Genomic DNA, 54993 nt, shown 5'->3' on the forward strand with positions numbered 1-54993 from the left:
CGAATCCTTCCGGGCGCACCAGTGTATACCCCTGTAAATGCAAGGGTTCTTTTTCTACACCCATGCTAATTTGCCTCTCAATCCCACTCGAAGCCACGCACTTAGTCAGCAAAGTGTAAATTTATAGACACAACGTTCATTATGTAGGAGGGTGCGCACATGCCAAATAAGGAACAACTTGACCCGCGTGTGGTCCGCACACAGCACGATGTTCCAGCTGTGGCACTTCGTCTGCTCATTGATGAGGGCTGGGAGTCAGTCACGCCTGCGCGTGTGGCAGAAGAAGCAGGCTACTCTCGAGCGACTGTTTACGCCCACTGGCCAGATCGCACCGACTTGGTCCGAGATGCCTTTGCCCAGTACCAAGAGATGCCACACTTTGAGTCCAGTGGAAATCCGGCAATAGATTTGCGAGGTGAGCTCGAAAGTTTTTGTCGTGCGATGGTTGAAAGTCGGCTTGATCGAGCGCTTGCAACCCTCGCAGAGCGCGCACAGACAAACCCCGAGATCGTTCCTGTTCGAGATCGCTTCGTTGCAGCGGGGGAGAAACCAATGCGGCAGACTCTTGCCACCTTCACAGAACCCGTTGAGTTCGAAGCTGCGGTACAAATGCTTTGTGGAATGGTTACCCATTCGGCGCTCATGCACGGTTCTCCTCCAAGCAACGAGGTCATCGACGCCGCTGTTGGCATAGTTTTGCGAGGTCTCACGCAACGTGCTTGATTCTCAGCGTTTCGAACATGTTGAAGTTGCATCTGCAGACGAACTACACAAGTGGCTTGATAAGCACCACACCCAAACTGAAGCTGTATGGTTAGTGACTTTCAAAAAGGTTGTTCAAGATAAATACCTATCCACTTCTCAAGTGCTTGACGAGCTAGTCTCATTCGGTTGGATTGACGGAATTCGACGGGCTTTAGACTCCGAACGCACAATGCAACTGATCAGCCCTCGGCGGACTCAGCCATGGGCAAAAACCTACAAAGACCGTGCAGAAAAACTTATTTCAGAAGGGCGAATGCAAGCACCAGGGATAGCTTCTGTAGAGCTCGCGAAGAACACAGGCGCATGGGAAGCTATGGCCGACGTTGACGCTCTTGTGGTTCCGGAAGATTTTCAAAGAGCCCTTGAAGCAGTCCCCAACGCGTGGGAAGAATATCAAGCATTCCCTCCGTCGGTCCGCAGAAACATTTTGCGCTGGATAGCCTCTGCAAAGACCGAGCAAACACGTAGCAAACGAATTGGTCTCACCGTTAGCGAAGCGCGTTTGGGGCGAAGAGTAAAGAGCAACGGCTAGTTTGCTTACGAACTAGTGGCTACGTTGAATTGTCGATGGACCAACATATGTTTCGACCCACTCGATGAGGGGAACCAATGCCTTCCAGGTCTCAAGAATTCTTTCGGGCTTAGCTTCTAAAGGTAGCTGGCGTAATGCTGCGTAGTGCTGCAAACGAAGAAGCTCAATCGCAGGATGAATTGGATCCATCCCACGCGGTGCGGTCTTGAGAGAAGGACCAGCAACAGTAAACCCCTTGGCTATGAGTTCATCGAAAATTGCCTTGAGGTCATCGGCGACTTTTGGGTTTTCCGCAATAGCTGTTCGCGCCCGATCAAGTTGGTCTCTAGCTGGTTCATAGAGTCCACCTCCAGCTTCGAGGCGCTCGGGGTTGAGGTTGAGGTAGACGCCACCAACATTGCCTGCCCACATGCTTGCATCAGTTCGATAAGGGTCTTTATTTGCACTAAATCGCACATCTCGATTGGGGCGCATGATTTTTCCAGGCCCGTACATCGACTCAGCAACGCAGAGTAGATCTTCAAGTGGTTGGCGCACAGCACGTGAATAGAGTTCACGATTTGCCTCGAAGTAGGCCTTGCTATTATCCGCAGCGATACCCAGCAGGTAGCTGGCGGCCTCAGAAGTAAAGCCCTGAAGGTCTTCGGATGATGACATTTTTACTCCGTTCAAGTTTGCAATCTGCGAACCACTCAATACCAAACTATTTTACATAATGTCAATTAGTTAACAAAACGACTAACTTACTCGCAGAGGGTGTACACCCACCTTCAAACTTTCACTGCAACCCGCCCTATTTTCCTTGGGCTCATAACCATGTAAATGTGCGATGGGTTAGTTCTGCTCAAGAAGTCAGCCACAAAGTCAGCCACAAGCTCAGCCAATTTGGCATATTTTTAGCCCAAAACCGCCCAACTATGGCGTAAAATCAGGGAATAAAACTACAGCTAGGCCTTCGGAATAGAACTACGGATCAGAAGGTTGGGGGTTCGAATCCCTCCGGGCGCACAGGTAACGGAACGTTTCTACTCGGAAATGTTCCGTTTTTGTTTTCTGTATGGCTGCAGACTCAGGGCTAGGCCACAATGGGGAGATGGCCCAAAGCTCGCACTCCACCTCATCTTTTGTCGGACATATTCCACAAGGTTTCGTCGCTTCAGGTTTTGAACGCGTTGCTGAAGTTTTTGCTTCCACACTCCAAGACCAAAACAGCGGTGCAGCATTAGCGATTCGTGTAGACGGCCACATTGTGGTTGATCTCTGGGGAGGTATCGCCGACGAACGAGATGGACGTGTCTGGGAAGCCTCGACACCCAGCACAATTTTCTCATGTACCAAGGGCCTCGTTTCTATCCTTGCTGCACATCTTGTGAGCGAGGGCCTTCTTGACTATGACGCACAGGTCAAAACCTATTGGCCAGAGTTTGGTGTGGCAGGAAAAGAGAACACACTCATCAGGCACCTTCTTTCCCATCGAGCCGGTCTATCTGCGCCTAGGAGAGACCTCACTTTTGAAGATGTCATCAATTGGGAAACCATGGTTCAAGTTCTCCAAGAACAGGAACCTATATGGACACCCGGGGCTGGCTGGGGATATCACGCGTTGACTCATGGTTGGCTCAACGGAGAGGTCATCCGCCAAATTACTGGTGTCACCGTTGGGGATTATTTTCAAGAAGTACTAGCGAAGCCGCTTGGTGTCGAGGCCTGGATAGGTTTACCAGCTAACCGTATTGGTACCCCTGCTCATTTACAGGTGGTGAACCCTGAAAGTGAGCCCACTTTTATACCAAGCCGAACAGTTGGCGGACCTGTGTCTGATCAGTTCACTGATCAGGAGTGGATGGAACGCGCGATGACTCTGGGCGGCGCATTAGCTGGCTTGGTTTCATCAGATAAACCTGACTTTAATGATTCTCGAATTCAGATGGCGCAAATTCCTGGCGGAGGAGGAATCGCCACCGCACGAGCATTAGCGAGCATGTGGTCCTCAACAGTTGTGAAGACGGACGGGCTTCGGTTGCTCAATGATGACGTCATATCTTTGGCAACCGAGGTTCAGTCTGAAGGCCCTGCGGTGTTCTCGAGTGAAATTCCTCCGCATCCCCGCTGGGGTGTGGGCTTTATGTTGAATTCCCACAGGCGATCGTTTTTGACGCCCAGTAGCTTTGGGCATGACGGTGCTGGTGGTCAGGTTGGTTTTGCAGATCCCGTCAACCGCGTCGGTTTCGGATACATCACTAACCGAATGGAGCTCACTGATGACCACCGCGCTCCCAAACTGATTGACGCTCTCAAGAAAGTAATTGGATAGGGATTCACTCCACTCATTTTCAGAGTTCTTTCACCCTCAGCCTTTAGTCTGATTTCTATGGCTCCCACCATTGCACTGGCAACAAAGCACGGGAAACTCGCGCAGATTGCCCCTGCTTTTGAACGCATCCCTGAATGGGAGCTCACCTTGGCAGAGATTGACACCGATGAATTTGGAACATTCAGTGGTGAAATTCCTCGCACGCTGAGCCCTCGTGATGCCGCTATTGCCAAAGCACGCGTCGGGGCAGAATTGTTGGGCACTGACTACGGGCTTGCCAGTGAAGGAAGTATCGGCGCTCACCCGCACATGCCCTGGGTCACCTCTGACCATGAACTTCTGGCTTTGGTGTGTGTGAGTAAAGACTTTGTCATCGTGGAAAGCCATCTCTCTGCAGATATTCGGGCACACAAAGAAACTGTGGATGAACACACCGACCTCGAGCTTCTTGTTTCGCGACTTGATCTGCCCACACACGGAGCAAACATTCTTTATCATCAGGACAATGAATTAGTCGTTCTCAAAGGTATTCAGGACCCAGAGATGTTCATTGTTGAGCTGAACACGCTGCTGGGGAGTTCGGTTGAAAACCTGCGCGTGGAGAGTGATTTCCGGGCGATGAGCTCGCCATCACGCCAGGAGAACATCAGGGCGTGTGCGGAGAGACTTGTCACTCGTATCTCCTCCAACTGCGCTAGCTGTGGTGAGATCGGCTGGGGCAAAGTCGGTTATGAATTCGGGCTCCCCTGTAGCGGTTGCGGGCAGATGGTTACCTCGGTGCCGCATTCAGAGACGTTTGGTTGTGTCGCGTGTGACTATTCTGAAGTTGTCTCACTTGGACAACACAGCATTGACCCTGCCCGCTGTGACTTCTGTAATCCCTAGAGCTACACCCAGGATTGAATGTGACTTCTGTTGATATCGCTCGAGCTGCTCATGCTTTGAAGCAGGGCTGGCTCGTAGCGTTCCCCACCGAGACCGTCTACGGTCTCGGTGCTGACGCAGAAAATCCTGAAGCGGTTGCCAGAATTTACCGCGCCAAGGGGCGCCCAGCAGACCACCCATTGATCGTGCACATCAGCACAGCAGAGTTGGTTGACCAGTGGGCTAGTGAAGTTCCTGACTATGCCCGCACCCTCGCGCGCGATTTCTGGCCTGGCCCCATGACGCTCATCCTCTCCCGGTCAACCCGAGCCGGCGACTTTGTCACTGGCGGTCAAGACACCGTAGGACTCAGAATTCCCAATAATGAGATTGCTCGTGAGCTTTTGGCAGAGTTTGTGCGACTTGGTGGTTTCGGTGTTGCCGCACCGAGCGCAAACAGGTTTGGAAAAGTCTCTCCCACGACCGCTGCTGCGGTGAGAGAAGAGTTGAATGACTATCTCGACTCTTCAGACATTGTTTTAGAGGGTGAGCAGTCTGAGGTGGGAATTGAATCCACCATTATTGACTGCACCGCAGAAGCTCCACGCATTCTTCGCCCGGGGGCCATCACTCAAGAGATGATTGAGCGCTCAACCGGATTGCGAGTCAAGGACGCTGACACAACCATTCGGGTCAGCGGGTCATTGGATTCTCACTATGCCCCTCGGGCCAAGGTGGTCTTGAATGAACAACCTCAACCTGGAGACGGGTTCATTGCTTTGAGCTCAGTGGCAATCCCAGAGGGAGTCGTGCGCCTTGCAGAACCTCGGACCAACATTGAATATGCCACGCAGCTTTACTCGGCATTGAGAAAGGCAGATGAATTGGGCCTTTCACGAGTGGTCGCCATCACGCCAGAAGGTGACGATATCGCTTTAGCTATTGTTGATCGCTTACAGCGGGCCAGCTTCTAAAGACCAGACCACAGATTGCTGATGTCGATCTGCTCCCCTAGAACATTCTGTGCTGCACGGTGTCCGGACATCAGTGCTGCGGTGACCGTTGCTGGGTCTTCTCGCCAGGTGGCCTCGCCAGCTATGTGCAGAACTCCTCCTACTGGTGTTGCAAGGATGTCGTGTTCGGAAGTGTCAGCACCCACGGTCAAATAGGAATAGGCCCCTCGAGCAAACGGATCATCCTTCCACGCCGTGCGGTGAATCGTGTGAGGAAGAGGCACGTCATCGCCGTAGATTTCTCGCAGCGACTTCGTAATCAGCCCAGCTACCTCGGTATCTGAGAGGTGTCGAGTTTCAATGGCGCACGGTCCGGCTGCGAAAGTCAATAGTGCTGGAGTGCCATGAAGGCTGCTGAGGTCATACCAGGAGTGCCACCAGTCACCGGCAGCTCCTTGCCGGCGGAAGGCATAAATGTCCTCGTCCCAGAACCGGGTGTCATAGCGAAGGATGACCTTTTCAAAATCATTCATACGGAAACTGTTCACTGCATGGTGAACCTCTGCAGGTAGCGGTGGTTCAATACGGAAGTCATCGGAGTTTAAAACTCCGATGGGAACTGTGATGATGACCTGATCGGCGCTGAAGTCACCCTGATTGCTGTGAACGGTAACTCCCTCACCGCTCCATGTCACGCGAGTGACTGTGTGGTTCAGGCGCACATCGATATCAGCTGCCAAGCCATGAGCGAGGACGTCATACCCTTTGGGGAAAACGACTTCGTCGCCGTCAACTTCCTCGTTATCAAGACCATGCGCATCGATAAGAGTGAAGTGGGCGCCGTCTTGTTCCTCAGTTCTATGCTGCATGTATTCGCGCACACGTTGTGAGCGCTCCTTATTCCACCCGATTGTCTCGAGAGCACGATCGACTGCCTGGGCATAAGAACTACCCGAGGGGATGGTCTCGATGACTTCTGCGAGTACCGTGTCGAAATAGTGAATGTCTTCGGTGAAAGCACGTGCTTGTTCCACACTGAGGCGCTTTCCTTCAGGATCGAAGTACACAATAGGCCTTCCATCGGGCTGGAAGCTACCTACCGTGAATTCGATCATGGGCATCCCCAGCGCAGCACACATCCGCTCAACAGGACTGTCGTCGATGCCATGAATCCAAGACGCCCCTAAGTCGGTGACGTAGCCATCGCGATGTTCGGAGTGAAGCCGGCCACCGAGACGATCTCGTGCTTCAAGAACCATCACCGAGTTGCCGTGCTGTTGCAGCAGGCGGGCTGCCGTGAGGCCTGATACCCCGGCGCCAATAACGAGAGTGTTGACGTGAGCAGTCATGTCAGTTCTCACACATCAGGAACAAGCACAGGGGTTTCCCTGTTGAGGCTTTCGCGGCGGAAGAAGGGCTTTGATCCAGGACGAAGCCCCCATAGTCCCATCAATACAAAGCCAAGCAGAATGGCACCAACACCAATGACGAAGGAGCCACCAACACCCAATAGAACGGTGTAGCCATAGTCGACATTGATCATGTCAAACGCTGACTGAATGAATGCGTAAGTCAACAGCAGTCCACCCAGCAGCGGGAAGATCCCACGCATCCAGAGGTTGCGTGCACTCTCGCGCAGTGTCTTCCGGAAATACCAGAACGCAGAGAAGCTCGTAATGGCGTAGTAGAAGGCAATAGCAAGACCCATAGAAGACAGCGAGTCAGCGAGCATATCGGTGGAGAGGAATGACATCACAACGTAGTAAGCGATTGCTGCCACACCCATGACCACCGTAGAAAACCATGGAGTCTTGAAGCGGGGGTGAATCTGAGCAAACTTTGCAGGCAGAGCTTTATAGACAGCCATCGAAAGTGTTCCACGAGCGGTAGGCAAGATAGTGGTTTGCGTCGAGGAGGCGGCAGAGATCATGACCGCCAGAATGAGCAACCAACCCCACTGACCAAAGAAGGTGTCTCGAAGGACAGTAAAGACATCATCGAGATTGTCGGGGTTTGCTAAACCAAAGCCTGTTTCTCCAAAACCAGAAAACATCATGACGGCAACAGTGACACCGACATACACAACGATGAGGATGACAATCGTCATCAAAGCAGCACGACCAGGAGTCTTCTTGGGATTACGTGTCTCTTCGTTGAGAGCAAGACAGGTATCCCAACCCCAATAGATAAAGAGTGCTAGAAGTACGGCCTGCATAAACCCAGACCATGAACCAAGTTCTGCAGGGTTAAACCACGACCAGGAAAAGTTCACAGAGTCAGCATTAGCGCCGGAGGTGGCATTGATAAATGCCAGAACTCCAAAGGCAACTAAGAGCCCCATCTGGAAAACCATGAGAACGGTTTGCATGCGCTCGCCGACTTGGAGCCCAAGAACACTGATCGCAGTCATCAGCGCAATGAATGCCACAGCAGTCCAGACAACAATGACGGGATCTTCTGCGAATCCAGGGTTACCCACGAGGTACCAGAAGTAAATCGCGGTGACCTCACTCACATTCGCCAACACCATCACGCTGGCAACAGCTAAAGCCCAGCCGCCAACCCATCCGGTAACCGGACCGAAAGCTTTGGCTCCCCAAACAAATGTTGTGCCACAGTCAGGCATTTCTCGGTTGAGTTCTTGGTACGCAAAGGCTGCAAAAATCATGGGGATGGCAGCAATGATGAACACCAAAGGTGCTTGTGCGCCGACGGCAAGAACCACGTAACCCAGTGTTGCCGCCAACGAATACAGCGGAGCAGTGGAGGCAAGACCAATGACGGTAGATCCGAATACTCCGAGGGTATTCGCTTGTAGTCCCTTGCCCGACGAAGGTGCCTGAGTGGGTGCGCTCATAGGGGATCCTCTCCAACGCTGCAGATGTCTTCATGCTAACCGAATCAACTGGGCCTCTCCATCAACTTCCTCGTCGCAAGATGAATAGGCTTACTTCATGTTCACTGCCGGAGTTGACCTCGCTGCGGAGCCCAAGGGCACCGCAGCGGCTGTGATCGAATGGTCCGCCGGAACTTCTGTCATCCGCGAGTTGTATCTCGGGGCAAGCGATGACGTCATTGTTGATATCGCAGGCCGTGTGAACAAAATGGGCATTGATTGTGCACTGGGCTGGCCGAAAGAATTTATCCAATTTCTCACGGCGCAACAGTCTCTGCACGCGAAGAAAATAGATTTTGACGGTGGAATGGATTGGCGCAGACGGTTGGCATACCGGGAGACCGATCGCCACGTTCGTAGCGTTACCGGCCGGTGGCCGCTGAGTGTGGCAACCGATCGACTTGGTCTCACAGCAATGAGGTGTGCGGGTCTACTGTCCAAGGTGTCTGCATCGGGCATCGCGATTGATCGCACCGGCGCAGGGTTAGTCGCGGAGGTCTATCCCGGAGCGGCGCTGAGGTTGTGGGGTTTCGATACGACCGGCTACCGAGTATCTGAGCACAAACGCGAAGAGCTTCTGAAGCTCATCTGTGACGAGGCACCGTGGATCGATTTGGGAGACCACAGGACAATGATGGTGAAATCCTGTGACGCCTTCGATGCAGTGATTGCCGCACTCGCAACACGCGCGGTAGCCACCGGGCGCTACCTCACGCCTTCACTACAGCAGCGAGAGTTCGCGCACTCTGAAGGCTGGATTTGTCTTCCACAGGACACACTCGCCTCTGTGGTTGAGGACAACGTTTAGGGCAGCGGTCCTCGTCGAGCAATCACGTCCGCGAAGAGTGCGTGCAAAAGTGGAAGTGCTGAGGTAATCATCAAGATGGTGCCAAGAGTTTCATCTCTTTCCATCACCATCAGCCCACCAATAAAGAAGACACCAAAGAGCACGGCGGAAACGACTCTGCGCACTGCCCGGTTCAATGCAGATGTTCTCTTTTCCAGATCAGGATTTCTGAGGGTGAGCTGCCCAAGTTCTGCTCGCGTGATGAGCGAATCCATGCGCTTGGGCAATCGAGCTAGCAGGGCAAGTGAGCTCAGCCCGTCGCGCAGGAATGCCTGCACAACATTGCCTCCCTCGGCGCGGATGAGCTTGGCTGAGTAGGGCTCGATAGCGTTCCAGATGTTGAACTGTGGGTTCACTGAGCTACACACCCCAGAGGTGAGCGAGATAGCTCGGATTACAAGCAAGAAGTTCTCGGGGAATTGGAACGGTAATGCGCGCACAATGTCAGAGAACTCATTGACGAAGGCTTTGAATTCTCGGGGGTCAATAGTTTGAAGCTCGACAAAGCTCACTCCACCGAAACGATCAAAGACTTTGGTGAGCGCCCGCTCAAGTTCGACGGTGTCAGCTGTGGGCATGAGAACACCAATTTCACGCATTCCTTCCACCATGCCTGCGCCGTCGCGAGATGCAGCAGCAATCACGGTTGTTCGCAGCGCGCGACCAAGGCTGCTGGGAACTTCACCCATCATGCCAAAGTCGATAAAGGTCATTCTCCACGTCAGACCGTTTTCATCTGGCTCTGCCAGTGGCTGAATGAAGATGTTGCCAGGGTGTGGGTCGGCGTGGAAGAAGCCGTGAATGAAAACCTGGTCAAACATGACGGCGGCAAACTCGTTGGCAACAGCCTCCGGGCTAATTCCAGCCGCTATCAGTGCATCGAGGTCGGTGATTTTGATGTTGGTGACATCTTCTTGGGTGAGCACCCGACGCGTTGATCGTTCCCACACCACCAGAGGTACACGAACTCGGGGGTTGTCGGCAAAGTTTTCCGCGAAGCGCTCTGCATTGGCCGCCTCGTTGAGGTAGTCAATTTCTTCCAAGCAGGTTTGTGCAAACTCATCCATCAACGCGGGGGCGTCAGCGCGCTTGTTGACCAAACTAATTCTGCTGAGCCATCCGGCAACGCGTCGCAAGGCACTGAGGTCAACGTCAACAATTTGATCAATTCCCGGCCGCTGGATTTTTAGAATGACATTGAGTATTCCTGTGTCTTGTGCATCGAGCTCAGAAAGCGTTGCGCGGTGGACTTGCCCCAGTGATGCTGCAGCCAACGGTTCAGGGTCAACCTGACTGAAGATGCTCTCTAGGGGCATGCCAAGTTCTTTTTCTGCCAGAGCACGAATGAGGTCGAAGGGCACAGCAGGAACTTCGTCCTGCAGCCCTTCGAGCTCTTTGGTGATGACAGGGGGGAGGACATCTAGACGGGTAGACATGAATTGACCCAGCTTGATCAGCAAGCCGCTGAGGTCTAGGGCCAACTTTTGGAAGCTGCGCGCGATGTTTTTTAGTCTTTTGGTGCGGGTGCGATTGGGAACGCTGGACAGACCCATCCGGGGCAAAACGAGTTCATACCACCACAGCGAGGCAAGATGCCTGGCGGCAAAGCGAAGAATTCTGCGATAGCGCGCGCGTGCTTGACGAGCAGTCATCTGCTCGCTGGCAACGCCTGTGCTTGGGGTACCCACCCCTTAATTGTGCGTCACAATTGCGGAAAGTTTTTTCGCAGTTTCCTCGAGGAGTGCAGTTGCCTCCTCCATCTGGGCAGCATTTCCTAGCCGGGCAACATCTGCAGCAGCTTTTGCGACGCTTACACCTGAGCGAGCCAGAGCACCGCGTGGTCCAGAGGGACGATCAAATCCGGTTTCCCACGGAGCTGGTGATTCGGACTCGGCGGCGGCTACTTCTGTGCCCTCTTTGGTGAGGGAGTATGTTCGACGGCCCTTAGTTTCTTTAACCTCGAGCAGCCCTTCGTCGACGAGAAGTTGGAGGGTGGGGTAGACCGAGCCGGGGCTGGGCTTCCAGGCACCACCGCTACGAGTCTCAATCTCATTCATGATTTGGTAGCCGTGCATCGGTGATTCGTTCAACAGTCTCAGCACGGCTGAGCGGACGTCGCCACGGCGCATGCGCATGTCTACATTGCGCTTGAACTGTCCACCGAGGTCTTCGAGGGTTTGCAACGCTGAAGAAAGAGACCAGTCTGCGCCGGAATTTTTGGTCCATGTGTCTTTCACGTTGTTCTCCTTATCCACTGCTGCGAACACTTAACGATATATCGTTCACGTTGGGTGATAAAACCCGTGAATAACAATTCACAGCAATTACTCAACTACATTGGGGGAATGCCCCGCACTGCACAGACCAAGAACGGCTTCGCACCCAAAGTGTGTGAGCGCTGTGGTTTGCCTTTTGAATGGCGCAAGAAGTGGGCGCGTGAGTGGGAAAACGTGAAGTACTGCTCAGAAAAATGCCGCAGGACTAAGGGTCCACACCAAGATGGTTAAGTTTCCTTGCTTTAGTGCAAGGAAGAATCAGCATCACCACTGAGCAGTCGTGTGAAAGTGACAGACAATCCAGCTCGGCTCGGGCTAGCAAGGAACAAACCAGCACGCCACGGCTTGTTGGGATCTAACGGCACTAACCGGACCAGCTGCCATTCGTCCTCACACCTTGCCCGAATTGTTAGGGCATCACCAGTGCGGCTCAGCCGCAAGTGAACCTCTTTGCCTTGCCACTGAGGAACGGGCGCAACAGACCAGTCACTGAGCTCTGAGGTAACGACAGCCCCGAGCTGCGCAAACCCATCTGCGAACTCAACTCCTGCCTTGATCCAGTGTGTGGGATCTGAGTAGACGAACAGACCTGCCTGGTCGAACTGCTGGTCATAGTTGAGCAGCCAACTCAATTCCAGCGAGGAATCTTGGGGGAAGTCATTAAGAAGAGCATGGCCATTGTCGTGAATAAACCCGTAAGACGTGGTGCGCCAAAAGTCACTTGCAGGCCGTGCTTCAACTACGAATCCTTCAGTACTGAAGGAGGTAGAGGCGGGTTCGTTGAGCCATTGTCCTGCGCCGAGCTCCATCTGCCTCATGAGGAAACTATGCCATGATTTTCATCCAACTCCCAGCAGTTCATTGAAGCGCTCGCATAGACTGAACCCGCAGTTTAACAAGGAGCCAAGCATGAGCAATGTACTGATTAGCCAGGAAAAAATCTCCACCAGCCTTACAGGTGCTGATGCCTTCAAGGTTCGCTACCGGTCACATGATTTTCATGGCAAGCCCACTGAATCCACCGGAATTGTTATCGCTCCTGTAGGTCCCGGAGAAAACCGGAAGGTGATGAGCTGGGGGCACGGGACTACGGGAATGGGTGATGCTGCTTGTCCGTCAGTACAGCCAGACCCAGCGCGCGAACTAACTCTGTACTTTGACTCGGGTTCAGTCACACAAATTGATTACGGTGTACCTGGAGTGCAGAAATTCATCGACGAAGGCTGGGTCGTTGTTGCTACTGACTACCAAGGGCAGGGAACTGCTGGAGCTCACCAGTACACCGTCAATAGAACTAACGCGATTGATGCGATAGCTATCGTGCACGCAGCGCGTGAAATGAATGTCGGCGCTGGCACCAAGGTGGGTGTTATCGGTTGGTCTCAAGGTGGCGGAACTGCTGCTGCCGCAGCAGAACTTAATGAAGCAGACTACGGAGATCTTGAACTTGTCGGTGTTGCAGCAATGTCACCAGGTGTTCCTGCGATTGCCCTGAAACTTCCGGGTATGGCTGCCGCTCTCTCTTCTGGAGAACCTGCCACCGCCCCAGACCCTCACTTGTTTATGATGCTCGGTGCCATGACTGAAGCTTTCCCCGACACATTATCGCTGGATGATGTGTTTACGGACCTGGGTAAGAAGCTGTACCACGAGAACTGGAACAGTGCACCTGTTCATCACTTTGGTGACATTCTTGCCCGCAACTTTAACTTGCACGGGCCTGTACTTGAGATCAACAAGGCGAAAATGCCCGCATGGTTCCAAGCTTTTGAAGAAGTTTCTGCAGCACAGAAGAAGCCCGTGTGCCCTGTCCTTGTCCTGATTGATGGACAAGACCCCAACGGCCCCTGCCCGCTGCCGTGGCAGCTCGGCTACATCGATGCGATCAAGGCCTTGGGTGGAGATGTCACGTCTTCGACCTATCCTCACGACGATCACTTCTCGCTGCCTCAGGCATCGATTGACGAAGCGCGCACCTGGCTCGATTCCAAGTTTTAGCCACATTCCCCAGCCAAAACGTATACCCCCAGGGGTATCTGCTAAGATGGTCTCATGAAGAAGTTCTTTGCCCTCCTTGCTCTGATGTTTGTTGCAGTGTTTGCGCTGTCCGCATGCGCACAGGATTCTGGGCCCATCACCGTGAGCCAGGACACCATCATTGTTGATGTGCGCACTCCGGCTGAATATTCAGAAGGACACCTTGAGGGTGCGGTCAATATCGATGTTCAATCGCCGGACTTCGCCACCATTCTGAGCCAACTCCCCACCGATGGTGAGTATGTGGTTTATTGCCGTTCAGGTAAAAGATCAGCTGTGGCAACAGAGCAGATGAAAGCAGCTGGTTTCACAAACGTTATTGACGCCGGAAGCATGGAGGCCGCCTCGAAAGCTACCGGTATTGCCATAGTTCAATAGCTGGTGCTCAGAGATCCACGACAGGTGGACGAATCTGGCGAGGGATATCTCCCAAAGTCTTAAAAGCTTCAAGGGCACGATTTCGAGTTTCAAGCAGATCAATAATCGGTTCGGGGTATCCGCTGAGCATGGGGTGCTCATAGTCACCTAGGTAGCGGTGAAGATATTCACCTTTAGGGTCGAACTTCTCGGCTTGAAGTTTGGGGTTGAACACTCGGAAGTACGGTGCTGCATCAGCACCACTGCCCGCAACCCACTGCCAGGAGGCAGCGTTGCTGGCAGGGTCAGCATCAACCAGGGTGTCCCAGAACCAGGCTTCACCGATACGCCAATCAATGAGTAGGTTCTTGATTAGGAAAGAAGCGGCCACCATCCGCACACGGTTGTGCATGTAGCCGGTCTGCCACAGTTCGCGCATACCCGCATCGACGAGTGGGATTCCGGTTCTTCCTTGCTGCCAAGCATCAAGAATGTCTGGATCTGCTGGACCCCAGGGGAAGTGATCAAACCGGGCATCAAAGTTTACGGTGGCTAGCTCTGGCCAGTGATAGAGCAGGTGGTAACTGAATTCGCGCCAGCCAAGCTCGGAGAGGAATTTGGTGGCATTGGTTGTGATCTCGGGAGTATTGCCCATCTTGCGACGGAATTCATCTGTGGCATGCCAAATCTGGAACGGGCTTATTTCACCCCACCGCAGATGTGGGGAGAGCTCACTCGTGGAGTACTCCGAAGGGAAGTCACGACCCTTTGCATATCTGGTGATGCGCGAATCAAAGAAGCGCTCGAGTGCCTGATGTGCTCCGTTTTCACCGACGTTCCAGCGATGGTCAAAAGCAAGAGCCCAGTTCGGGGAAGTCGGCAGCAGATTCCAGGAATCCAATTCATCACTGGCAGGTTGGGTTGCCGGAGGAATGAGTTCGGTGGGCGCAGGGATAGGTAAGCGTGGTGGGGTAGGACGGTTGACACACGACTTCCAGAACGGAGTAAACACGGTGTACGGGGTGTCATTTCCAGTTCGGACTGTCCACGGCTCAAACAAAACATTCGCTTGGAACGAGTGGGCATCAACACCTGAAGCCTTGGCATATTCCTTGATGCTGGCATCTAAGTCACGCTCTGGTTTGCCGTAGCGACGGTTCCAGTACAACGCACTGGCATTGGTCTCACGGATGAGTCCTCGAATAATGTCTGCTGAGGCGCCTTGCTTGAGAATCAGCTCGCCCCCTAGGCGGCGCACTTTGTCCGAGAGTGCAACCAGGCTGTGGTGTAACCACCATTTGGTTGCCCCACCCAGTGGCCGAATACCGGGGCTGACCTCGTCGAGGATGTAGACCACAACCACAGGTTCACCGTGTTCGATGGCAGCAGCTAGGGCAGGGTTATCTGCAACACGGAGGTCATCTCGAAGCCAAACGATTGTGCAGGTCATAGGTACAGCCTAGGCAATGGGAAAGGGCCGATCGGAAGAGGCATCCGATCGGCCCTTGTTTTACACCAAGAGTTTTGCAATCACATTCACGAGGCCACCACAGCAAGTAAGGCTCGTACTGTCACTTTATAACGAAAAGGTAACGGTAGGGAAGAACTTTTTCTTTGTGTTACCTGTGAATGATTTAGAACAGATCAGGACTGGGGGTTCCTGCGTGCATGACCGTGACATCAGCGTGCTGGTCATAGCGGTAGCCCACACCACGAACAGTGCGGACGATGTCCTCGAAGCGGCCCAGTTTGGAGCGCAGGCGTCGCACGTGAACGTCAATGGTGCGCTCGTTAGGAATATCGAGATCATCTTCTCGCCACAAGGCTTTGATGATCTCTTCGCGGCTGATGGTCTCGCCTTTGTGAACGACAAGGAACTGCAGCAGTTCAAATTCCTTGAAAGTTAGCGGTGCTGCTTGGTAGTCGATGAGGACACGCTTGCGCGAGATGTCCACAACAACACCACCGTCACCGTCAGAAGGCTCAAAATCATCTTCGGGTTTGTATTTCGCCACCGCAGAAGGCTCCTGCAGTGCCAAACGGACCAAATCGACTTGGCGTCCCTTGGAATTCGCTGGTGCTAACGCAACAGCTGCGTAGGTCTCAGTACCGGGGACGAGTTCGTTGGTGAGCTTCTTGAGTGCTTCGACAACCTTGCCGAGATCGAGACCGCGCTCAGCGGCGCTGGCTTCATCGAGCCCAACATACAAGGCAAAGCCTTTAGGTTGGGGGCGTTCGTGGGGAGTAGACATCTGGGGAATCCTTTGTAGTGCCGTAAAACATCGAGCCAGCTAAACACGGGCGATGTGTTGGAAGTCGAGAAGTGGAGCGAGGAAGGTTAGTTGCTGCAACACATTCGACGGCAGGCACAGCTCATCGCGGGCATCATGCCGCGGTCACCACAGGTGGTGTGAGCTCCGTATGTCATAGGGATAAGTTAACCGGACGTAGCTAAACCCTGTCAAATAAGCCGATATAGGCTGAAAGCATGGCTGTCCCCACCTCCGCAGAGCGCAAAGCCCAGATGGAGCTTGCTCTCGAACAAGCACGTGCCTGTGCGCACTCTGATGACGTCCCGGTGGGAGCAGTCATCCTGGACGCCGCAGGTGAGGTGATTGCCACCGGAAGAAACACTAAAGAGCGAGACGACGACCCTCTCGGCCACGCTGAAGTGATGGCCATCAGAGCTGCTGCAGCCAGCTTAGGAAGTTGGCGATTGGATGACTGCACACTCATTGTCACCCTGGAGCCGTGTGTGATGTGTGCTGGAGCAATACTTGCTGCACGCATCCCCACCGTTGTCTACGGTGCGTGGGATGAAAAAGCAGGTGCAGCAGGATCAGTTTTTGATCTGCTTCGTGACCGCCGGCTCAACCATCAGGTTGAAGTGATTTCGGGTGTCCGCGCCGAAGAATGCGGACAGTTATTGACCGAGTTCTTCCGAGAAAAACTGGGTTAGTCAGTTCCCTTAATCACGATGGCATCCGTTGCCAGTGACTCAGTCCGGTCAACCCGTGCCACGTCAGGCTCGAGATAAATCACCCGAGCAGCAGGAACACTTTCCCGAACACGACTCTCAATGGTGTTAATTGCTTTGGCTACCTCAGAGAAGCGAAGCTCCGCCGGGAAAGCTAACTTTGCTGCGACTAAGAACTCATCGGGGCCAAGATAAAGAGTCTTCATGTGAATGATGCCGTCCGTTTCACCACCGGCAATGATTGCCTTCTCAATGGCCTGAACATCCTCGACACTTGCCCCTTCACCAATGAGCAAACTCTTTGTTTCAATGCCCAGGATGATCGCCACCACAATCAGCAAAATTCCAATACCAATCGTGCCCAAAGCGTCAAAGAGGCTATCGCCGGTGATTACCGTAAGACTCACACCGAAGAACGCCAGGACAAGACCAAGCAAAGCAGCAGTGTCTTCCAGCAGAACTACCGGAAGCTCAGGTGCTTTGGCGTGACGAACAAATTGAATCCAGGACGCATCACCACGGTGAGGGTTTGATTCCCGAATAGCTGTGCGCAAAGAAAGGCTTTCTAAGACAATCGCGATGGAGAGAACTAGCAGAGGAAGCCACCACATCTCGAGCGGCTCAGGATGCTGGAGTTTGTGAAAACCTTCATAGAGGGAGAAGACACCACCGACGCTGAACAAAATGATGGAGACAACGAAGGCATAGACGTAGCGTTCGCGGCCGTAACCAAAAGGGTGCTTGCCATCAGCACGTTGCTTGGCTTTGCGGCCACCAATCAGGAGCAACACCTGGTTACCTGAGTCGGCGAGAGAGTGCACTGCTTCCGCAAGAAGAGAGGTAGCGCCGGAGAGAGCCCAGGCGATGAACTTTGTGGCAGCAATACCTAGGTTTGCGAGCAGTGCAGCAATGATTGCCTTGGTGCCACCGGTTGCACTCATGGACGTATCTCCCTCAATCGTCTTGAGTCAATCCTAGAATGAGCGGGTGAGTGAAAATACACAGGTAACCCTGCCCACCATCGCAATGCTTGGCGCCGGATCCATGGCCAGAGCAATTCTTGCCGGCCTCCTTGCTCCACACGTGAGTGTGGAGGGAGCTGTTCGCGTAACAAACAGAAGTGCCGATAACGCAGCGTCATTCGACAACGAACCACGGGTGCAAGCGTGGGCAACCGCCACTAACCCCGAAGCGAACCTCGAGGCAGTGCGCGGTGCCGCCATAGTACTTGTGGCAGTCAAGCCAGCAATGGTTCCAGATCTGCTGGATGAAATATCTCCCGCGCTCGCCGAGGGCGCAATCGTCGTCAGCGTTGCGGCCGGTGTAACGACGGCCACCATGGAAGCGCACCTGCCCGAACATGTTTCTGTTATTCGCACCATGCCCAACACGCCCTCCAAGATTGGCTTGGGTGTGACCGGCATTACTGCCGGAAAACGTTCCACCCCAGCTCAGCTCGACCTTATTTGTGGCATGTTCTCCACCGTAGGTGAAGTCATCGTCCTGCCCGAGAACATGATTGATGCCCTGGGATCAATCTCAGGTTCTGGTCCTGCATACGTGTTCTATTTCATTGAGCAGCTCACCAAGGTGGCCATTACCCACGGATTTAGTGCTGAGCAAGCTCAGAAAATGGTGCAGGGCACCTTCCGCGGTGCTGTTGAGCTACTTGCACAATCCGGTGAGGAACCCCAAGAGCTGCGTCGCCAGGTGACCAGCCCCAAGGGGAGCACTGAACGTGCCATTGCGGTCTTTGATGATGCCAACATCGAAGCAATATTGCTTAAGGGAACTCAAGCGGCAATTGCTCGTTCCGAGGAAATGGCCCGCGGAGAATAGTTACTTTTCTAAAGAAGCGAACTTTTCAATGTCGTCGGGGTGACCAGAAACAATAATTTGGTCACGTGCTTCGACATAAGTGTCAGCCGTGGAATAGACAAACGATCCGCCTGGCTTCTTCACACCCACAACGGTGATCTTGTAATCGCGCCGCAGGGCTGCCTCAGCAAGAGTCTTGTTCTGAATAGCCAGTGGGGGATACATCTTCACAATGGCGAAGTCAGTGTCCAGCTCAACGAAGTCGAGCATCTGTCCTGAGAGCAGGTGAGCAACACGCTCACCAGCTTCTGCTTCGGGGTAAATCACGTGGGTTGCCCCAATGCGTGTGAGGATCTGGCCGTGGGATTTGCTGATTGCTTTAGCCCAGATATCTGGAATGCCAAGGTCAACTAAGTTCGCGGTGATGAGCACGCTTGCCTCGATGGAAGAGCCCACGGCAACAACGGCGGTTGAGAATTCCTCTGCTCCAATTTGCTTGAGGGCATCAATGTTGGTCACATCTGCTTGTACTGCGTGGGTCACACGCTCTGACCACTTCTGGACAAGCTCCATGTCTGTGTCCACGGCAAGAACTTCTCGGTCGAGGCGATCGAGTTGGCCGGCAGTTGCAGCACCAAAACGGCCTAGGCCGATAACCAGTACCGCATTGTTTTTCTTTTTGTGATCAACCAACGATCGGCCTTTCCTCGGGGCGGGTAAAGAATTGTCCTACTTGTGTTGCTGCCAAAGCTGCCGCCATAGTCACTGTACCGACGCGACCCATAAACATGACAAGAGCTAAAACGTAGAGAGCAGGATCGGATAATTCTGCTGTCACACCGGTGGACATTCCTACGGTGGCGAAAGCAGAGATGACGTCAAAGAGTACATATTCCAGCGGGGCATCTGTGAGCTCACTAATGATCAGGGTGCCGATAGCTACCGTGGTTGCCCCCCACAGACCCACGCTCACAGCTAGGCGCAGCACGTCTCCGGGAATGCGACGCTTGAAAGCTTCTATTGAGGAACGTCCTCGTGCCTCTGCAATGGCAGCAAGAATCAAGACCGCAAACGTGGTCACTTTGATACCGCCGGCGGTGGAGGCCGAGCCACCACCAATAAACATGAGCATGTCTGTGAACAGCAAGGTTGAGGAATCTAGCTGAGAGATATCGACCAGATTGAAACCACCGGAACGAGACATGGTGGAGAGGAATGCCGCCTGATAGGTGAGTTCACCCGGCCCCATGCCCATGAACACTTGAGAATTACCTGGTTCGAGAATGAGGTATCCCACGATTCCCCCAAACCACAAAATGGCCCACGTTGTGAGGGTCAGCTTGACGTGCAGAGACCATCTGCGGGGGTGCTTGAGGTTACGACTGAGCGCATAGATTACGGGGAAGCCCACGCTTCCGAGGAACACACCAACCATGATCAAGGTAAGGAACCAGTAGTCATGAGCAAAAGGCACAAGACCACCCACGTTGGGGGTGAAGCCGGTGTTCGTGAATGCCATGGCCGAGTAATAGAAGCTGTACCAAACACTTTCGCCCAGGGAGTATCCAGCAGAGAGCACGCTAGGAAGCATGAGTAGAGCAATTGTGGTTTCAATGATGATCAAGCTGAAAGCAACTGTGGCAAGCAGGCCACCGACTTCACCAAGTCGAATGGCTTGGCCTTCGGCTACTGGCCCCGAGTGAATGCGCATCGGGTTGGTGTCGCTTGCGGCCATCAGGCGAGCTCGTAATCCCAAACGGCCCGAGATGATGGTTCCCAAGATGGAGGCCAACGTTAGAACACCAAGCGCACCAACCTGGGTTCCTGTGAAGATGATGGCATTCCCCAGAGGAGACCAATACGTCGCCATATCAACAGTGCTCAACCCGGCAACACAAATAGTCGACATGGCGTTGAAGAATGCGTCTGCAAAAGAAGTGGGTTTACCAGTTGCGCTAGCAAATGGCTGAGCAAGAAGAATGGTGAAAACCATGATCAGTGAGGCAAAGATCAGAATCGCGAATCGAGAAGGTGACCTCGAGGCAAACGCCTCGAGGCCTTCACGAATGCGTGCAGGAAGGGAGAGTTGTTGTGATGAAGCCAACCTGTTTCCCTCTCTGAGTAACTCCTCCCATGCTACGCGGTGCACGGGGGCGCTAACCTAGATACATGGCTGACATTTTTGACGTTGTTGCGGACGAAACCCGTCGTGAGATTTTGCAAATCTTGCTAGAAAACTTGACCACCTCCACAGGTGAGATGAGTGTTTCCGAACTTGTGTCTCGCACCGGCCTGAGTCAGCCCACCGTCTCTAAGCAGCTGAAGGTACTTCGCGAAGCAGGGGTTGTGGGTGTTCGTGAAGATGGACAGCACCGCCTCTACCACCTTGACCCCACGCCACTAGAGGAGCTGGAGGATTGGGTGATTCCTTTCTTGAGTGTTAACTTCCCTGGTTCTTCCACTGACGAATATGACGAGCGTTTGTTTGCGAGCGAAGCAGTCACAGCAGCAGGAAGCTCTGTTGGTAGTGCCGCTGCAACGACGGTTTTCCAGGTAACTCAGGCTTTTGGTGATCTGCAAAACAGCACCAAAGATGCTGTGAACAAGCTCACTTCTGGCTTGCGTAAAAAGGGTCGCAAGTAATCCGCTAGACTTCCACGAGGCATTAATTGCCTTGCTCTGACCGCCACCGTTGCGGTCTAACCCGATTTTTGTGAGGTTTCCGTGGGTTCAGTCATCAAGAAGCGCCGCAAGCGTATGGCGAAGAAGAAGCACCGTAAGTTGCTTCGTAAGACTCGTCACCAGCGTCGCAACAAGAAGTAGTTCGACTACTTCTTGACAGCACAAAGGCGTCAGACCATCAGGTCTGGCGCTTTTTGCACGCTTAGACAGTGTCCTAGTCTGGAGTGGTGTCTGCGATAACTCTCACCTTGATTGGCAAACCTGGTTGCCACCTTTGTGAAGAAGCTGAGGTTGCGGTCGAGGGTGTTCTTGCTGATTTTGAAACAGATCAGGTTGTTCTGGAACACAAATCTATTGAGGACGATCAAGATCTCTACGATTCCTATTGGGATCAAATTCCCGTGCTGTTAATTGACGGCAAAGTTCACAACTATTGGCGTATCGATCCTGAGCGCCTTCGCTTAGCTTTGAAGGAGCGCTCATGAGTATTCGTCACATCGTGATGTGGAAGTTAGGAACCGACTCTGCAGAAGAGAAGTTGGCCCAAGCTGAAGAAATGCGGGTAGCACTAGAGGGTCTCAATGGCGTTGTCCCCAGCCTGCGTTCACTCACGGTCCGGCCCAATGCACTATTCGTTGGAGCAAACTTCGACGTCGTGCTTGATTCAACTTTCGATGACGCTGAAGGTTTAGCTGCCTATGCGTCTCATCCCGCGCATGAAGAGGCAGCACAGGTCATCAAGAAGTATGCAGTGGAGCGCACCGCTGTCGACTACGAGTTATAAAGTTCAAGACTTAACGACGAAGGGCCCGGGAGTAATCCCGGGCCCTTCGTGCGTGAAATTACTTACCTGCGAGAATGTTCTTCTTCAGGGTTGCGAACTCAGCTGCGGTGATTGCACCAGAGTCCTTGAGAGCCTGAGCCTTAGCCAGCTCGTCAGCGGTGGAAGTACCAGCGACCTGCTTGATGTAGTCGTCGGTTTCCTTCTTTGCAGCAGCAACAGCAGCCTGCTGACGCTGAGCCATGCCGTTACCGCGAGCGATGAGGTAAATCAGCGCAGCAATGAAAGGAGCTGCAATTAAGAAGATCACCCAGAGAGCCTTGGCGCCTCCACCAATGGTGTGGTCGCGGAACAGGTCGGTAATGATCGAGAAGAAAATCATGATGTACGCGATAAGGAGGAACGCGAACAGGAATGTCCAGAGGAAGTCAGTGAACTGCATGTGTAAACCTTTCAAGAGTGCCAGCAATCACAAAAGGGATTATCCAGCGTGGGAAATTTTCCCCAAGCTCTGATTGTAGAGGGTTAGGCTTGTTTTATGACTGACTCAACAGGGAAAATTACCTTATACGGCGCAATGTGGTGTGGCGACTGCCGCCGCTCCAAATCTCTCCTCGACACCCTCAATGTTGATTACGACTACGTTGACCTCGAGGAAGTCCCCGAAGCAGCCGATGTAGCAGCCGGCCTTGCAGGCCGAAAGAACATCCCTGTCATCGCCTTCCCAGATGGTGCCGTGCAGTGTGAGCCCAGCGACAGTGAACTCCACGCCAAGCTGACCGAGCTCGGAGCAATCTAATCCAATCCTGAAACACAAACGCCTCCCGCAGGGGAGGCGTTTGTTCGTTAAGACACTGGACTTACGGAGTCAGACGGTTTGGTCCGCGGAACAGGTAGGTAACCTCGCGCAGGTTGGGCTGGTGCAGAAGAAGCATCAACACACGTGAGAGACCCATACCGAAACCACCGTGGGGAGGAACCCCGTATCGGAAGAAGTCGAGGTAGAACTCGAGTTCCTTCGGATCCAGACCCTTCTCACGAGCTTGGGCTTCGAGAATGTCGATGCGGTGTTCACGCTGAGCACCAGTGGTGATTTCGGTTCCACGCCAAATCAAGTCATAGCTGTTGGTGATGGTCTGATCCTCTGCATTACGCATGTGATAGAACGGGCGAATGCTGGTGGCGTAATCGGTCAGGAAAACAAACTCGTGACCATACTTTTCTGCAACATATGCGGCGATCTGTCGCTCACCTTCGGGGTCCATGTCGTCATCGTTACGAGGAACTTCATAGCCACGCTCGGCAACGATTTTCTTGGCTTCTGCCAGAGGAATGCGGGGGAAAGGAATTGAGGGAACTACAACGTCAACATCGAAAAGTTCCTTGATTTCCTCGCCGTGCTTTTCCTTCACTGCAGTCAATGCAGCAACAAGAAGCTCTTCCTGCATCTTCATCACGTCTTCGTGGCTGTCAATCCAGCTCATCTCTGCGTCAACAGAAATGAACTCGGTTGCGTGACGAGAGGTGAAAGAAGGGTCAGCGCGGAAAACAGGGCCAATTTCAAAAATCTTGCCAAAGCCAGCGGACTGGGCCATCTGCTTGAAGAACTGTGGGGACTGCGCCAAGTAGGCCTTGCCCTCGAAGTATTCAACCTCAAACAGCTCAGCGTTAGATTCACTGGCACTAGCCATGAGCTTGGGCGTGTGAATCTCAATAAAGTCACGCTCAATCCAGTAGCAGCGCATCGCGTGCTCGAGAGTGGTCTCTACCCGGAAGATGAGGTTGTTGCGGGCCTCACGGAGGTCCAGGAAGCGCCAATCCAAACGCTTATCAATGCCACTGTCAGCAGCGATAGGAGTTTCAGGGTTAGCTGCGGTGACAACTTCGATGTCAGAGACTTTGATTTCTAAGCCACCGAGCTTCACACGCTCATCAAGTTTGAGTTCACCGGTAACACGGATGAAAGAACCGGTAGCTAAACCAGAAATAATGTCGGCAAGAGGATCAGATTCTTCGGCACGGGGGTGCACCAGCTGGGCTGCGCCGCTCTCATCCCGGAGCACAACGAACTGTACTCTCTTCTGGTCACGGACCTTATCTACCCAACCAGCCACCGTTACGGGGCCTTCGGGGATTGTTGCCAGGTTCTTAATTACGATGCGTTCAGTCACGAGACCCAAGTTTAGCCGGCCGACTCTCGGCGAATTCACCGGAAAGGCTTCCGTAGACTTAGAAGCATGGTCGCCACGCAGTTGCACCTTGTCCGACACGGCGAGGTCTACAACCCGAATAGGGTGCTGTACGGACGCCTACCCGAATACGGACTCTCAGATGCCGGTCACCAAATGGCCGCACTCGCCGCGGCCGATTTAGCAAGCCGTGGACGCACTTTTTCGCAGTTGATTGCCTCCCCACTTCAACGGACCCAAGAGTCTGCCGCGCCGGTTTCCAAGGCACTCAACCTGCCAGTGAAACTTGATGAGCGTGTGATTGAACCGACAAACGCATTCGAGGGAAAAAGAATGCGAGGACCAGAATCTGCATTGAAAGATCCTGGTAATTGGAAATACCTCATTAATCCTTTCAAGCCCAGTTGGGGCGAGCCTTACCAATCCGTTGCTTCACGGATGCGTGAAGCAATGACAGACGCAGCGGTTTCAGTCCCTGACGGCGATGTCGTCATAGTCAGTCACCAATTACCTATTTGGATGGTTCACCGTGATGTCAGTGGCAAGAAACTGTTTCATGACCCCCGGTCTCGCCGCTGCACACTCTCGAGCATCACGACTCTCGAGTTGATTGACCCGCTCAAGCCTGAACTAGGTTTTGTCGAGGTTGGTTATGTTGAACCTGCCTCAGAGCTCACAGCTACAGCATTGGATGTGGGAGCTGTATGAGTTCACGATTGACGCGCACATTGGTTGTCGGCGCTACTGCACTTGCCCTGGCACTGACCGGATGTTCATCAGACCCTCTTGCTCAGCAATATCGAGAAGGTTCAAACAAGAACTACATCGCTGGAGACGGTTCTGTCACCGAGATCCTGCTGGAGAACCGTGGTGAGCCCATCACATTTACGGGCACCACTGAAACGGGTGAAACCGTTACTTCAGAGCAGTATCTCGGCAATGTTCTTGTGGTGAATTTCTGGTACGCCGGCTGTGCACCCTGCCGTGCCGAAGCAGCTGACCTTGAGCAGGTCTACCAGGAGACCTCTCCATCAGGTGTGAACTTCCTCGGAGTTAATGTCCGTGACCAAGCAGCGACAGCAATCTCTTTCAATGAGCGGTTTGGTGTGACTTACCCCAGCATCATGGATCAAAACGGGCAAGCTCAGCTTTCTTTTGCCTCCCAAGTTCCACCCAACGCAGTTCCCACCACGCTGGTTTTGGATGCTCAGGGACGTGTTGCTGCTCGAATTCTTGGGCAGCTGCAAAGCCCGTCCATTCTGACCACTTTGATTAACGACGTCGCCGCAGAAAAGAGCACGGGTTAATGGAGAACGTGGGCGAGCTGGTTTACAGCGGGCAACTTCTTGTCGCCATCCCTTTGGCAATACTTGCCGGTCTTATTTCCTTTGCTTCACCATGTGTGCTTCCACTAGTTCCGGGATATCTCGCCTACGTCAGTGGTGTGAGTGCGCCGGCAAGTGATGCACAAACTCGTCGCGCAAATATGTGGCGCATGGTGGCTGGGGTGTCACTGTTCATCGCGGGATTCTCTGCCGTATTCATTGCCTATGGTGCAGCATTTGGTGCAGTGGGTGTCTGGCTTCTTCAATGGCAGGAACTCATTACCGTCATCCTTGGCTTCGTAGTCATTGCGATGGGTTTGATATTCATCGGCCAATTTGGATTCTTTCAGCGCACAGCCAAGCTCAACATTTCTCCAGCAACAGGACTAGCCGGCGCACCGCTTCTCGGTGTCGTCTTTGGTTTGGGATGGACTCCCTGTATTGGCCCGACCCTCACCGCTATCTTGTCTTTGAGTATTGACACTGCTTCGCCGTGGCGGGGCGCATTGCTAGGTTTTGCCTACTGCGTTGGCCTGGGTATCCCCTTTATCCTGCTTGCCTTCGGATTGAGTTGGGCAACAAGTTCCGTGGCATTCTTGAAGCGTCACATTCGCGCGATCAACATCTTCGGCGGCATTTTGCTCATCGTATTGGGTGTGCTCATGGTGACAGGATTGTGGACTCAATGGATTTATCAACTGCAGGCGGTGATCAGTAACTTTGTCCCGACCATCTGATCACTACGACTCTGCGGCTGACGCCAAAATCGTTAACCCCCAACTGGGGGTTGTGGGCTGGTTGCGCTGGTTCTGGCGTCAACTCACCAGCATGCGCACTGCATTGCTGTTGCTGCTTTTGCTCGCCATCGCTGCAGTCCCAGGTTCACTCGTTCCTCAGCGCAGCTCTGATCCCAACGGTGTAAGCCAGTACTTTGTGGACCACAAAGACGTGGCACCTATCTTGGATAAGTTCCAGCTCTTCGATGTCTATTCATCTGCCTGGTTCTCCGCGATTTACTTGCTTCTCTTTATTTCTCTGATTGGCTGTGTGCTTCCTCGCACCAAACACCACTTTGAGGCATTGCGCGCACAACCCCCAGCAACCCCAGCAAATCTGGGACGTCTTCCGGCCCATGCGGAGCTCACCGTTTCAGGTAAGAGCGCCGTAGAAGTGCTCGAAGCATCGAAAGCCGTCCTCAAAGCAGACCGATACCGTGTCGCACGCTATGACCGGCCTGCGTCAGGAAAAGGCAAGCTCGCCAGCACCGGAGCAATCACTGTTTCAGCAGAGCGCGGATACATGCGCGAAACAGGAAACCTTGTTTTCCACTTTGCTCTCGTCGGCGTTCTCATTGCGGTTGGTTTCGGCGGTGGCTTTGGCTTTGCCGGTCAGCGCGCTATCTATGAAGGCCAAGCATTTACTAACAGCTTGATTGCCTTCGACTCGTTCAACCCAGGACGTTTCTTCAACTCCTCCTCGCTCCCTCCGTACACCATCACTTTGGATAAGTTCACAACGGTCTATGAGGAACAAAACGCGAACGCTATTGGGCAGCCGGTTGACTACACCGCTGAGGTAACTACCCAAATCAAGGGGCAAGAACCCCAGAAACAAGTTATTAAAGTGAACGAGCCTTTGCGCATTGAGGGCACTGACGTTTACCTCCTGGGTAATGGCTACGCCCCAACTGTCACTGTTCGTGACCCTGAGGGGAACGTCATTTTCACCGACTCGGTGAACTTCTTGCCACAAGATAAGAACCTCACCTCACTGGGTGTGATCAAACTCCCAGACGGCCTCAAAGAACAAGTCGGGTTGATCGGGTTCTTCTATCCCACCGTTAGTGAAGGACACAGCGGAGCATTCTTCTCGATGTATCCAGACCTCGTAGATCCTCGCCTCACCCTCGACGTCTACTCTGGTGACCTCGGTCTTGATGACGGTATTCCTCGTTCTGTTTATGCACTTGATACAGAAGACATGACCAAGCTCGCTGGACGCAAGGCTCCGCAGAAGTCCCTCGAGATGAAAATCGGTGAAACTGTCGAGTTACCTCAAGGTTTGGGCACTGTCACGTTTGACGGGGTAAAGAAGTTTGTCTCGCTCGATATTCACCGAGATCCAACACAAGGCTGGGTGCTGTTCTTCTCCATGGCTGCGCTCGCAGGCTTGTTGGTGTCATTGTTTATCCCACGTCGACGCATGTGGGTTTCGGTCACAGAAAATTCTGATGGTTCGGTCACAGCGGAATGCGCTGGTTTGGCACGTGGTGACGACCCAAGCTTAGAAAGTGCTGTTAACGCCCTCAAAGACAAAATTCACCGAGCTCTAGGATTGAACTCGTGACAGACACTCTTTCGCAGTATTCCGTCCTTGCCCTCTACTCTTCGATGGCGATTTACGCCATCGCCTTTGTGCTGTTCACACTGGATCTAGCCAAGGGTGCGAGTAGTGGTTCCGCTCCTGTGGGCGAAGCCACCACCGTCGCCGTGGTTCCTGAACGCCGCAAGCTTGCTCGCATCGCAATGTCACTGACGGTTTTGGGATTCATTCTCCAATTCGCCGCAACCATGATGCGAGGATTTGCTGCCTCACGTGTTCCTTGGGCGAACATGTATGAGTTCGCCATGACAGGAACTCTGGTCATTGTTGCCGTGTTCCTTATTGTGAACCTCAAGTGGGATATGAAGTTCCTTGGTGCCTTCATTACCGGTTTGGTGCTGTTGCTACTTGGGCTGGCTGCAACCCGCTACTACGTCGAAGTTGTTCCGCTTCCGCCAGCACTGCAGTCCTATTGGCTCGTTATTCACGTCTTCGTGGCGACACTGGCAACAGGATTCTTTGCCTTGGGCTTCGCTCTCTCACTGATGCAACTCCTTCAGACCAAACGCGAGAATGCCGTCGCGGCGAACGAAAAGACCCGTTTGGGATTCCTCACCCGGTTACCTGACTCTGTTCAACTCGAGAACTACGCGTACCGACTCATCATCATCGGCTTTGTGATGTGGACATTCACTTTGATCGCCGGGGCAATCTGGGCTGAAAAGGCGTGGGGACGATACTGGGGCTGGGACACCAAAGAAGTGTGGACCTTCATTATCTGGACCGTCTACGCCGGCTACATTCACGCCCGGTCGACACGTGGATGGCGTGGCACACGCTCCGCGTGGCTTGCCATTGTTGGTTTCGCTGCCGTGATCTTCAACTTCACAGTCGTGAACATCTTCTTCAAGGGCTTACACGCCTACTCCGGTTTATAACAGGGCGTAGCAGCGCTCTAGTCGCTCCAGCCACCACGCAGTGGTGTCTGGAGGAGCGGCCAAGCTGCTGAGCATCTCCTCGTCGACATCAACTCTCTGGACTGAGATTGATCCGGCCTGGGCAAGAAGAGGCTTCTTGGTGACATCAGCAGCCAGCAGAGAGGCAGTTCCCAAACCGCAGTCGTATTCCAACTGTGGAAGAGCAGCTGCCGCATGCAAGCCCATCGAGATACCCACAGAGGATTCCAGCGCACTTGAGAGCACCACGGGAAGAGATACCTGCTTAGCAATCTCAAGGATGGATGAAATACCTCCCAACGGCTGAGCTTTGAGCACCAGAATGTCCGCTGCAATAGCCTGGGCAACGGCAAGAGGATCTTCAGCTTTGCGGATACTCTCATCTGCAGCGATAGGTATGTCCATGTAGTGGGTGCGCTCGCGCAGTTCGGCCAGTTCCTCGAGTGTGGAACACGGTTGTTCGACATATTCGAGGTCGAATTCGGCTAAAGCATGGAATGCATGTTCAGCCTCATCAACATTCCATCCGCCATTTGCATCCAGACGAATGCGGCCTTCAGGACCCATGCCTGCACGAACAGCCTTCACCCGAGCAATATCTTCTCCCAAAGTCTGACCTGACTCACAGACCTTGACCTTGGCTGTTCTGCAACCATCGAAGTGGGCTAAAACTGCGGGAACATGTTCGGCATCCACTGCGGGAATAGTTGCATTGACCATCACTGAATCCCGAACAAGTGGCGCTGCAACTGACCAGCCGAATTCAATCGCAGCCTTGAGCCAGTGCACTGCTTCATCATCGTTGTATTCAACAAAGGGACTGAATTCGGTCCATCCCTGAGGGCCCTTGAAGAGCATGATTTCTCGTGACCAGATGCCACGGAATTTCACAGCAAGCGGGAGAGAGAGCACATGCGCGCTGTTTCTGAGCTCGTTGAGGGTTGGTTCCACCTGCCTAGTCTCCCACTCATCTCCTGAGCTTGCGTAGGCTGGTGTTATGGCATCTGAGGTTTCTGAGATTTTTGACCCCACTGAGTGGGTTGTCGCACCCGGTTCTGAAGGGTTCACGGATATTACCTACCACCTCGACGTGATGGGACAGGTTGCTCGTATTGCCTTCAATCGCCCTGAGGTGCGCAACGCATTTCGTCCGCAGACCGTTGATGAGTTGTATCGAGCCCTTGATGATGCAAGGCAGAACAGCAAGGTTGGCGTTGTCTTGATCACAGGCAACGGCCCCAGCCCGAAAGATGGCGGCTGGGCATTTAGCTCTGGTGGAGATCAGCGCATCCGTGGAAAAGCAGGATACGAATATGCCGATGGCTCCACTGGAACAGGCCGCCTGCACATCCTGGAGGTGCAACGCCTCATCAGAACCATGCCCAAGGTTGTTATCGCAGTCGTTCCTGGTTGGGCAGCCGGGGGTGGACACTCACTGCACGTAGTGTGTGACCTGACTATTGCCAGCCGCGAACATGCGCACTTCAAACAAACAGACGCCGATGTTGGTTCTTTTGATGCTGGATACGGCAGTGCATACTTTGCCCGACAGGTTGGCCAGAAGTTTGCTCGTGAAGTCTTTTTCCTCGCTGAGGAATACAACGCGCAGCGCGCCTATGAAATGGGTGCCGTGAACAAGGTTGTAGATCATGCCGATCTCGAAACTGAAGCACTTGCGTGGGCACGCACCATTATGACGAAATCTCCCACAGCTATCCGCATGTTGAAGTTCGCATTCAACGCGGTCGATGACGGCATCATGGGGCAACAGGTTTTTGCCGGGGAAGCGACCCGCTTGGCTTATGGCACAGATGAAGCCGTCGAAGGCAGAGACTCATTCCTGGACAAGCGTGACCCTGACTGGTCTGCTTTTCCCTGGCACTACTAAAGATGACTGAGATTGTTCTTTGTGATGCCACTGCACCGGAACAGGTGCAAGAACATTTAGCGCGCGCTCTGGCTGGCAGCGGACCTGCCGTCCTGGTTCGGGACCCTCGAGCATCCAGACTTGTGGCTGCTAACGAGGAGACAATTACTCAGGCACCGGATGGCACTGCACTGCTCATCCAAACCTCGGGTACTTCTGGACAGCCAAAGACGGTTGCTCTCAGCGCAGCTGCGCTGCAAGCAAGTGCTCATGCAGCACACGAACGCTTGGGTGGACCAGGGCAATGGCTCCTCGCGTTACCGCTGACTTATATTGCTGGAGTTTCAGTACTTGTTCGTTCACAGTATTCAGGCACTGATCCTGTGTTTATGCCAGCAGGACCTTTCGATGCAAGAGCATTTCTTGATGCCATTGAACAGATGACAGGACAGCGTCGCTACACAGCTCTTGTTCCTGTTCAACTTTCTCGGATTCTCGACGAGATCGACGAACACCCCGAGCGTGTAGAAACTGCACGGTCATTGTCTGCGATCTTGATTGGTGGCCAGGCGCTCGAGAGTGATCTGCGCGAAAGAGCAGAACAAGCAGGTCTCAACATTGTGACCACCTATGGCTCTAGTGAAACGGCTGGTGGCTGTGTCTACGACGGTGTTCCGCTTCCAGGAGTGACTATAGAGATTGATTCAGACACGGGCGAAATTCTCATTGCAGCACCGCAGTTGGCAACCGAGTATGTGGGTAATCCAGAGCGAACAGCACATGTATTCCTTAATCGGAATGGAACAAGATGGTACCGAACAGGTGATGCAGGGTCTTTTGTTGACGGGACTCTCACAGTGCTCGGGCGCCTTGACAGGGTCATCACCTCTGGGGGTTTGAAGATTGATCTCGATGCTGTCGAGGCCGTCGTTACAGGCATCCAGGGCTGTTATTCCGCGGTAGTCGTTCATATTCCGGATTCGGAATGGGGACTACGCCCGGCCGTTGTTATCCCCGGCGACCCTGATGCTGGTGAGATTTCTGCAACGGTTTATGACGCCATCGTGGCAAAACTTGGTCGCGTCGCGGCACCCAAAGTTGTCTGTTTTATTCCAGAGGTTCCTCGGCTTAGTTCAGGCAAACCTGACATGGTTGCACTTTCCGAATATGCCTCAGCACAGAAGTAGGCTCAAGGTATGAGCACGTCTAAGAAGAAGTACCAGTCGCACAAGCCCAAACCGGCAACTGTGGGCGATTGGATTTCTGGTGCTCGTATTCGCACACTCCCTCTTGCTGTTGCCCCCGTTCTCATCGGGTCGGGCGCAGCATCTATTCTCGACAAGTTCAACGCCCCGCTAGCTTTGCTGTGTCTTGTCGTTGCTCTTGCTTTGCAGATTGGTGTCAACTACTCCAACGACTATTCCGATGGCATTCGTGGCACTGATGATTTTCGCGTGGGGCCTCCTCGACTGACAGGATCTGGAGCGGTTGCACCCAAGCGGGTTCTTGCAGTAGCTCTCGCATTCTTTGCTATCGCCGCAGCGGCCGGCTTGGCAATTGAGATCATGACCCAGCTGTGGTGGATTACGGCAATCGGTGTTCTTGCTCTTGCAGCTGCCTGGTTCTACACCGGCGGCAAACGACCCTATGGATATGCCGGCTTAGGTGAAGTCATGGTGTTCATCTTCTTCGGTTTGGTCGCGACGATGGGAACAACCTATGTTCAGGCGGGCCTCGTTAACGACGAAAGTATTTTTGGTGCCGTGGGAATCGGCTTCATTTCTTGTGCTGTTCTGGTCGTAAACAACATCCGGGATATCCCTACAGACACTCAAGCTGGCAAGAAGACACTCGCTGTTCGAATGGGTGCGCGAGCCTCAGCTGTCCTGTTTTGCGTGCTACTTCTTCTTCCCTTTGGAATCGTTACCTATTTAGGTTTGTTCTATCCCACAGTGCAGTTGACCTACTTCGCACTGCTGGCAGCACTTCCTGCATGCCTGATCACCGTCACATCCAAGTCGGCACAGGAATACATCCTCGCCCTCAAACTTTCGAGCTTGACTGGGCTGCTTTACGGCTTAGGCCTTGCCTTTGCCTTCTTCAGCTAGCAGGTTCTCTACCTCAGCGTCTTCAGCTTCAGCGTCTTTATCTGCTTTTGCAGCTGCTTTAGCTGCGCGCTTTTCATACATTGTTGTTGAGAGGGCATTGCGACGGTTTGCAAAGAAAATGTAGGAAATGCAGAAACCGATAATTGCGGACAGCAGAGCTGCAAGCCAGGGAGTGATGCCCAACCACAACGTGATGACCAGTGGAACAGCAAAAGCAGCCAAGCGAATGAGGCTGAACCAGAGCCATTGAGTCTTTTTCACGTATTCAGTCTAAATGTCACAGGCTGTGTGCGAGCTCAGAGCCTGCCTAGACTTAGATACATCATGACTCGGTTATTCATTATCGGTATCGCTATTGCAATCGCACTCACCGTTTTTGCTTTGGTGGATGTGATTTTCATAGATCGATTCCGTGTGCGCGGAGTTCCCAAGGGCTTGTGGATAGTTGTTGTCATTGTGATTCCTGTCGTGGGACCTATCCTGTGGTTCACCGTGGGCCGAGGGCCCAAAGGCAAGGGCCCTCGTGGAACTATCGCTCCAGACGATGACCCAGACTTCCTTCGTGGCCTGAATTTCCCTCCAAAAGATCCACCCGGCGGCACGTCGTGACAAAGGCGGCGCCTGCTTCAGTCTTTGCTGCTGAATTTGTGCCCTCTCTGATTGAGTTGGGAGTCCAACACATAGTGCTTGCTCCGGGTTCACGTTCTCAAGCAGTAGCTCTCGTGGCTGCCGAACTTGAGCGTCGTGGCGATGTGAAATTGCACGTACGCATTGATGAACGTGTAGCTGGGTTCGTTGCTTTAGGAATTGGGGTTGAAACTTCAGCTCCAGCAGTAGTCATCACCACCTCGGGCTCTGCTGTAGCAAATCTGCATCCGGCAGTTCTAGAAGCACACCATGCTGGTGTTCCCATGATTGTTGTCACTGCTGACCGTCCAGAAGAGTTGCGTGAGATTGGCAGTAACCAAACAACACATCAACACGACATTTTTGGACCTGCTGTTCGCTTCAGCATGGATGAGCCTGCTCCAGTTCCTGGAGCGACTGTCGTCCGTCGCGCACACGAGCTTGCCGAACAGGCCTGGCGAGTAGCAACAAATCCTTATGCCCCAGGCCCTGTTCACCTCAATCTTGCTTTCCGTGAGCCACTGTCCTCGCCGATTGATATTCGCCCAATAGGTCATCACACCAGCAATGCACTTATCAACCCTGAGCCAGCAATCACGGTTCTGCTGAACCGAGGCCCCCGCACCATTGTGATTGCGGGAGCTGATGCAGGCCCTCGTGCTGAAGAAGTTGCCCATGAGGGTGGGTGGCCGCTCATTGCTGAGGTAACAAGTGGGGCTCGATATGGCAGGAATCTTGTTCCTGCTTATCGCCAACTCTTATCAATGCCAGAACTCACCTCGCAGATTGAACGAATTATCGTTTTTGGACACCCCACGCTCAGTCGGGAAGTTCCGGCAATCATTGCTGACTCCACAACAGGGATTGAAACGATTGTTGTGAGGGGCCAAGCTCCTGAAGGATATAACCCCGGTCTCAACGTTGCAGCATTCGTCAACGACGTTGAGGTTGAACCTGGTGAGATTGATCAGAAATGGCTCAGCCTGTGGATTCACACCGGCCGGGAAGTCTTTGCTGAAATCGAAACGAACAGCATTGATGCTGCGTTGGCAACCGCTCCCAATATCTCTGCGTCACGTTCCGAGAGCATTGAGGATAAGAAAGCATTCCTCAAAGCTGAAGTCGCTGCATCACGAGTTCCCCTCAACCGAGAACTTCTTGTTGATGCAGTCTGGCGAGCAACGTGGCCTCACGACCGTTTGGTCTTTGGTGCCTCACGTCTGATTCGTGTTGCCGATAAATTCGTTGGCGGGAAGAAGATCACCGTTCACGCTAACCGTGGTCTTGCCGGCATCGACGGCAACATCGGAACAGGCATCGGTATTGCTTTAGCTGCCGAAGGCGCGTTGACAAGGATTGTGGTCGGGGACCTCGCGGCACTTCATGATGCCAGCTCTCTACTTTTTGGTCAGCACGAGACCCGACCTCGTGTTCAAGTCATCATTGGAAACGACGGCGGGGGAACAATCTTCGATGCTCTAGAAGTGGGACAGACAGCGCCAGCTGAAAGCATGGATCGAGTTTTCCTCACCCCGCAAGAAGTCGATTTCCATGCGCTAGCTGCCGCATACGGCTGGAGCTTCACGAAAGTAACAACTGTGAGTGAGTTTGAACGCGCTCTGACTGCGGCAGGCGAAGGGCCAGAGATTATTGAAGTGGCGCTTGCCCGCTAGCTAAAGGCGTCAACAATGGGGCGGAATTTCATTTCTGTCTCGACTAATTCCTTTTCTGGAATGGAATCAGAAACTATTCCACATCCGGCATATGCCGTGATGGTATCCGCGGAAACTTGGGCACACCGCAGTGCGATCGCCCATTCGCCATCGCCATTTGCACCAACCCAGCCCACTGGACCGGCATACCTGCCGCGATCAAATGGTTCTAAGTCATCAATCACGGTGACCGCTACCGCGGTGGGGGTTCCTGCGACAGCTGCGGTCGGGTGCAGGGCATCCACCAAATCCAAAGATGATGATCCTGTAGAGAGTGTTCCGGCAATATCTGTTGCCAAATGCCAGACATTAGGCAACTTCAAAGTGAAGGGTGATTCGCTCACCGTTAGTGTGCCCGTGAAAGGTGCAAGAGCATCTAAAACAGAACGGGTGGCAAAGCCATGTTCGTCGAGATCTTTGTGGCTCGATGCTAAAGCGGCAGCACTCTCAAGATCAGAGTTCGCGTCGCTTCCACGACGTGCTGTTCCAGCCAATACACGTGCCTGGACTTTGTTGCCGTGCACACTGACCAAAGTCTCGGGGCTTGAGCCCAGTAGTCCATCAACGCTGAACGTCCAACAGTCGGGGTAGCTTTCCGCTAAACGTTTGAGAGGAAAACGAAGATCGGAGTTCTCAGAAAGACTTCCCTGGAGATCGCGAGAGAGAACAACCTTGTCAACCTCACCAGTGTTGATGCGTTCCACAGCACGACTGACAGAAGAAAGGAAGCCGGCTTCTGTCTGGGCACCCTCACTCAAAGTGACATGAGGAGTAGATCCAGTCTTTCCAGATGCGGAAATGAGTTCCTCAAGTAGGCTCTGAGCTTTCTCCGGACTGAGAGGTGATGCAGATTCTGATGCTGGGTGAATTCGAGTAAGCCACGAGGTTCCACCGCGACGACCAACAATCAGTCGAGGAATGATGAGAACGCTGGGAATGGCAGATGTGTATCGGAACCCAAAAGTGCCAAAAGCCATTAAGCCCGTGCCAGGAAGGTCTACTTGATCAGTGACCTCAGCGGAGGAGGCAATTTCTTTCCAGGCAGCGGCTGCTTCCCTAAAACGATCGTTGCCACTGAAGTGACGTGTGATGAGAGGCTCGTGGCCAACCATGCCCTCATTGCGTCTCCACCACAGAAGAGGAGACGACGGGGCGAGCAAATCCAGCAACTCTGGAACCTGCTCTAAGGGCACCGTTTCTACAACGAGGCCGCCTTGTGTATTCACACTCACTCGAGACAGCCTACGCCTGCGCCGTAGACTTCTCTTGTGACTACTGCTGACCTATCGAAAAAGCCCGAGGACGTCTCTGCCATGTTTGACGACGTAGCCGCCGGCTACGACGTCACAAACAGTTTGCTCTCGGCGGGTAATGCAACCCTGTGGCGAATCTCCACGACCCGCGCTGTCAACCCTCAGCCATCTGAGCGGGTATTGGACCTAGCGGCTGGAACGGGCACAAGTTCCGCGGCGTTGGCCAAGTCTGGTGCGCATGTGGTGGCTGCTGATTTCTCTCCCGGGATGATCGAAGTAGGTCGCAAGAAGCATGGCAAGAATCCACTCATCGAGTTCGTTCAAGCAGATGCGACTGCACTTCCTTTTGAAGACAACAGCTTTGATGCAGTGACAATGTCTTTCGGTCTCCGGAATGTTGTTCAGCCGAAGAAAGCACTAGCGGAGCTCTACCGAGTGACCAAACCAGGTGGACGCATTGTTATATGCGAGTTCTCTACCCCACCAGCTGCACCCATTCGTGCGAGTTACAACTTTTACCTGCGCAAGGTCATGCCATTGGTAGCAAAAGTTTCCAGTTCCAACACTGAGGCCTACACCTACTTGGCAGACTCCATCGAGGATTGGCCTAACCAATCCACTCTTGCCAGCTGGATTCGTGAAGCAGGTTTTGAGAAAGTTGCCTACCGCAATCTCACCGCCGGAGTCGTTGCTCTTCACCGCGGAATCAAACCAGTTTCATAGTGAGGACTAGGCTGAACGGGTGAGTACGAGCGTGAGTGGTGTAGCAGGACGACTTTCCCTGCGTCAACGACTTTTCGCCAGTCCAGAAACTAAACAGCTCGCGGACACCATCGACGCTGGTTTGGCCTTAATCGAAGAAGGTCTCAGCACAGAACTTCATTTTGCCGATGCGCTCGCCGATGTGTCAGGCCGTTACCTTTACGGGGCCGGAGGCAAGCGCGTTCGCCCCATGCTGACGCTGCTCACTGCACAGCTGGGCAATGGTGCAACCCCTGAAGTTGTTACGGCATCGCAAGCAATCGAAATCACCCACTTGGCTTCGTTGTATCACGATGACGTTATGGACGAAGCTCCGCTTCGTCGTGGTGTTCCCAGTGCACATGAGGTGTGGGGAAACTCGGTAGCTATCCTCACCGGAGATCTTCTCTTCTCCAGAGCCAGCACGCTGATGACGCGCCTGGGTGAGAAGGCAATGCTTCTTCAGGCAGAAACCTTCGAACGGTTGTGCCTGGGTCAACTCCATGAAACCGTCGGCCCCCGTCCAGATGAAGACCCTGTCTCTCACTACATCCAAGTCTTGGCGGATAAGACGGGATCTCTTATTTCCGCTGCTGCCCGTTGCGGCATTGTTTACTCCGGAGCACCTCGCGAATTTGAGGAGCCCATGGTGGAGTTTGGTGAAAAAATCGGCGTCGCCTTCCAGCTCGCTGATGACGTCCTGGACCTGTCTCCCGAATCTGCAGCTACCGGTAAAAAAGCTGGAACTGATTTGCGCGCAGGCGTTCCCACACTGCCCACTTTGCTGCTTGAGAAGCAGGGACTCACAGACCCTGCGGCAGCCGCACTGTTGGCCCGTATTCGCGATGATGCCGATGAAGAATCTGCCGAGGCAGATGCTGACCTCCAGCTAGCTATCGCTGAGCTGTATGCGCACCCAGTTACCCAAGCCACGCGTGAAGAAGCTCGCCGTTGGGCACACGAAGCTGTTGCTGCGCTTGAGCCACTGCCTGCAGGTCCGGTGAAAACTGCACTCTCGGCTTTTGCTGAACACGTCGTTTCCCGCTCTGCCTAACCGCCATGGCTAAACCCCGTGTTGATGCGGCCGAAGGTCAACAGGCTGTTCATGCTGTTGTGGGCGGTTCATCGCAGCGCAACGATGTTGCTACTGCGGTGAGATATCTGCTTCAGCTGGTCACAGACCGCGCACCTGGCCATACTGTTGAACTTCGTGTTCCCCCTTTTGGAGCCATCCAGTGCGTGGAAGGCCCAGAACATACTCGGGGAACACCCCCGAATGTGGTGGAGATGGATCCTGCTACCTGGATTGCGATAGCCACGGGCCAACAAACCTGGAGTGAAGCCTATGACCAGGGCAAGATCAGCGCATCAGGCGTTCGCAGTGATGTGAGCTACCTCTTTCCACTGGCACAATGGTGACATGAGCGAAAAAGAAACAGTCACCACTGAGCAGGTCGTTGTTCGACGTTCTCCCAAGTTTTTGACATTTATGGTCGTAGGAATCATTTTCGGCATCATTGCCGCGTTGATTCTGACCTTTGCGTTCCCGAATAACAGTGAGTTCACACTCACCCAGATCTTTGGCTTCATGATGCTCATCACGGGAACCATCGGTGGAACACTCGGGCTTATCTTTGCCCTCATAGCGGATCGCTATTACTCGCGGCACGTTAAGACAGTTACGGCGCAGAAGACCGAAGTCACCTCGGACTAATTAGCTCAGCTGGTTGCGCTCGACCCAGTCAAGGTATTCCGGAGTAATCGTTCCGGTGACGTATTCGCCTGTGAAGCAGCTCAGGTCAAGCCCGGTGAGGTTGGATCCTTCCATGATGGCTGCTTCCATGTCGGCAACCTCCTGATAGATCAGGTGATCTGCACCAAGCTCTTGAGCAATCTCCGGAATCTTCCGGCCGTGAGCGATGAGTTCTTGGCGCGAGGGCATGTTGATGCCATAAACATGGGGGTAACGCACGGGGGGAGCAGCCGAGGTGAAGGTCACCTTGTTTGCTCCAGCGGCACGAGCCATCTCGACGATTTCGCGAGAGGTTGTTCCACGCACAATCGAGTCGTCCACGATGAGGACATTCTTGCCCTTGAACTCTGTGGACATGGCGTTGAGTTTCTGACGGACAGAGCGCTTACGCTGAGCCTGTCCGGGCATGATGAAGGTTCGACCCACGTAACGGTTCTTGAAGAAACCCTCGCGGTACTCCACACCAAGCGTGCGGGCAACCTGCATCGCTGAGGGGCGGGACGAATCTGGAATGGGCATGACCACGTCAATGTCACCCAGGGGGGCATGTTGTGCAATGGTGGCTGCCAAACGATCACCCATACGCAGACGCGTTTCGTAGACAGAGATGCCGTTCATCACAGAGTCGGGACGGGCGAGGTAGACGTATTCAAAAGAGCAGGGACGAAGAATGGGGTTTTCCGCACACTGGTGGGTGTAGAGGGTTCCATCCTGAGTAATGAAGACGGCCTCACCAGGTTCCACGTCACGAACGATTTCATAGCCGCCGCTTTCGAGGACGAGAGATTCAGAGGCAACAACATAGTCAGTCTTGCCGTTGTCCATTTCGCGCTTACCCAGGATCAGCGGGCGAATGCCGAAAGGATCGCGGAAGGCAAGCAAGCCATGCCCAGAAATAATCGCGATAGCGGCGTAGGAACCCTCCACACGCTTGTGCAGGTTTGCAACAGCGTGGAACACATGCTCGGGGCTCAAGTCAGAGCCAGAGATTGTGCTTTGTAGTTCAGTGGCAAGAACGTTGAGCAACAGTTCAGTGTCACTGGAGGTGTTGACGTGACGGCGATCAATGTTAAATAAGTCTTTGGTAAGTTCACGAGTGTTGGTGAGATTACCGTTGTGAACCAAGATGATGCCGTAGGGGGCATTCACATAAAACGGTTGTGCTTCTTCTTCGTTTGAGGCAGCTCCAGCTGTGGCATAACGCACGTGACCGAGGCCCACGTTTCCCACCAAGGTGCGCATGTCACGAGTACGGAAACCTTCGCGAACTTGGCCCTTGGTCTTGTGCATGTGCAGGTGTGAACCATCTGCGGTTGCGATACCAGTCGAGTCTTGGCCACGGTGCTGCAGAAGCAACAGAGCGTCGTAGATTTGTTGGTTGACTGGCTCAGTAGAGACGATTCCGACGATGCCACACATGTGCGGTGGTAGCTCCTGAAATTTGAGGTGCGTAGAGGAGCTCTCGTGAGTTCCTAGACAAGTCTGGCACATCTTTCCTGAGGATAGACTTGAGGATGTGAGCCAGAATTCTTCCTACGCACGTGCGGGTGTTGATACCGCAGCCGGTGACCTCGCTGTCGAACTCATGAAGGCCAGTGTTAAGGCCACCCATGGTGCTGAAGTTCTTGGCGGAGTAGGCGGATTTGCCGGCCTTTTCGATGTTTCTTTTCTGAAAAATTTTGATCGCCCACTGCTGGCAACCAGCACCGATGGTGTGGGAACAAAGGTTGCCATCGCTCAGGCACTGGATAAGCACGACACCATCGGTCAAGACTTGGTCGGCATGGTAGTTGACGACATCATTGTCTGCGGTGCTCGTCCACTGTTCATGACCGATTACATTGCCTGCGGCAAGGTTTACCCTGAACGCATTGCTGCCATTGTGAAGGGCATTGCAGATGCCTGCTCCTCAACTGGCACTGCCCTGGTCGGTGGAGAAACAGCGGAGCACCCTGGTCTGCTCGGTGTTGATGACTATGACGTTGCGGGTGCTGCTGTTGGTGTTGTCGAAGCTGCAGACGCATTAGGTGCTGAGCGTGTAGTGAACGGCGATGTTGTGATCGCCATGGAATCTTCAGGATTGCACTCCAACGGATACTCACTCGTGCGTCACATTTTGGCCGAAAACAAGCTGAGCTACGACAGCACCTCAGACGACTTTGGTGGCGTTGTGGGTGAGGTTCTTCTTGAGCCCACTCGTTTGTACACTGGACCACTCGTTGAAGTTCTTGGTGACCCCGCTCTGGCTGGAAGTATCCACGCCCTGAGCCACGTCACCGGCGGAGGTATCGCTGCCAACTTGGCACGGGTACTTCCGGTTGGCTCCTGGGTTGAGGTGGATCGTTCCACCTGGTCGCCCGGAAATGTGTTCCGTGTTCTCACCTCGCTTTCTGGTGAAAGCCTGGAAAGCACCGAGGGAACCTGGAACTTAGGAATTGGAATGTTTGCCGTTGTTTCCTCCGGGGCAGCATCCGCTGTGACTCAAAAACTTTCCGAGCTGGGTATTCCTGCATGGGTGGTCGGAATGGTTTCCACCTCCGAGCGTGACTTCACCGGATTTGAACAAGGTGCCAAGGGCGTCAATGGTGGCGCTGTTCGTCTCGTCGGTAGCTACAGCAACTAAGCATCTCCATGATTCTTCCCCTCCTCATCACTGGAGCAGTGGGCGGATTTCTTTCTGGCTTCTTCGGAGTCGGCGGTGGAATCATCATGGTTCCGCTGCTCATGCTGTGGGCAAAACTTGATCAACGTCGTGCTTCTGCAACATCTCTTCTGGCAATTGTTCCTACCTCCATCGTGGGCGCCCTCACCTATGGGATTAACCAGCAGGTAGATTTTGCAGTCGCCGGTTTGGTGGCACTGGGAGCAATCGTCGGGGCACCGCTCGGTTCAAAACTTTTGCGCGTGCTACCCATAGCTGTGATCCACTGGACCTTCGTCGCCATGATGCTCATCGAAGCCGGGCGTCTCTTGTTTGTGGCTGAACAGACAGGCGGCACATTCACGATGAGTGTGGGCAATGCCTTCGCGTTGATTGGTCTTGGACTGTTGATGGGTGTTGCTTCGGGAATGCTCGGTATCGGCGGGGGAGTTATTGCTGTTCCGGTATTTATGTCGTTCTTTGGCCTGAGCGCACTACTGGCAAAAGGAACATCTTTGCTCGCTATGGTTCCGACAGCTATCGCTGGAACAATACCTAATCTGCGCGCAGGATTAGTCGTGCTCAAAGAGGGCTTGATTGTAGGAGCTGCCGCTGTGGCTGCATCATTTGGTGGGGTAGCGCTCGCGTTTATCTTGCCGGAGCGACTATCTACTCAGCTGTTTGGCTTGTTGCTGTTGTTTGTTGCACTGCAGAGCGCATATCGCAGAATGCGGGCCCAGAAAAAGAATTAGGCAGAAGCCGTAGCTTCACTTTCCTCATCTTCGTCGTCTGGGTACAGGTCAGCCCACTTGTCCACGTATTCTTCACTGTCAGAAGCGTGGCCAATCTCTTTCTCGAGTGCAGAAAGGTCAGTAGCAGGGCTGAAGTATTTCAGCTCACGCGCAACTTTAGTGTGCTTCGCTTTTTGACGGCCACGCCCCATGCGAGAACCCTTACCTTGCTCACCGGGAAAAAATCACCGGACACCAATGAAAAAATCTAGGCCGAGTCTAACATGAGCACGGCACTCATGAGCTGAGCGGGCCACCGGAAATAACGTATCCAGCGCCAACAGCCAATAAACCTGCAGCAGTTGACCCAATGATGTTTAGCCCCGCGATGACCCATTTTCCGGATTGCATGCGTTCCACGGACTCCACCGCAAAGGTGCTCATGGTGGTGAAACCTCCGCAGAAGCCAGCCACCAGAATGAAGCCCAACTCGGTTGAGAGCACGGTGTTGATCAACAGTGCAGTGAAGACACCGATGAGGAAAGAGCCCACCACGTTGACAATAAAAATTGCCAACGGGAAGCCTTCCTTCTTGGGAGGCAACGCAACGGTTGCTCCATAGCGCAGCCCGGCTCCGAGGCCACCGGCAACGATTGCGAGAATAAAGGACAGTGCGTTCATCGTCGAGCTCCCTTCTTGCGGGGAGTTCCCAACCAGATTCCGAGCACTGCCGCAAAGAGGCTTGTCGCAATAGAGAGTGCGAGGAATGCGGCCGTCATCATCGGATTCTGTATCAGCAGTGCCTGCAACATGACACCAGAGAATGTGGTGAAACCGCCCAGCACGCCCGGGCCAATGCCCACCTTGAACCAGCGTGGAGTTTTCGGTTTGGCCCACAGGCCTGCAACCAAGAAACCTAAGACGAAGGAGCCCACAGCGTTGATGAGCATCGTGCTAGCGAGCGAGAAAGTTGCAAAGACGAGACTGAGAATGATGTCCAACAGGATGCGCAATGCTGTACCCAGTGCACCACCAATGATCACGGGTAAGAGATCTTTTTTCAGATCTTTCACTCAGTGTCAGTCTTTTCGCGCTTAGCCGGAGTCATCGGCTTACGTGCAGGAGGACGTATGGGTTCACCACGACGTGATTGTCCGGGCACCGGACGAGAACGACGGCCATAAATGAGGTCTGTGGAGTCCAGAAGCCAGGGCACCAGGGCGATGGCAACACCGTGCTCGAGCATAAGTTTCATCTTCAGGCGACGTGCCTTGTGGTTGTGCAGTGCATGCTCCCACCAGTGGCCCACGATGTATTGGGGTAGGTACACAGTCACAATCTCTGAACCGTGTTGTGCGCGGTGTTCACGGATGTGCTGAATCAGTGGCCAGCTGAGGTCGCGATAGGGCGAGCTAATAATTCGCAGCGGCAGGTGAATGTTTTGGCGTATCCAGTCCAACTCAAGTCGAGCGGTGGCCACTTCGTTGATTGAGACGTGAACGGCTTCGATGGAGTCGTGACGGGCAGCAATGGCGTAGTCGATGGCTTTGAGGATGGGCTTTTGCATCTTGCCAACCAGCACGATTGCGTGGTCACCCTTCGCCCCGAATGTGGTGACAGCGTCAACAGCCACCTCTGCTTCAACGTCGCGGTAGTAGCGGTTCACACCAATCATGAGTGTGAAGAGAATAGGCATAGCCAAGAAGACAATCCAGGCACCGTGGGTGAACTTTGTCACGGTGACGATGATGAGAACTGTGGCAGTGAAGGTTGCACCTGTGATGTTGATCAAGCGTGAACGCTTAATGCTTCCAGGATTCTCAGGCTTTGTCTTGAGAAGTTTGGTCCAGTGCACGACCATGCCGGATTGGCCTAGCGTGAAGGACACGAAAACACCGATGATGTAGAGCTGAATGAGCTGGGTGAGGTTTGCTTGGAAAACCGTCAGGATCACTATGGCAGCAAGGCCGAGAGCAATAACACCGTTGGAGTAGATGAGGCGGTCACCACGAGTTTCCAACGACTTAGGTGCATAACCATCGTGGGCCAAGACGGATCCCAGAAGCGGGAAGCCGTTGAACGCGGTGTTTGCAGCTAGTAACAGCACCAAAGCTGTTCCAGCCTGGATGGCATAGAACAAGAAGGTGTTGTTGCCGAACGTGGCGGCAGCAATCTGTGCAATTAAAGAGCGCTGTGGAACCGTCTCACAGTTGGCATAGCCGATGAGGTGGCAGGCATCTTCGGCATAACGAACACCTGAGATGAAAGCCATGATTATCAGACCCGCAAACAAGGTGATGGCAATGGCGCCCATAATCACCAGCGTGGTCTGAGCGTTCTTAATCTTGGGTGCACGGAAGGCGGGGACTCCGTTGGAGATTGCCTCAACACCGGTGAGCGCAGCACAACCACTGGCGAAGGAGCGCAAAAGCAGCAGAACCAGTGCCGCCTGGGCAACGCTTTCGCCTTGCACAAGATATTCGGAAGATTCAGCCACAGGGGGATCGCCCATGATGGTTCGGACCAGACCAACAACAATCATGATGAAGACGCTGGCTACGAAGAAGTAGGTGGGGATTGCGAATGCCTTACCTGATTCACGTACACCGCGTAAGTTAATGGCGGCCAAAATGATGACGAAGACAACAGCAAGCAGCACACGTTCCGGTGCCAATTCGGGAATTGCAGAAATGATGTTGTCCACACCGGAGGCAACGGACACAGCCACCGTCATGACGTAGTCAACGAGCAAAGCAGAAGCTACAACAACACCGGCTTTTTCACCCAGGTTCTTGTGTGCAACCTCGTAGTCTCCACCACCGGAAGGGTACGCCTTGATGAGTTGGCGGTAACTGGCAATCACCACAACCATGAGCAAGATAACGCAGGCGGCAATCCAGGGCGCAAAGCTGAGGAAAGCAAGTCCACCGATGAGCAGAATCATCAACAACTCTTGAGGGGCGTAAGCCACGGAAGAAAGCGGGTCACTGGCGAAGATAGGAAGGGCTATGCGCTTTTTGAGAAGCTCCCCCTCGAGCATGGCTGTTGGGAGCGGATCACCAATAATCCAGCGTTTTGGTGACTTAGATTCTGGAATAGAACCAGTGGGTGTTTCTTCAGGACTCACGAAAGGCTACTTTACGCCGATTCTTCCCACAGAGAACTCTCATTTGTTTATCGAAAAGTAGTGCCAGACTGAGACTTGTGTTTCTTTTAGCTAAAGCCAGTATGAAAAACCGCGCCCTCATTGCGCTGGTCACGGTCGTTGTTGCCATTTTTGGTGGCCTTGCACTGACCAATCTCAAGCAGGAATTAGCGCCTAGCGTTCAGTTCCCTCAGCTGGCTGTGCTTACTGTTTACCCCGGTGCTGCACCCGAAGTGGTCAACCAGGACGTCTCTAACCCAATTGAAACAGCTATTCAAGGTGTTCCGGGTATCGAAAACACCACAGCGACCTCCAGTACCAACCTGAGCCTGATTTCTGTCTCGTTTACTTATGGCACTGACCTGATCATTTCTGAGCAAAAGATCAACCAGGCAATCAACCGCATCAAATCCCAGCTTCCGACCGATGTGGACCCGCAGGTCATCACCGGAAGCTTCAGTGATTTCCCTGTCATGCAGATTGCGGTCTCGAGTGATGTCAGCACACTCGAGCTAGCTGACCTGCTTCGCGCTTCCACACTTGGAGAAATCAAGGATGTTGAAGGCGTTCGTGACGCCGCTTTACTTGGTGCTCCAGAAAAGCGCGTCACGATCACTCCAGATTTCGGTGCGCTTCAAGCCCAGGGCCTCACAACAGCAGCTATCAAAGACACTCTTGATGCAAATGGTCTACTGATTCCCGCCGGTGAAATAACCGAGAATGACCAGACACTCTCTGTTCAAATTGGTGAACGCATTACCTCAACAGAAGAGATTGCGAATCTGCCGCTCGTGGGGGCCAAAGGTCCCGGTGTTGTCACTATTGGTGATGTCTCCACCGTTGAACTGACTAACGCGCCCGAAACAACGATTTCTCGCGTCAACGGTCAGCCCGCACTGACGATAGCTGTTACCAAGCTTCCTGGCGCAAACACTGTTGATGTGTCTCACGCTGTCAATGCTGTGCTCCCTGAACTCGAAGCAAGCTTGGGAAACAATGCCACCTTTACTGTTGTCTTTGACCAGGCTCCCTACATTGAAAAATCCATCGAGTCTCTGACGACCGAAGGTTTGCTGGGTCTGCTCTTTGCTGTTCTGGTGATCCTGGTCTTCCTGCTGTCGATTCGCTCGACCATTGTGACGGCAATCTCGATTCCCACCTCGGTGCTCATTACCTTCATTGGTCTTCAGGCGTCCAACTACACACTCAACATCCTTACCCTGGGTGCGCTGACGATTGCCATTGGTCGTGTTGTTGATGACTCCATCGTGGTTATCGAAAACATCAAGCGCCGACTTGTTCCGGGTGTAGACCGTGCTGAAACAATCGTGGATGCCGTTCGTGAAGTTGCTGGGGCTATCACGGCCTCAACAGCAACTACTGTTGCCGTGTTCTTGCCACTTGCCTTCGTGGGAGATATCACCGGCGAGCTGTTCCGCCCGTTTGCGCTCACAGTTACCATCGCTCTAGTTGCATCACTGCTTGTTTCATTGACTATCGTTCCCGTGCTGGCTTACTGGTTCCTTCGTGCACCATCGGAGACCGGCAAGCGTGCTGCCAAAGCTAAAGAAGCTGAGCTCGCCGGAGAAGAAAAGCCCGGCTGGCTGCAAAAGGGCTACCTGCCGATTATCAACTGGACTCTCAAGCACAGCGTTGTCACGATTATTCTTGCCTTGCTCGTGCTTGTTGGCACCGGTGCAATACTGCCTTTGATGAAGACCAACTTCCTTGGTTCTTCCGGACAGAACACGTTCACTGTGACCGAATCCATTAAGCCGGGAACCAGCCTGGAAGCACAGGATGCAATGGCTGCCGATGTTGAAGGTGCTCTGCTTGACACCAAGGGCGTTGAGATTGTCCAGGTCTCAATCGGTTCTTCCGGTAACGCACTGCGTGACGCTTTTGTTGGCGGTGGAGATACCGCTATCACCTACTCGGTCACCACCGTTGAAGGCGGCGACCAGCAGAAGATTCAAGAAGATGCTCGCATCGCTGTCGAGAAGGTAGCTGACAAGGACACCATCACGATTGGTTCTTCGGGCGGTTTTGGCGCCAGCAGCGATATTGAAATCAACATCACTGCCCCCAACCAGGCTGACCTAGAGAAGGCTGCCGCTGAAGTTCAGAAAACCATGGAAGCTCTGCCCGAGGCAAAGCAGGTCACCAGTAACCTCACCGAAGCTCGCCCCTACATTGCCGTGACCGTGAAGCGTACTGAGGCAGCTGAAGCGGGCTTCTCAGAAGTTGCTCTCGCGGGCTACGTTGCTCAGGCAATGCGACCCACCACTGTTGGAACGGTTGTGATTGAGGGAACCACTCTCGATATCTATATCGCCTCTGAGGATCCTCCTGCAACGGAAGCTGAACTTGCAGCACTGATTATTCCCACCGCTCAGGGGCCAGTTCCTTTGGACACCCTGGCCACCATTGAGGTCAAAGATGGTCCCGCCACGGTGACCACGGTGAAGGGACAGCGCAGTGCTACTGTCACCATCACACCCAATAGTGAAGACCTCGGCACCGCAACCGCCGCTGTCAACAAGGCACTCACTACCCTCAACCTGCCAGCTGGTTCCTCAGCAAAGATAGGCGGCGTGAGCGCCGACCAGGCCGCTGCGTTTAGTTCGCTCGGTATTGCACTGCTGGTCGCCATCCTCGTGGTTTACATCATCATGGTGGCAACCTTTGGTTCCTTGCTTCAGCCGCTGTTGCTACTTATCTCAGTTCCCTTCGCGGCAACTGGCGCCATTGGCCTGCAGGTCATTACCGGTGTTCCACTGGGTGTCCCCTCTTTCATCGGTTTGCTCATGCTGGTGGGAATCGTGGTCACGAATGCCATCGTGCTTATTGACTTGGTCAACCAATACCGGGCTAAGGGTCTGCCTGTTCGCGAGGCTCTCACCGAGGGTGCGACTCGTCGTTTGCGTCCCATCTTGATGACGGCGTTGGCCACCATCTTTGCTTTGATTCCGATGGCTGTAGGTATCACCGGCTCCGGTGGATTTATTTCTCAGCCTCTGGCCATCGTGGTGATTGGTGGTTTGATTTCTTCAACCGCACTGACCTTGATTGTTCTTCCCACCATCTACAACCTTGTTGAGGGCGGTCGCGAGAAGCGCAAGGCAAAGCGTGCAGAGAAGAAGCAGGCAAAGGCAGGAACACATGCACCAACTGCTTCATCTACTGAGCCCGTCTTTGACACTTTGGTCATCGATGACGATGGTGATGATGATTCACCAATTCGTCGCCGTCGTTCAAATTCTTAGACCGGCTGGCTCCTAGCTAGGCTGGAGGGATGAAAACCTCCCGCCTTGCTGTGTGGTCACTGGTCTCAGTGGCAGCGATGTGGGGTATTGCCTTTGTGGTGATGAAGCCTGCTATCGAGCAGCAGCCATTCTTTGACTTCCTTGCAATCAGATTCACAATTGCAGCTGGAATCATGCTGGCCATCAAACCCAAAGTTGTGCTGGCCCTCAAGGGCAAAATGCTTGCCGTCGGTGCTGGCCTCGGAGTGATGTTGGGCCTTGCCTACATCACACAAACCATTGCCTTAGAAATGACGACGGCTGCCATCACGGGCTTCCTCACCGGGACCTATGTTGTGCTGACTCCTGTTTTGGGCTGGATTATTTTTCGTCGCAAGGTTGGAATCAAGGTGGCAGTTGGTGCCGTGTTGGCACTGATTGGTTTAGGACTGATTTCGATCACTGGCGTAACCATTGAGGTTGGCCAAATTTGGGGAATTATTTGTGCTGTGCTTTACGCCCTGCACATTGTGGGTCTGGGTAAGTTCAGCTCTGGTCTTGATTCCTATGCCCTGACATTTGCCCAATTGTTGTTTGTGGCAGTGGTGTGCTGGATTGGTGCTCTTCCAGATGGCTACCAAGGACCCCCCACTGTTGATGTGTGGATGGCTGTCCTCTTCACGGCAATCTTTGCCACCGTCATTGGCTTCTTCGTTCAGACGTGGGCTCAGGCACAAATGGAACCTGCCCGCGTGGCCATCATCCTCACCCTAGAAGTGGTGTTCACCGCGGTGGTCTCTGTAGCTGTGGGACAAGAAGTGTTGGCACTCAAAACCATCATTGGTGGAGCTTTCATGGTTGCCGCCATGGTGATCGTCGAATGGCCAACGAAGGGTAAAAAAGAACACATTGCAGGAACACCCAGTGCGGATGATGATGAAGACATCGTTCCACTCGAGCCCCTGCCACACTAGGCGAAGCCGCCGAGTACTGGCCGATAAACTGTGAGCATGACTCCTGCACGCGAACAACTCATCAACTTCATCAAAGAAGAAGCTGTCTTTCACGGTGACTTCACGCTGACCAGCGGCAAGAAGGCAACCTACTACGTTGACATGCGCAAGATCTCGCTCGATCACCGCGTGGCCCCACTGATTGGGCAGGTTATGTTGGACGTGCTGGCTCAGATTCCCGATGTTGACGCCGTGGGCGGTCTCACCATGGGCGCAGACCCCATCGCGACAGCCGTTTTGCACCAGGGCGCAGCCCGCGGACTAACCTATGACGCATTTGTCGTGCGTAAAGAACCCAAAGACCACGGACGAGGACGTCAGGTTGAAGGCCCCGACCTCACAGGTAAGCGAGTAGTCGTCCTCGAGGACACCTCCACCACCGGTGGATCACCCCTGAAAGCCATTGAAGCTCTCGAGAAGGTCGGTGCCGAGGTTGCTGGTGTTGCCGTAGTGGTCGACCGTGCAACCGATGCGCGTCAACGCATTGAAACTGCCGGCTACCCCTACTTCTATGCAATTGGTCTTGAGGACCTTGGGCTTGAGCCTCAGTAACTGTGACTGAACTTCCTGACTCACCCACGCATGAGCTCAGCACCTCGGGTGTGGGGCCATGGATTGGCGAGCTCCCTGAGGAGCCTTGGTATGACCCAGAGCTTCTAGAAAAGGGCGATACCCGTAACGTCATTGACCGATATCGCTATTGGAAGATGGAAGCGATCGTCGCAGACCTCGACGAGAAACGTCATCCATTTCACGTTGCCATTGAGAACTGGCAACACGATATGAACATTGGTTCCATCGTGCGCTCGGCCAATGCCTTTGGTGCAGACACCGTGCACATTGTGGGCCGCAAGCGCTGGAACAAGCGTGGAGCCATGGTCACAGATCGCTATCAACACGTTTTGCACCACGACACCGTCGCAGACCTCGTGGCCTGGACTACTGAGCATGAACTTCCCATCTTGGCCATCGATAACGTTCCAGGCTGCGTCAAGATCGAGACCTATGCTCTGCCCGAGCGCTGCCTGTTTCTGTTCGGCCAAGAAGGCCCGGGTCTTTCTGCTGAGGCAATAGATGCGGCAGAAGCAGTGATTGAGATCACCCAGTTCGGATCAACTCGTTCAATCAACGCTAGTGCTGCAGCTGCGGTAACCATGCACTCCTGGATCATGCAGCACGTGAAGTTTGTTTAGAAATGACTACCCGGAACTCTCCTGAAGCTTGGGATCAGCGCTATGCCGAGTCGGAGATGGTGTGGTCATTAGAACCGAACGAGTTCGTCGTCGAATATCTCTCTGATCTTCCGGCCGGAAAGATGCTCGACCTTGGTGGCGGAGAGGGCCGCAATGCCCTGTGGTTTGCCAGCCGTGGCTGGCACGTTGAGAACTCAGATTTTTCGGCAGTAGCGGTCACTAAATTCCTGCAACGTGCTGAACGTGAAGGTCTCTTAGAACTGTGCACAGGAACAACAGTGGATGCGACCCACCCTGAGTCCTGCGTCACCAAGCCAGTAGATCTGGCCGTGATGGCCTATCTCCAGATTCCTGCAGCAGACCTCGCTGCCGCGATAGCCACGGCAGCGCACAGTCTGCGCCCAGGTGGCACATTTTTCGGTGTGTGGCATGCCCGAGAAAACCTTGAATATGGCTTTGGGGGACCTCCCAGCCCTGAGCTCAACCCCACACAGGATGAACTTCGCGCTGCCTGTGAAGCGGTGGGTATGAACATAGAAACCCTCACCCTACGTGAGCGCTACTTTGTGAGCGGCGACCAGCAGCGTAAGGCAATCGATGCGGTGCTCCTGGCCACTGCCGCTGCATAAGTAACCGCAAGAAATAGGCATTGCTGAGCCGGTAGAATGAATTACTGGCAGGTCGCAGTCGCGCTCGCCGTACTGAGGACGAGGGGATATCGTCATGCCAGCAATCGTGTTGATTGGTGCCCAGTGGGGCGATGAAGGTAAAGGTAAAGCTACCGACCTTCTCGCGGAGCGCATCGACTACGTGGTCAAGTTCAACGGTGGAAACAACGCCGGTCACACCGTAGTTATTGGTGACGAGAAATACGCCCTCCACCTCCTCCCCTCAGGCATTCTGACTCCCGGTGTTACTCCCGTTATTGCAAACGGTGTTGTTATTGACATCTCTGTTCTCTTTGCCGAACTGGATGCCCTCAATTCTCGCGGAATTGATACGTCGAAGCTGCGTGTGAGCGCCAACGCCCACGTCATCACTGACTACCACCGCACCTTGGATAAGGTCACCGAGCGATTCTTGGGCAAGCGCCAGATCGGTACTACCGGCCGTGGCATTGGTCCCACTTATGCCGACAAGATCAACCGCGTGGGTATCCGTATCCAAGACATCTTCGACGAAGGCATTCTGCGTCAAAAGGTTGAAGCCGCTTTGGATATCAAGAACCACTTGCTGGCCAAGATTTATAACCGTCGCGCCATATCTGCCGACGCCGTCATTGAAGAACTGCTGTCCTACCGTGAGCGCTTGGCCCCCATGGTTGCTGACACTGCTTTGGAACTCAACCAGGCTCTCGAAGCTGACAAGGTTGTTCTTTTTGAAGGTGGCCAGGCAACCATGCTGGACATCGATCACGGAACGTATCCTTTCGTCACTTCGTCGAACGCCACCGCAGGTGGTGCTTCGACTGGATCCGGTATTGGGCCCAACAAGTTCGAGCGCGTAATTGCTGTCATCAAGGCCTACACAACCCGTGTCGGTGCTGGTCCGTTCCCCACCGAACTCTTTGATGCTGATGGTGAATTCCTGCGCGCCAAGGGCTTCGAGTTTGGAACCACCACCGGACGCCCTCGTCGCTGCGGTTGGTATGACGCTCCCATTGCTCGTTACACCGCTCGTATCAACGGTGTGACCGACTTTGTGTTAACCAAGCTGGATGTTCTCACTGGTCTTGAGAAGATTCCTGTGTGTGTTGCCTACGACGTTGAAGGTGTTCGTCACGATGAGGTTCCGGTTAACCAGACAGACTTCCACCACGCCAAGCCCATCCTGGAATACTTCCCGGGCTGGAGCGAAGACATCACTGGTGCACGAAAGTTCAGCGACCTCCCCAAGAATGCTCAGGACTACGTCACTGCTCTGGAAGCAATGAGCGGTGCTCGCTTCTCCGCCATCGGCGTGGGCCCAGCACGTGATGCCATCATCGTGCAGCACGACCTGGTCGGCTAAGAACTCTGTCTGGCCGGCTGGCCAGTTTGGACATATCGTTCATGCCCGAATGAGCTTGTTCAGGGCTAGGCTGAAGAGGTTATGACGACTTCAGCCACCAACTTCAAGCGCGGCCAATCTCCGGCACTTATTGCCTTCAAGTTTGTGGCGTTGGCGCTGTTGTGGGGTTCGAGTTTCTTCTTCATCAAGATCGCCCTAGACACTCTGAGCTGGGGGCAGGTTGCGTGGGCACGCGTGGTTGCCGGCGGCATATTCATGCTTGTCTTTTGGTTGATTAGTCGTGAAAAACTCCCCAAGGACATCAAACTCTGGGGCCACATCACCGTCGCCGGAATCATCGGTATTGGTATTCCTTTCATCTTCTTCCCCTGGGCTGAGCAGTACATCACGTCTGCCGTTGCCACCATTTACAACGGCCTTACCCCGATCATGACCGCCATCATTGCTGTTTATGTGTTGCGGGTTGAGAACTTCAACCGCAATCAAGCAGTTGGTGTGCTCGTTGGTTTAGCAGGGCTTGTCGTGGTTATCGCGCCCTGGACTATCACTGACCTGGGTGGAAGTTTCTGGGGCCAGATTGCGGCACTGAGCGCGGCTGTGATGTATGGATTCTCGGGAACCTATCTCAAGAAGTATGTGTTCCCCAGCGGTGTCTCCGCCAAAGCTATCTCCATCATTGAGGTTGGTGCAGCAGCATTGTTCATCCTTCTGCTCACACCATTTCTTGCAACCGGCCCGGTCACTATCGACTGGAGCACCGTCATAGCCATTTCGATTATCGGATTTGGTGGAACCGGCCTGGCATATTTGTGGTTCAACGATGTGCTCGAATCTTGGGGCCCAACCCGTGCTTCCTCAGTAACTTACGTGATGCCCATTGTTGGCATCATGCTTGGTGTTGTTTTCTTGGGCGAAACTCTGCACTGGTATGAACCAGTTGGTGGTGCCATCGTTATCGCTGGTGTACTCATCATGCGCAGGCAAGCTCAGAAGTAATCAGTCCTGCGCTACCCTGAATCTATGGCGCAGAACGACATGACCCCTGAGGTCGCAGCAGAGCTTGCAGGTATTCGAGAGAGCATCGACAACATCGATGCCGCACTGATTCACATGCTTGCTGAACGCTTTAAGTTCACTCAGAAGGTCGGAACTCTCAAAGCAGCCAACAATCTTCCGCCATCGGACCCCGAGCGTGAAGCACGTCAGGTTGCCAGACTGCGCGCACTTGCTGAAGAAGCCAACCTCGATCCCACCTTTGCAGAAAAGTGGTTCCACTTCGTTGTGGAAGAAGTTATTCATCACCATGTGCAAGCTCGAGGCTAAGTATGTCTGGCTACCAGCTCCAGTGGGGCATCAAGGATTCCTTGTTGGGTTATCTGCGCGGCATTGAGGATGGCCTCATCGAAGCAGATTCTCCCGCTGTGTTTGAGGGCAATCTATTCACTTTTAGTGAAGATGGTGCTGCGTCGAACTTTGACGCTGGCACGGCAACAGGAACCCTTCAGTTCCTGGGAACCGCCAAGCTCAGCGGCCACTGGGGCATGATGAACATCGTGCTCAAGAACCCTCTCGTCGAGCTTCAGAATGGTGTGGGAACTCTCTTGATAGCGCAGGGAGGAATTCTCTCCCCTGAAACGTTAGTTCCCTTTGTCAAGCTTGAACGCATCGGCGACAGCAATGAATATCGCACCAGTCTCACCGCTGAAGGTCGTTTAGTCCTCGGTGAGCAGTATCAGGTTGGTCAGGAACTCAATCCTCTGACGCTTGCTGCAGTTTAGAAGTCAGCAGTCCTGGGGTCTGGACCAATACGGCTGTCTGTGTTCAGAGTCTTGATAGCTGCAAGATCGTCCTGATCAAGCTCGAAACCGAACACGTCAAAGTTGGATTGGATTCGAGTCTTCGTTACAGATTTCGGAATCACAATACGTCCGGACTGAACGTGCCAACGAATAATCACTTGTGCAGTGCTGACGTTGTGCTTGAGGGCAATCGAGCTCAACACAGCATCCTCGAGGGCTTGCCCCTGTCCCAACGGTGACCAAGCCTCAGTGAGAATCCCATGC

At 53.6% G+C, this 54993-nt stretch carries 63 protein-coding genes (1 of these 63 running past the window's edge); 41 read left to right on the forward strand and 22 right to left on the reverse strand.

The window, feature by feature from the left end; translation table 11 throughout:
- Positions 1–159: 159 nt before the first annotated feature.
- Both AUMI_RS07410 and AUMI_RS07415 read left to right on the forward strand, forming a co-directional pair.
- Entirely contained in the window at positions 160–723 is a 564-nt protein-coding gene (locus AUMI_RS07410; protein WP_096383042.1) for a TetR/AcrR family transcriptional regulator, read from the forward strand.
- Entirely contained in the window at positions 716–1297 is a 582-nt protein-coding gene (locus tag AUMI_RS07415; protein ID WP_096383045.1) for a YdeI/OmpD-associated family protein, read from the forward strand. Before AUMI_RS07410 ends, AUMI_RS07415 begins: the two co-directional genes overlap by 8 nt.
- Before the next feature lie 12 nt (positions 1298–1309).
- Here the strand turns inward: AUMI_RS07415 and AUMI_RS07420 are convergent, their stop codons facing one another.
- Entirely contained in the window at positions 1310–1954 is a 645-nt protein-coding gene (locus tag AUMI_RS07420) for a TIGR02453 family protein (RefSeq protein WP_096383047.1), read from the reverse strand.
- A 436-nt stretch (positions 1955–2390) separates the two neighbouring features.
- Between AUMI_RS07420 and AUMI_RS07425 the strand changes: the two genes are divergently transcribed.
- From AUMI_RS07425 to AUMI_RS07435, 3 genes are read left to right on the forward strand one after another with little or no spacing between them, the layout of a single operon-like run.
- Positions 2391–3611 carry a serine hydrolase domain-containing protein gene (locus AUMI_RS07425; RefSeq protein WP_172418288.1) on the forward strand — a complete coding sequence of 407 codons (1221 nt, stop codon included), beginning with the start codon at positions 2391–2393 and terminating at the stop codon, positions 3609–3611.
- 57 nt (positions 3612–3668) lie between these two features.
- Positions 3669–4496 (forward strand): DUF6671 family protein, encoded by an 828-nt coding sequence (locus AUMI_RS07430; protein WP_096383053.1) that lies wholly within the window; start codon positions 3669–3671, stop codon positions 4494–4496.
- Between the two features lie 20 nt (positions 4497–4516).
- Positions 4517–5449, forward strand: a complete 933-nt coding sequence (locus AUMI_RS07435; RefSeq protein ID WP_197702063.1) for an L-threonylcarbamoyladenylate synthase — start codon at positions 4517–4519, stop codon at positions 5447–5449.
- Here AUMI_RS07435 and AUMI_RS07440 read toward each other — a convergent pair.
- Positions 5446–6777 (reverse strand): flavin monoamine oxidase family protein, encoded by a 1332-nt coding sequence (locus AUMI_RS07440; protein WP_096383056.1) that lies wholly within the window; start codon positions 6775–6777, stop codon positions 5446–5448. The two genes, AUMI_RS07435 and AUMI_RS07440, sit on opposite strands and share 4 nt — an antisense overlap.
- 8 nt (positions 6778–6785) lie before the next feature.
- Positions 6786–8285, reverse strand: a complete 1500-nt coding sequence (locus tag AUMI_RS07445) for an APC family permease (protein WP_096383059.1) — start codon at positions 8283–8285, stop codon at positions 6786–6788.
- Positions 8286–8382: 97 nt separating this feature from the next.
- Between AUMI_RS07445 and AUMI_RS07450 the strand changes: the two genes are divergently transcribed.
- Positions 8383–9132 carry a DUF429 domain-containing protein gene (locus tag AUMI_RS07450; protein WP_096383063.1) on the forward strand — a complete coding sequence of 250 codons (750 nt, stop codon included), beginning with the start codon at positions 8383–8385 and terminating at the stop codon, positions 9130–9132.
- Here AUMI_RS07450 and AUMI_RS07455 read toward each other — a convergent pair.
- Positions 9129–10823: an ABC1 kinase family protein gene (locus AUMI_RS07455; RefSeq protein ID WP_096383549.1), complete on the reverse strand. Its 1695-nt coding sequence runs from the start codon at positions 10821–10823 to the stop codon at positions 9129–9131. The two genes, AUMI_RS07450 and AUMI_RS07455, sit on opposite strands and share 4 nt — an antisense overlap.
- A 39-nt stretch (positions 10824–10862) precedes the next feature.
- Positions 10863–11408, reverse strand: a complete 546-nt coding sequence (locus AUMI_RS07460) for a PadR family transcriptional regulator (RefSeq protein WP_231951743.1) — start codon at positions 11406–11408, stop codon at positions 10863–10865.
- Between the two features lie 66 nt (positions 11409–11474).
- On the opposite strand from AUMI_RS07460, the gene AUMI_RS07465 reads away from it, so the two are divergent.
- Positions 11475–11678: a DUF2256 domain-containing protein gene (locus AUMI_RS07465; protein WP_197702064.1), complete on the forward strand. Its 204-nt coding sequence runs from the start codon at positions 11475–11477 to the stop codon at positions 11676–11678.
- Positions 11679–11689: 11 nt separating this feature from the next.
- On the opposite strand, the gene AUMI_RS07470 is transcribed toward AUMI_RS07465, so the two are convergent.
- Positions 11690–12265: a DUF1349 domain-containing protein gene (locus AUMI_RS07470; protein ID WP_096383065.1), complete on the reverse strand. Its 576-nt coding sequence runs from the start codon at positions 12263–12265 to the stop codon at positions 11690–11692.
- A gap of 91 nt (positions 12266–12356) precedes the next feature.
- On the opposite strand from AUMI_RS07470, the gene AUMI_RS07475 reads away from it, so the two are divergent.
- Both AUMI_RS07475 and AUMI_RS07480 read left to right on the forward strand, forming a co-directional pair.
- On the forward strand, positions 12357–13445 hold the full coding sequence (locus AUMI_RS07475) for an alpha/beta fold hydrolase (RefSeq protein ID WP_172418290.1): 1089 nt from the start codon (positions 12357–12359) through the stop codon (positions 13443–13445).
- A gap of 54 nt (positions 13446–13499) precedes the next feature.
- Entirely contained in the window at positions 13500–13862 is a 363-nt protein-coding gene (locus tag AUMI_RS07480) for a rhodanese-like domain-containing protein (RefSeq protein ID WP_096383070.1), read from the forward strand.
- 7 nt (positions 13863–13869) lie between these two features.
- On the opposite strand, the gene AUMI_RS07485 is transcribed toward AUMI_RS07480, so the two are convergent.
- Together AUMI_RS07485 and AUMI_RS07490 are read right to left on the reverse strand one after the other, a co-directional pair.
- A complete protein-coding gene (locus AUMI_RS07485) occupies positions 13870–15291 on the reverse strand; it encodes a cryptochrome/photolyase family protein (RefSeq protein WP_096383072.1) in 1422 nt (473 codons plus the stop codon).
- A gap of 184 nt (positions 15292–15475) precedes the next feature.
- Entirely contained in the window at positions 15476–16093 is a 618-nt protein-coding gene (locus tag AUMI_RS07490; RefSeq protein ID WP_096383075.1) for a winged helix-turn-helix domain-containing protein, read from the reverse strand.
- A 236-nt stretch (positions 16094–16329) separates the two neighbouring features.
- On the opposite strand from AUMI_RS07490, the gene tadA reads away from it, so the two are divergent.
- On the forward strand, positions 16330–16800 hold the full coding sequence (gene tadA, locus AUMI_RS07495; protein ID WP_096383077.1) for a tRNA adenosine(34) deaminase TadA: 471 nt from the start codon (positions 16330–16332) through the stop codon (positions 16798–16800).
- On the opposite strand, the gene AUMI_RS07500 is transcribed toward tadA, so the two are convergent.
- The gene (locus tag AUMI_RS07500; protein WP_096383079.1) at positions 16797–17759 is read right to left on the reverse strand and encodes a cation diffusion facilitator family transporter; all 963 of its coding nucleotides are present in this window, start codon (positions 17757–17759) and stop codon (positions 16797–16799) included. The two genes, tadA and AUMI_RS07500, sit on opposite strands and share 4 nt — an antisense overlap.
- Positions 17760–17805: 46 nt before the next feature.
- Between AUMI_RS07500 and proC the strand changes: the two genes are divergently transcribed.
- On the forward strand, positions 17806–18657 hold the full coding sequence (gene proC / locus AUMI_RS07505) for a pyrroline-5-carboxylate reductase (protein WP_342411385.1): 852 nt from the start codon (positions 17806–17808) through the stop codon (positions 18655–18657).
- Here the strand turns inward: proC and AUMI_RS07510 are convergent, their stop codons facing one another.
- Both AUMI_RS07510 and AUMI_RS07515 read right to left on the reverse strand, forming a co-directional pair.
- A complete protein-coding gene (locus AUMI_RS07510; RefSeq protein ID WP_096383084.1) occupies positions 18658–19329 on the reverse strand; it encodes a potassium channel family protein in 672 nt (223 codons plus the stop codon). It abuts the gene before it with no gap.
- Entirely contained in the window at positions 19322–20740 is a 1419-nt protein-coding gene (locus AUMI_RS07515; RefSeq protein ID WP_231951744.1) for a TrkH family potassium uptake protein, read from the reverse strand. The genes AUMI_RS07510 and AUMI_RS07515 overlap by 8 nt, the downstream gene beginning before the upstream one ends.
- 65 nt (positions 20741–20805) lie before the next feature.
- Between AUMI_RS07515 and AUMI_RS07520 the strand changes: the two genes are divergently transcribed.
- The 4 genes from AUMI_RS07520 to AUMI_RS07535 all read left to right on the forward strand — a co-directional run bounded on the left by AUMI_RS07520 (position 20806) and on the right by AUMI_RS07535 (position 22102).
- Entirely contained in the window at positions 20806–21279 is a 474-nt protein-coding gene (locus AUMI_RS07520) for an ArsR/SmtB family transcription factor (protein ID WP_096383086.1), read from the forward strand.
- A gap of 81 nt (positions 21280–21360) precedes the next feature.
- Entirely contained in the window at positions 21361–21459 is a 99-nt protein-coding gene (locus tag AUMI_RS07525) for a 30S ribosomal protein bS22 (RefSeq protein ID WP_003792170.1), read from the forward strand.
- 86 nt (positions 21460–21545) lie between these two features.
- Positions 21546–21803, forward strand: coding sequence for a glutaredoxin family protein (locus tag AUMI_RS07530; RefSeq protein ID WP_096383089.1), 258 nt, complete (start codon positions 21546–21548; stop codon positions 21801–21803).
- Positions 21800–22102 (forward strand): Dabb family protein, encoded by a 303-nt coding sequence (locus tag AUMI_RS07535; RefSeq protein WP_096383092.1) that lies wholly within the window; start codon positions 21800–21802, stop codon positions 22100–22102. The genes AUMI_RS07530 and AUMI_RS07535 overlap by 4 nt, the downstream gene beginning before the upstream one ends.
- A 58-nt stretch (positions 22103–22160) precedes the next feature.
- Here the strand turns inward: AUMI_RS07535 and AUMI_RS07540 are convergent, their stop codons facing one another.
- Positions 22161–22541 (reverse strand): SHOCT domain-containing protein, encoded by a 381-nt coding sequence (locus AUMI_RS07540; RefSeq protein ID WP_096383094.1) that lies wholly within the window; start codon positions 22539–22541, stop codon positions 22161–22163.
- A gap of 96 nt (positions 22542–22637) precedes the next feature.
- On the opposite strand from AUMI_RS07540, the gene AUMI_RS07545 reads away from it, so the two are divergent.
- Positions 22638–22898, forward strand: coding sequence for a glutaredoxin family protein (locus AUMI_RS07545; RefSeq protein WP_096383096.1), 261 nt, complete (start codon positions 22638–22640; stop codon positions 22896–22898).
- 61 nt (positions 22899–22959) lie between these two features.
- Here AUMI_RS07545 and aspS read toward each other — a convergent pair whose 3' ends face one another.
- Positions 22960–24270 carry an aspartate--tRNA(Asn) ligase gene (aspS, locus tag AUMI_RS07550; protein ID WP_096383099.1) on the reverse strand — a complete coding sequence of 437 codons (1311 nt, stop codon included), beginning with the start codon at positions 24268–24270 and terminating at the stop codon, positions 22960–22962.
- 66 nt (positions 24271–24336) lie between these two features.
- Here aspS and AUMI_RS07555 point away from each other — a divergent pair, with 66 nt between their 5' ends.
- Genes AUMI_RS07555 through ccsB form a run of 5 tightly spaced genes read left to right on the forward strand, consistent with a single transcriptional unit; the run spans position 24337 to position 28873 of the window.
- Positions 24337–24996: a histidine phosphatase family protein gene (locus AUMI_RS07555; RefSeq protein WP_096383101.1), complete on the forward strand. Its 660-nt coding sequence runs from the start codon at positions 24337–24339 to the stop codon at positions 24994–24996.
- Entirely contained in the window at positions 24993–25595 is a 603-nt protein-coding gene (locus AUMI_RS07560) for a TlpA family protein disulfide reductase (RefSeq protein WP_096383103.1), read from the forward strand. The genes AUMI_RS07555 and AUMI_RS07560 overlap by 4 nt, the downstream gene beginning before the upstream one ends.
- Positions 25595–26350: a cytochrome c biogenesis CcdA family protein gene (locus AUMI_RS07565; protein ID WP_096383106.1), complete on the forward strand. Its 756-nt coding sequence runs from the start codon at positions 25595–25597 to the stop codon at positions 26348–26350. Before AUMI_RS07560 ends, AUMI_RS07565 begins: the two co-directional genes overlap by 1 nt.
- A complete protein-coding gene (gene resB, locus AUMI_RS07570) occupies positions 26334–27959 on the forward strand; it encodes a cytochrome c biogenesis protein ResB (protein WP_096383107.1) in 1626 nt (541 codons plus the stop codon). Before AUMI_RS07565 ends, resB begins: the two co-directional genes overlap by 17 nt.
- Positions 27960–28003: 44 nt before the next feature.
- Positions 28004–28873 carry a c-type cytochrome biogenesis protein CcsB gene (gene ccsB / locus AUMI_RS07575; protein ID WP_096383557.1) on the forward strand — a complete coding sequence of 290 codons (870 nt, stop codon included), beginning with the start codon at positions 28004–28006 and terminating at the stop codon, positions 28871–28873.
- On the opposite strand, the gene AUMI_RS07580 is transcribed toward ccsB, so the two are convergent.
- Entirely contained in the window at positions 28868–29842 is a 975-nt protein-coding gene (locus tag AUMI_RS07580; RefSeq protein WP_096383109.1) for an o-succinylbenzoate synthase, read from the reverse strand. The genes ccsB and AUMI_RS07580 overlap by 6 nt on opposite strands.
- 46 nt (positions 29843–29888) lie before the next feature.
- Here AUMI_RS07580 and AUMI_RS07585 point away from each other — a divergent pair, with 46 nt between their 5' ends.
- The 3 genes from AUMI_RS07585 to AUMI_RS07595 are packed head-to-tail and all read left to right on the forward strand — an operon-like array spanning position 29889 to position 32866.
- Positions 29889–30779: a 1,4-dihydroxy-2-naphthoyl-CoA synthase gene (locus AUMI_RS07585; RefSeq protein WP_096383112.1), complete on the forward strand. Its 891-nt coding sequence runs from the start codon at positions 29889–29891 to the stop codon at positions 30777–30779.
- A 2-nt stretch (positions 30780–30781) separates the two neighbouring features.
- Complete coding sequence (locus AUMI_RS07590; protein ID WP_096383113.1) at positions 30782–31945, forward strand: AMP-binding protein; 1164 nt, start codon at positions 30782–30784, stop codon at positions 31943–31945.
- Between the two features lie 9 nt (positions 31946–31954).
- The gene (locus tag AUMI_RS07595) at positions 31955–32866 is read left to right on the forward strand and encodes a 1,4-dihydroxy-2-naphthoate polyprenyltransferase (RefSeq protein ID WP_096383116.1); all 912 of its coding nucleotides are present in this window, start codon (positions 31955–31957) and stop codon (positions 32864–32866) included.
- Here AUMI_RS07595 and AUMI_RS07600 read toward each other — a convergent pair.
- The gene (locus tag AUMI_RS07600) at positions 32837–33127 is read right to left on the reverse strand and encodes a DUF4229 domain-containing protein (RefSeq protein ID WP_096383119.1); all 291 of its coding nucleotides are present in this window, start codon (positions 33125–33127) and stop codon (positions 32837–32839) included. The genes AUMI_RS07595 and AUMI_RS07600 overlap by 30 nt on opposite strands.
- Before the next feature lie 63 nt (positions 33128–33190).
- On the opposite strand from AUMI_RS07600, the gene AUMI_RS07605 reads away from it, so the two are divergent.
- Both AUMI_RS07605 and menD read left to right on the forward strand, forming a co-directional pair.
- The gene (locus AUMI_RS07605) at positions 33191–33475 is read left to right on the forward strand and encodes a PLDc N-terminal domain-containing protein (protein ID WP_096383121.1); all 285 of its coding nucleotides are present in this window, start codon (positions 33191–33193) and stop codon (positions 33473–33475) included.
- The gene (gene menD, locus AUMI_RS07610) at positions 33472–35166 is read left to right on the forward strand and encodes a 2-succinyl-5-enolpyruvyl-6-hydroxy-3-cyclohexene-1-carboxylic-acid synthase (protein ID WP_096383124.1); all 1695 of its coding nucleotides are present in this window, start codon (positions 33472–33474) and stop codon (positions 35164–35166) included. Before AUMI_RS07605 ends, menD begins: the two co-directional genes overlap by 4 nt.
- Here menD and AUMI_RS07615 read toward each other — a convergent pair.
- The gene (locus tag AUMI_RS07615) at positions 35163–36437 is read right to left on the reverse strand and encodes an isochorismate synthase (RefSeq protein WP_425338921.1); all 1275 of its coding nucleotides are present in this window, start codon (positions 36435–36437) and stop codon (positions 35163–35165) included. The two genes, menD and AUMI_RS07615, sit on opposite strands and share 4 nt — an antisense overlap.
- A 36-nt stretch (positions 36438–36473) precedes the next feature.
- On the opposite strand from AUMI_RS07615, the gene ubiE reads away from it, so the two are divergent.
- Genes ubiE through AUMI_RS07635 form a run of 4 tightly spaced genes read left to right on the forward strand, consistent with a single transcriptional unit; the run spans position 36474 to position 38913 of the window.
- The gene (gene ubiE / locus AUMI_RS07620; RefSeq protein ID WP_096383127.1) at positions 36474–37181 is read left to right on the forward strand and encodes a bifunctional demethylmenaquinone methyltransferase/2-methoxy-6-polyprenyl-1,4-benzoquinol methylase UbiE; all 708 of its coding nucleotides are present in this window, start codon (positions 36474–36476) and stop codon (positions 37179–37181) included.
- A 19-nt stretch (positions 37182–37200) separates the two neighbouring features.
- Complete coding sequence (locus AUMI_RS07625) at positions 37201–38253, forward strand: polyprenyl synthetase family protein (RefSeq protein ID WP_096383130.1); 1053 nt, start codon at positions 37201–37203, stop codon at positions 38251–38253.
- A 5-nt stretch (positions 38254–38258) separates the two neighbouring features.
- The gene (locus AUMI_RS07630) at positions 38259–38618 is read left to right on the forward strand and encodes a sterol carrier family protein (RefSeq protein WP_096383133.1); all 360 of its coding nucleotides are present in this window, start codon (positions 38259–38261) and stop codon (positions 38616–38618) included.
- Between the two features lies 1 nt (position 38619).
- Complete coding sequence (locus tag AUMI_RS07635) at positions 38620–38913, forward strand: hypothetical protein (RefSeq protein ID WP_096383136.1); 294 nt, start codon at positions 38620–38622, stop codon at positions 38911–38913.
- Here AUMI_RS07635 and purF read toward each other — a convergent pair whose 3' ends face one another.
- Positions 38914–40371, reverse strand: coding sequence for an amidophosphoribosyltransferase (gene purF / locus AUMI_RS07640; protein ID WP_096383138.1), 1458 nt, complete (start codon positions 40369–40371; stop codon positions 38914–38916).
- A gap of 97 nt (positions 40372–40468) precedes the next feature.
- On the opposite strand from purF, the gene purM reads away from it, so the two are divergent.
- Both purM and AUMI_RS07650 read left to right on the forward strand, forming a co-directional pair.
- Positions 40469–41575 (forward strand): phosphoribosylformylglycinamidine cyclo-ligase, encoded by a 1107-nt coding sequence (gene purM, locus AUMI_RS07645; RefSeq protein ID WP_096383140.1) that lies wholly within the window; start codon positions 40469–40471, stop codon positions 41573–41575.
- Between the two features lie 8 nt (positions 41576–41583).
- The gene (locus AUMI_RS07650) at positions 41584–42345 is read left to right on the forward strand and encodes a sulfite exporter TauE/SafE family protein (RefSeq protein WP_096383142.1); all 762 of its coding nucleotides are present in this window, start codon (positions 41584–41586) and stop codon (positions 42343–42345) included.
- On the opposite strand, the gene AUMI_RS07655 is transcribed toward AUMI_RS07650, so the two are convergent.
- The 4 genes from AUMI_RS07655 to AUMI_RS07670 form a co-directional block, all read right to left on the reverse strand.
- Positions 42342–42536, reverse strand: a complete 195-nt coding sequence (locus AUMI_RS07655) for a DUF3073 domain-containing protein (RefSeq protein ID WP_096383145.1) — start codon at positions 42534–42536, stop codon at positions 42342–42344. The two genes, AUMI_RS07650 and AUMI_RS07655, sit on opposite strands and share 4 nt — an antisense overlap.
- Positions 42537–42621: 85 nt before the next feature.
- Positions 42622–43005 carry a fluoride efflux transporter FluC gene (locus tag AUMI_RS07660; RefSeq protein ID WP_096383147.1) on the reverse strand — a complete coding sequence of 128 codons (384 nt, stop codon included), beginning with the start codon at positions 43003–43005 and terminating at the stop codon, positions 42622–42624.
- The gene (locus tag AUMI_RS07665) at positions 43002–43397 is read right to left on the reverse strand and encodes a fluoride efflux transporter FluC (protein ID WP_096383150.1); all 396 of its coding nucleotides are present in this window, start codon (positions 43395–43397) and stop codon (positions 43002–43004) included. Before AUMI_RS07665 ends, AUMI_RS07660 begins: the two co-directional genes overlap by 4 nt.
- A complete protein-coding gene (locus AUMI_RS07670; protein ID WP_096383561.1) occupies positions 43394–45364 on the reverse strand; it encodes an APC family permease in 1971 nt (656 codons plus the stop codon). Before AUMI_RS07670 ends, AUMI_RS07665 begins: the two co-directional genes overlap by 4 nt.
- A gap of 164 nt (positions 45365–45528) precedes the next feature.
- Here AUMI_RS07670 and AUMI_RS07675 point away from each other — a divergent pair, with 164 nt between their 5' ends.
- From AUMI_RS07675 to AUMI_RS07715, 9 genes are all read left to right on the forward strand, one after another.
- Positions 45529–48735 (forward strand): efflux RND transporter permease subunit, encoded by a 3207-nt coding sequence (locus AUMI_RS07675; RefSeq protein ID WP_425338923.1) that lies wholly within the window; start codon positions 45529–45531, stop codon positions 48733–48735.
- A 29-nt stretch (positions 48736–48764) separates the two neighbouring features.
- Positions 48765–49688, forward strand: a complete 924-nt coding sequence (locus AUMI_RS07680; protein WP_096383155.1) for a DMT family transporter — start codon at positions 48765–48767, stop codon at positions 49686–49688.
- 36 nt (positions 49689–49724) lie between these two features.
- Positions 49725–50279, forward strand: a complete 555-nt coding sequence (gene pyrE / locus AUMI_RS07685; RefSeq protein ID WP_096383158.1) for an orotate phosphoribosyltransferase — start codon at positions 49725–49727, stop codon at positions 50277–50279.
- A gap of 2 nt (positions 50280–50281) precedes the next feature.
- Complete coding sequence (locus AUMI_RS07690; RefSeq protein ID WP_096383160.1) at positions 50282–50920, forward strand: TrmH family RNA methyltransferase; 639 nt, start codon at positions 50282–50284, stop codon at positions 50918–50920.
- A gap of 2 nt (positions 50921–50922) precedes the next feature.
- Entirely contained in the window at positions 50923–51549 is a 627-nt protein-coding gene (locus AUMI_RS07695) for a class I SAM-dependent methyltransferase (RefSeq protein ID WP_096383163.1), read from the forward strand.
- Between the two features lie 94 nt (positions 51550–51643).
- Positions 51644–52930 (forward strand): adenylosuccinate synthase, encoded by a 1287-nt coding sequence (locus AUMI_RS07700; protein ID WP_096383166.1) that lies wholly within the window; start codon positions 51644–51646, stop codon positions 52928–52930.
- 81 nt (positions 52931–53011) lie between these two features.
- Positions 53012–53926, forward strand: a complete 915-nt coding sequence (locus AUMI_RS07705) for a DMT family transporter (protein ID WP_096383168.1) — start codon at positions 53012–53014, stop codon at positions 53924–53926.
- 24 nt (positions 53927–53950) lie between these two features.
- A complete protein-coding gene (locus AUMI_RS07710) occupies positions 53951–54253 on the forward strand; it encodes a chorismate mutase (RefSeq protein ID WP_197702065.1) in 303 nt (100 codons plus the stop codon).
- Between the two features lie 2 nt (positions 54254–54255).
- Entirely contained in the window at positions 54256–54708 is a 453-nt protein-coding gene (locus tag AUMI_RS07715) for an HtaA domain-containing protein (protein ID WP_096383170.1), read from the forward strand.
- On the opposite strand, the gene AUMI_RS07720 is transcribed toward AUMI_RS07715, so the two are convergent.
- A protein-coding gene (locus AUMI_RS07720; RefSeq protein ID WP_096383173.1) for an aldo/keto reductase crosses the window boundary here: on the reverse strand, positions 54705–54993 show its final stretch. It continues 548 nt past the right edge of the window; only the last 289 of its 837 coding nucleotides appear in the window; the start codon falls outside the window, past its right edge; its stop codon occupies positions 54705–54707. The genes AUMI_RS07715 and AUMI_RS07720 overlap by 4 nt on opposite strands.

This window comes from Aurantimicrobium minutum, assembly GCF_002355535.1.
In the GTDB taxonomy this organism is placed as follows: domain Bacteria; phylum Actinomycetota; class Actinomycetes; order Actinomycetales; family Microbacteriaceae; genus Aurantimicrobium; species Aurantimicrobium minutum.

What these genes read in the sequence shown, in the direction of transcription:
- AUMI_RS07500 (WP_096383079.1), bottom strand. Translation starts at nt 17,759, where the DNA reads ATGAGTGCAACCGGTGGCACCAAGGCAATCATTGCTGCACTGCTCGCA.
- AUMI_RS07410 (WP_096383042.1), top strand. Translation starts at nt 160, where the DNA reads ATGCCAAATAAGGAACAACTTGACCCGCGTGTGGTCCGCACACAGCAC.
- AUMI_RS07650 (WP_096383142.1), top strand. Translation starts at nt 41,584, where the DNA reads ATGATTCTTCCCCTCCTCATCACTGGAGCAGTGGGCGGATTTCTTTCT.
- AUMI_RS07695 (WP_096383163.1), top strand. Translation starts at nt 50,923, where the DNA reads ATGACTACCCGGAACTCTCCTGAAGCTTGGGATCAGCGCTATGCCGAG.
- AUMI_RS07480 (WP_096383070.1), top strand. Translation starts at nt 13,500, where the DNA reads ATGAAGAAGTTCTTTGCCCTCCTTGCTCTGATGTTTGTTGCAGTGTTT.
- AUMI_RS07595 (WP_096383116.1), top strand. Translation starts at nt 31,955, where the DNA reads ATGAGCACGTCTAAGAAGAAGTACCAGTCGCACAAGCCCAAACCGGCA.
- purF (WP_096383138.1), bottom strand. Translation starts at nt 40,371, where the DNA reads ATGTGTGGCATCGTCGGAATCGTCTCTACTGAGCCAGTCAACCAACAA.
- AUMI_RS07445 (WP_096383059.1), bottom strand. Translation starts at nt 8,285, where the DNA reads ATGAGCGCACCCACTCAGGCACCTTCGTCGGGCAAGGGACTACAAGCG.
- AUMI_RS07630 (WP_096383133.1), top strand. Translation starts at nt 38,259, where the DNA reads ATGGCTAAACCCCGTGTTGATGCGGCCGAAGGTCAACAGGCTGTTCAT.
- AUMI_RS07535 (WP_096383092.1), top strand. Translation starts at nt 21,800, where the DNA reads ATGAGTATTCGTCACATCGTGATGTGGAAGTTAGGAACCGACTCTGCA.
- AUMI_RS07680 (WP_096383155.1), top strand. Translation starts at nt 48,765, where the DNA reads ATGAAAACCTCCCGCCTTGCTGTGTGGTCACTGGTCTCAGTGGCAGCG.
- AUMI_RS07560 (WP_096383103.1), top strand. Translation starts at nt 24,993, where the DNA reads ATGAGTTCACGATTGACGCGCACATTGGTTGTCGGCGCTACTGCACTT.
- AUMI_RS07670 (WP_096383561.1), bottom strand. Translation starts at nt 45,364, where the DNA reads ATGCTCGAGGGGGAGCTTCTCAAAAAGCGCATAGCCCTTCCTATCTTC.
- ccsB (WP_096383557.1), top strand. Translation starts at nt 28,004, where the DNA reads ATGGCGATTTACGCCATCGCCTTTGTGCTGTTCACACTGGATCTAGCC.
- pyrE (WP_096383158.1), top strand. Translation starts at nt 49,725, where the DNA reads ATGACTCCTGCACGCGAACAACTCATCAACTTCATCAAAGAAGAAGCT.
- AUMI_RS07440 (WP_096383056.1), bottom strand. Translation starts at nt 6,777, where the DNA reads ATGACTGCTCACGTCAACACTCTCGTTATTGGCGCCGGGGTATCAGGC.
- AUMI_RS07660 (WP_096383147.1), bottom strand. Translation starts at nt 43,005, where the DNA reads ATGAACGCACTGTCCTTTATTCTCGCAATCGTTGCCGGTGGCCTCGGA.
- AUMI_RS07425 (WP_172418288.1), top strand. Translation starts at nt 2,391, where the DNA reads ATGGCCCAAAGCTCGCACTCCACCTCATCTTTTGTCGGACATATTCCA.
- AUMI_RS07450 (WP_096383063.1), top strand. Translation starts at nt 8,383, where the DNA reads ATGTTCACTGCCGGAGTTGACCTCGCTGCGGAGCCCAAGGGCACCGCA.
- AUMI_RS07485 (WP_096383072.1), bottom strand. Translation starts at nt 15,291, where the DNA reads ATGACCTGCACAATCGTTTGGCTTCGAGATGACCTCCGTGTTGCAGAT.
- AUMI_RS07520 (WP_096383086.1), top strand. Translation starts at nt 20,806, where the DNA reads ATGGCTGACATTTTTGACGTTGTTGCGGACGAAACCCGTCGTGAGATT.
- AUMI_RS07635 (WP_096383136.1), top strand. Translation starts at nt 38,620, where the DNA reads ATGAGCGAAAAAGAAACAGTCACCACTGAGCAGGTCGTTGTTCGACGT.
- AUMI_RS07545 (WP_096383096.1), top strand. Translation starts at nt 22,638, where the DNA reads ATGACTGACTCAACAGGGAAAATTACCTTATACGGCGCAATGTGGTGT.
- AUMI_RS07420 (WP_096383047.1), bottom strand. Translation starts at nt 1,954, where the DNA reads ATGTCATCATCCGAAGACCTTCAGGGCTTTACTTCTGAGGCCGCCAGC.
- AUMI_RS07700 (WP_096383166.1), top strand. Translation starts at nt 51,644, where the DNA reads ATGCCAGCAATCGTGTTGATTGGTGCCCAGTGGGGCGATGAAGGTAAA.
- AUMI_RS07605 (WP_096383121.1), top strand. Translation starts at nt 33,191, where the DNA reads ATGACTCGGTTATTCATTATCGGTATCGCTATTGCAATCGCACTCACC.
- AUMI_RS07555 (WP_096383101.1), top strand. Translation starts at nt 24,337, where the DNA reads ATGGTCGCCACGCAGTTGCACCTTGTCCGACACGGCGAGGTCTACAAC.
- AUMI_RS07540 (WP_096383094.1), bottom strand. Translation starts at nt 22,541, where the DNA reads ATGCAGTTCACTGACTTCCTCTGGACATTCCTGTTCGCGTTCCTCCTT.
- AUMI_RS07565 (WP_096383106.1), top strand. Translation starts at nt 25,595, where the DNA reads ATGGAGAACGTGGGCGAGCTGGTTTACAGCGGGCAACTTCTTGTCGCC.
- AUMI_RS07470 (WP_096383065.1), bottom strand. Translation starts at nt 12,265, where the DNA reads ATGAGGCAGATGGAGCTCGGCGCAGGACAATGGCTCAACGAACCCGCC.
- AUMI_RS07490 (WP_096383075.1), bottom strand. Translation starts at nt 16,093, where the DNA reads ATGTCTACTCCCCACGAACGCCCCCAACCTAAAGGCTTTGCCTTGTAT.
- AUMI_RS07585 (WP_096383112.1), top strand. Translation starts at nt 29,889, where the DNA reads ATGGCATCTGAGGTTTCTGAGATTTTTGACCCCACTGAGTGGGTTGTC.
- AUMI_RS07705 (WP_096383168.1), top strand. Translation starts at nt 53,012, where the DNA reads ATGACGACTTCAGCCACCAACTTCAAGCGCGGCCAATCTCCGGCACTT.
- AUMI_RS07715 (WP_096383170.1), top strand. Translation starts at nt 54,256, where the DNA reads ATGTCTGGCTACCAGCTCCAGTGGGGCATCAAGGATTCCTTGTTGGGT.
- tadA (WP_096383077.1), top strand. Translation starts at nt 16,330, where the DNA reads ATGGCTGTCCCCACCTCCGCAGAGCGCAAAGCCCAGATGGAGCTTGCT.
- AUMI_RS07710 (WP_197702065.1), top strand. Translation starts at nt 53,951, where the DNA reads ATGGCGCAGAACGACATGACCCCTGAGGTCGCAGCAGAGCTTGCAGGT.
- AUMI_RS07590 (WP_096383113.1), top strand. Translation starts at nt 30,782, where the DNA reads ATGACTGAGATTGTTCTTTGTGATGCCACTGCACCGGAACAGGTGCAA.
- AUMI_RS07455 (WP_096383549.1), bottom strand. Translation starts at nt 10,823, where the DNA reads ATGACTGCTCGTCAAGCACGCGCGCGCTATCGCAGAATTCTTCGCTTT.
- AUMI_RS07430 (WP_096383053.1), top strand. Translation starts at nt 3,669, where the DNA reads ATGGCTCCCACCATTGCACTGGCAACAAAGCACGGGAAACTCGCGCAG.
- AUMI_RS07475 (WP_172418290.1), top strand. Translation starts at nt 12,357, where the DNA reads ATGAGCAATGTACTGATTAGCCAGGAAAAAATCTCCACCAGCCTTACA.
- AUMI_RS07655 (WP_096383145.1), bottom strand. Translation starts at nt 42,536, where the DNA reads ATGGGGCGTGGCCGTCAAAAAGCGAAGCACACTAAAGTTGCGCGTGAG.